50 protein-coding genes and 1 pseudogene (2 of these 51 only partly in view) are annotated in these 57,671 nt (G+C 56.9%); 25 read left to right on the forward strand and 26 right to left on the reverse strand.

Translation table 11 applies throughout. From position 1 onward, the window contains the following. The 5 genes in view from tssM to D5066_RS10135 are tightly spaced (at most 28 nt apart) and all read right to left on the reverse strand, a layout consistent with a single transcriptional unit that may run on beyond the window. Positions 1-2,981: the 5' portion of a type VI secretion system membrane subunit TssM gene (gene tssM / locus D5066_RS10115; protein ID WP_119915862.1), read on the reverse strand. 640 nt of this gene lie to the left of the window's left edge; the window shows 2,981 of its 3,621 coding nt (coding positions 1-2,981); it begins with the start codon at positions 2,979-2,981; the stop codon falls past the left edge of the window. Between the two features lie 2 nt (positions 2,982-2,983). Continuing rightward, positions 2,984-4,222, reverse strand: a complete 1,239-nt coding sequence (locus D5066_RS10120) for a DotU family type VI secretion system protein (RefSeq protein WP_119915863.1) — start codon at positions 4,220-4,222, stop codon at positions 2,984-2,986. 17 nt (positions 4,223-4,239) lie between these two features. Beyond that, a complete protein-coding gene (gene tssK / locus D5066_RS10125; protein ID WP_080329400.1) occupies positions 4,240-5,583 on the reverse strand; it encodes a type VI secretion system baseplate subunit TssK in 1,344 nt (447 codons plus the stop codon). 28 nt (positions 5,584-5,611) lie between these two features. Continuing rightward, a complete protein-coding gene (gene tssJ / locus D5066_RS10130) occupies positions 5,612-6,115 on the reverse strand; it encodes a type VI secretion system lipoprotein TssJ (RefSeq protein WP_119915864.1) in 504 nt (167 codons plus the stop codon). Positions 6,116-6,138: 23 nt separating this feature from the next. After that, positions 6,139-6,633 carry an SH3 domain-containing protein gene (locus tag D5066_RS10135; RefSeq protein ID WP_119915865.1) on the reverse strand — a complete coding sequence of 165 codons (495 nt, stop codon included), beginning with the start codon at positions 6,631-6,633 and terminating at the stop codon, positions 6,139-6,141. A 981-nt stretch (positions 6,634-7,614) separates the two neighbouring features. Between D5066_RS10135 and D5066_RS10140 the strand changes: the two genes are divergently transcribed. Both D5066_RS10140 and D5066_RS10145 read left to right on the forward strand, forming a co-directional pair. After that, a complete protein-coding gene (locus tag D5066_RS10140) occupies positions 7,615-9,903 on the forward strand; it encodes an FdhF/YdeP family oxidoreductase (RefSeq protein ID WP_119915866.1) in 2,289 nt (762 codons plus the stop codon). Between the two features lie 23 nt (positions 9,904-9,926). After that, a complete protein-coding gene (locus tag D5066_RS10145; RefSeq protein WP_119915867.1) occupies positions 9,927-10,823 on the forward strand; it encodes a LysR family transcriptional regulator in 897 nt (298 codons plus the stop codon). Here D5066_RS10145 and D5066_RS10150 read toward each other — a convergent pair. Then, positions 10,802-11,560, reverse strand: coding sequence for a phosphate/phosphite/phosphonate ABC transporter substrate-binding protein (locus D5066_RS10150; protein ID WP_119915868.1), 759 nt, complete (start codon positions 11,558-11,560; stop codon positions 10,802-10,804). The two genes, D5066_RS10145 and D5066_RS10150, sit on opposite strands and share 22 nt — an antisense overlap. Beyond that, positions 11,553-12,523: pseudogene (locus D5066_RS10155) on the reverse strand (fatty acid desaturase). Before D5066_RS10155 ends, D5066_RS10150 begins: the two are co-directional and overlap by 8 nt. A gap of 138 nt (positions 12,524-12,661) precedes the next feature. Between D5066_RS10155 and D5066_RS10160 the strand changes: the two are divergent. Both D5066_RS10160 and gap read left to right on the forward strand, forming a co-directional pair. Further along, positions 12,662-13,642, forward strand: coding sequence for a GlxA family transcriptional regulator (locus D5066_RS10160; RefSeq protein WP_119915869.1), 981 nt, complete (start codon positions 12,662-12,664; stop codon positions 13,640-13,642). Positions 13,643-13,720: 78 nt separating this feature from the next. Further along, positions 13,721-14,731 carry a type I glyceraldehyde-3-phosphate dehydrogenase gene (gene gap / locus D5066_RS10165; protein WP_119915870.1) on the forward strand — a complete coding sequence of 337 codons (1,011 nt, stop codon included), beginning with the start codon at positions 13,721-13,723 and terminating at the stop codon, positions 14,729-14,731. A 39-nt stretch (positions 14,732-14,770) separates the two neighbouring features. Here gap and D5066_RS10170 read toward each other — a convergent pair whose 3' ends face one another. After that, entirely contained in the window at positions 14,771-15,958 is a 1,188-nt protein-coding gene (locus tag D5066_RS10170) for an MFS transporter (RefSeq protein ID WP_119915871.1), read from the reverse strand. Positions 15,959-16,073: 115 nt separating this feature from the next. Between D5066_RS10170 and D5066_RS10175 the strand changes: the two genes are divergently transcribed. Then, the gene (locus D5066_RS10175) at positions 16,074-17,030 is read left to right on the forward strand and encodes an AraC family transcriptional regulator (protein ID WP_119915872.1); all 957 of its coding nucleotides are present in this window, start codon (positions 16,074-16,076) and stop codon (positions 17,028-17,030) included. A gap of 14 nt (positions 17,031-17,044) precedes the next feature. Here D5066_RS10175 and D5066_RS10180 read toward each other — a convergent pair whose 3' ends face one another. Then, a complete protein-coding gene (locus D5066_RS10180; RefSeq protein WP_119915873.1) occupies positions 17,045-18,385 on the reverse strand; it encodes a carbohydrate porin in 1,341 nt (446 codons plus the stop codon). A gap of 419 nt (positions 18,386-18,804) precedes the next feature. On the opposite strand from D5066_RS10180, the gene D5066_RS10185 reads away from it, so the two are divergent. Further along, complete coding sequence (locus tag D5066_RS10185) at positions 18,805-20,490, forward strand: alpha,alpha-trehalase (protein ID WP_119915874.1); 1,686 nt, start codon at positions 18,805-18,807, stop codon at positions 20,488-20,490. A 63-nt stretch (positions 20,491-20,553) separates the two neighbouring features. Here the strand turns inward: D5066_RS10185 and D5066_RS10190 are convergent, their stop codons facing one another. Then, a complete protein-coding gene (locus D5066_RS10190) occupies positions 20,554-22,656 on the reverse strand; it encodes a TonB-dependent siderophore receptor (RefSeq protein ID WP_119915875.1) in 2,103 nt (700 codons plus the stop codon). 112 nt (positions 22,657-22,768) lie between these two features. Next, on the reverse strand, positions 22,769-23,023 hold the full coding sequence (locus D5066_RS10195; RefSeq protein WP_028013508.1) for a GlsB/YeaQ/YmgE family stress response membrane protein: 255 nt from the start codon (positions 23,021-23,023) through the stop codon (positions 22,769-22,771). A gap of 207 nt (positions 23,024-23,230) precedes the next feature. Between D5066_RS10195 and ycgR the strand changes: the two genes are divergently transcribed. Continuing rightward, positions 23,231-23,962, forward strand: a complete 732-nt coding sequence (ycgR, locus tag D5066_RS10200) for a flagellar brake protein YcgR (protein WP_119915876.1) — start codon at positions 23,231-23,233, stop codon at positions 23,960-23,962. 38 nt (positions 23,963-24,000) lie between these two features. Here ycgR and emtA read toward each other — a convergent pair whose 3' ends face one another. Then, entirely contained in the window at positions 24,001-24,612 is a 612-nt protein-coding gene (emtA, locus tag D5066_RS10205) for a membrane-bound lytic murein transglycosylase EmtA (protein ID WP_080329418.1), read from the reverse strand. Between the two features lie 106 nt (positions 24,613-24,718). Between emtA and ldcA the strand changes: the two genes are divergently transcribed. Together ldcA and D5066_RS10215 are read left to right on the forward strand one after the other, a co-directional pair. Beyond that, positions 24,719-25,633 carry a muramoyltetrapeptide carboxypeptidase gene (gene ldcA, locus D5066_RS10210; protein WP_119915877.1) on the forward strand — a complete coding sequence of 305 codons (915 nt, stop codon included), beginning with the start codon at positions 24,719-24,721 and terminating at the stop codon, positions 25,631-25,633. 88 nt (positions 25,634-25,721) lie between these two features. After that, a complete protein-coding gene (locus D5066_RS10215; RefSeq protein WP_119915878.1) occupies positions 25,722-27,455 on the forward strand; it encodes a potassium/proton antiporter in 1,734 nt (577 codons plus the stop codon). Between the two features lie 48 nt (positions 27,456-27,503). Here the strand turns inward: D5066_RS10215 and dadX are convergent, their stop codons facing one another. After that, on the reverse strand, positions 27,504-28,574 hold the full coding sequence (gene dadX, locus D5066_RS10220) for a catabolic alanine racemase DadX (RefSeq protein WP_119915879.1): 1,071 nt from the start codon (positions 28,572-28,574) through the stop codon (positions 27,504-27,506). A gap of 9 nt (positions 28,575-28,583) precedes the next feature. After that, positions 28,584-29,882 carry a D-amino acid dehydrogenase gene (locus D5066_RS10225; protein ID WP_061097916.1) on the reverse strand — a complete coding sequence of 433 codons (1,299 nt, stop codon included), beginning with the start codon at positions 29,880-29,882 and terminating at the stop codon, positions 28,584-28,586. Positions 29,883-30,203: 321 nt separating this feature from the next. Here D5066_RS10225 and D5066_RS10230 point away from each other — a divergent pair, with 321 nt between their 5' ends. Then, entirely contained in the window at positions 30,204-31,736 is a 1,533-nt protein-coding gene (locus tag D5066_RS10230) for a SpoVR family protein (RefSeq protein ID WP_023293929.1), read from the forward strand. 115 nt (positions 31,737-31,851) lie between these two features. On the opposite strand, the gene fadR is transcribed toward D5066_RS10230, so the two are convergent. Then, entirely contained in the window at positions 31,852-32,571 is a 720-nt protein-coding gene (gene fadR, locus D5066_RS10235) for a fatty acid metabolism transcriptional regulator FadR (RefSeq protein ID WP_028018687.1), read from the reverse strand. 200 nt (positions 32,572-32,771) lie between these two features. On the opposite strand from fadR, the gene nhaB reads away from it, so the two are divergent. After that, positions 32,772-34,310 (forward strand): Na(+)/H(+) antiporter NhaB, encoded by a 1,539-nt coding sequence (nhaB, locus tag D5066_RS10240; RefSeq protein WP_080329422.1) that lies wholly within the window; start codon positions 32,772-32,774, stop codon positions 34,308-34,310. A gap of 46 nt (positions 34,311-34,356) precedes the next feature. Then, entirely contained in the window at positions 34,357-34,887 is a 531-nt protein-coding gene (dsbB, locus tag D5066_RS10245; RefSeq protein WP_080329423.1) for a disulfide bond formation protein DsbB, read from the forward strand. A 124-nt stretch (positions 34,888-35,011) separates the two neighbouring features. On the opposite strand, the gene ycgN is transcribed toward dsbB, so the two are convergent. From ycgN to D5066_RS10260, 3 genes are all read right to left on the reverse strand, one after another. Further along, positions 35,012-35,452, reverse strand: coding sequence for a cysteine cluster protein YcgN (gene ycgN / locus D5066_RS10250; RefSeq protein WP_080329424.1), 441 nt, complete (start codon positions 35,450-35,452; stop codon positions 35,012-35,014). A gap of 93 nt (positions 35,453-35,545) precedes the next feature. Then, entirely contained in the window at positions 35,546-36,205 is a 660-nt protein-coding gene (locus D5066_RS10255; protein WP_080329425.1) for a fumarylacetoacetate hydrolase family protein, read from the reverse strand. A gap of 47 nt (positions 36,206-36,252) precedes the next feature. After that, positions 36,253-36,528, reverse strand: coding sequence for a YcgL domain-containing protein (locus D5066_RS10260; protein ID WP_023336061.1), 276 nt, complete (start codon positions 36,526-36,528; stop codon positions 36,253-36,255). Positions 36,529-36,651: 123 nt separating this feature from the next. Here D5066_RS10260 and minC point away from each other — a divergent pair, with 123 nt between their 5' ends. From minC to minE, 3 genes are read left to right on the forward strand one after another with little or no spacing between them, the layout of a single operon-like run. Continuing rightward, positions 36,652-37,359 (forward strand): septum site-determining protein MinC, encoded by a 708-nt coding sequence (gene minC, locus D5066_RS10265; RefSeq protein ID WP_119915880.1) that lies wholly within the window; start codon positions 36,652-36,654, stop codon positions 37,357-37,359. A gap of 23 nt (positions 37,360-37,382) precedes the next feature. After that, positions 37,383-38,195: a septum site-determining protein MinD gene (gene minD / locus D5066_RS10270; protein ID WP_028013522.1), complete on the forward strand. Its 813-nt coding sequence runs from the start codon at positions 37,383-37,385 to the stop codon at positions 38,193-38,195. Between the two features lie 3 nt (positions 38,196-38,198). Beyond that, on the forward strand, positions 38,199-38,465 hold the full coding sequence (gene minE / locus D5066_RS10275; protein WP_003859937.1) for a cell division topological specificity factor MinE: 267 nt from the start codon (positions 38,199-38,201) through the stop codon (positions 38,463-38,465). Between the two features lie 86 nt (positions 38,466-38,551). On the opposite strand, the gene rnd is transcribed toward minE, so the two are convergent. The 5 genes from rnd to yoaA all read right to left on the reverse strand — a co-directional run bounded on the left by rnd (position 38,552) and on the right by yoaA (position 44,931). Further along, positions 38,552-39,679, reverse strand: coding sequence for a ribonuclease D (gene rnd / locus D5066_RS10280; RefSeq protein WP_119915976.1), 1,128 nt, complete (start codon positions 39,677-39,679; stop codon positions 38,552-38,554). A 71-nt stretch (positions 39,680-39,750) separates the two neighbouring features. After that, complete coding sequence (fadD, locus tag D5066_RS10285) at positions 39,751-41,436, reverse strand: long-chain-fatty-acid--CoA ligase FadD (protein WP_074164052.1); 1,686 nt, start codon at positions 41,434-41,436, stop codon at positions 39,751-39,753. 203 nt (positions 41,437-41,639) lie between these two features. After that, positions 41,640-42,221 carry a Slp family lipoprotein gene (locus D5066_RS10290; RefSeq protein ID WP_080329429.1) on the reverse strand — a complete coding sequence of 194 codons (582 nt, stop codon included), beginning with the start codon at positions 42,219-42,221 and terminating at the stop codon, positions 41,640-41,642. 37 nt (positions 42,222-42,258) lie between these two features. Next, the gene (gene tsaB, locus D5066_RS10295; protein ID WP_119915881.1) at positions 42,259-42,954 is read right to left on the reverse strand and encodes a tRNA (adenosine(37)-N6)-threonylcarbamoyltransferase complex dimerization subunit type 1 TsaB; all 696 of its coding nucleotides are present in this window, start codon (positions 42,952-42,954) and stop codon (positions 42,259-42,261) included. A gap of 66 nt (positions 42,955-43,020) precedes the next feature. After that, a complete protein-coding gene (yoaA, locus tag D5066_RS10300) occupies positions 43,021-44,931 on the reverse strand; it encodes a DNA repair helicase YoaA (RefSeq protein WP_080329431.1) in 1,911 nt (636 codons plus the stop codon). A 133-nt stretch (positions 44,932-45,064) separates the two neighbouring features. On the opposite strand from yoaA, the gene D5066_RS10305 reads away from it, so the two are divergent. Continuing rightward, the gene (locus D5066_RS10305; RefSeq protein WP_028013528.1) at positions 45,065-45,409 is read left to right on the forward strand and encodes a RidA family protein; all 345 of its coding nucleotides are present in this window, start codon (positions 45,065-45,067) and stop codon (positions 45,407-45,409) included. A gap of 5 nt (positions 45,410-45,414) precedes the next feature. On the opposite strand, the gene D5066_RS10310 is transcribed toward D5066_RS10305, so the two are convergent. Then, positions 45,415-45,597 carry a YoaH family protein gene (locus tag D5066_RS10310; RefSeq protein WP_003859925.1) on the reverse strand — a complete coding sequence of 61 codons (183 nt, stop codon included), beginning with the start codon at positions 45,595-45,597 and terminating at the stop codon, positions 45,415-45,417. Between the two features lie 61 nt (positions 45,598-45,658). Between D5066_RS10310 and pabB the strand changes: the two genes are divergently transcribed. The 4 genes from pabB to pdeD all read left to right on the forward strand — a co-directional run bounded on the left by pabB (position 45,659) and on the right by pdeD (position 50,847). Next, positions 45,659-46,987 carry an aminodeoxychorismate synthase component 1 gene (pabB, locus tag D5066_RS10315; RefSeq protein ID WP_119915882.1) on the forward strand — a complete coding sequence of 443 codons (1,329 nt, stop codon included), beginning with the start codon at positions 45,659-45,661 and terminating at the stop codon, positions 46,985-46,987. Positions 46,988-46,989: 2 nt separating this feature from the next. Beyond that, complete coding sequence (locus tag D5066_RS10320) at positions 46,990-47,568, forward strand: CoA pyrophosphatase (RefSeq protein ID WP_080329433.1); 579 nt, start codon at positions 46,990-46,992, stop codon at positions 47,566-47,568. A 185-nt stretch (positions 47,569-47,753) separates the two neighbouring features. After that, positions 47,754-49,118, forward strand: coding sequence for an L-serine ammonia-lyase (gene sdaA / locus D5066_RS10325; protein WP_119915883.1), 1,365 nt, complete (start codon positions 47,754-47,756; stop codon positions 49,116-49,118). 130 nt (positions 49,119-49,248) lie between these two features. Further along, entirely contained in the window at positions 49,249-50,847 is a 1,599-nt protein-coding gene (gene pdeD / locus D5066_RS10335) for a cyclic di-3',5'-guanosine monophosphate phosphodiesterase PdeD (protein WP_119915885.1), read from the forward strand. 6 nt (positions 50,848-50,853) lie between these two features. Here pdeD and yoaE read toward each other — a convergent pair whose 3' ends face one another. Beyond that, a complete protein-coding gene (gene yoaE / locus D5066_RS10340) occupies positions 50,854-52,413 on the reverse strand; it encodes a CNNM family cation transport protein YoaE (protein ID WP_119915886.1) in 1,560 nt (519 codons plus the stop codon). A 461-nt stretch (positions 52,414-52,874) separates the two neighbouring features. On the opposite strand from yoaE, the gene manX reads away from it, so the two are divergent. The 5 genes from manX (at position 52,875) to mntP (ending at position 57,028) form a co-directional block, all read left to right on the forward strand. Then, the gene (gene manX, locus D5066_RS10350) at positions 52,875-53,837 is read left to right on the forward strand and encodes a PTS mannose transporter subunit IIAB (RefSeq protein ID WP_080329438.1); all 963 of its coding nucleotides are present in this window, start codon (positions 52,875-52,877) and stop codon (positions 53,835-53,837) included. Between the two features lie 47 nt (positions 53,838-53,884). Next, a complete protein-coding gene (gene manY / locus D5066_RS10355; protein ID WP_003859914.1) occupies positions 53,885-54,685 on the forward strand; it encodes a PTS mannose transporter subunit IIC in 801 nt (266 codons plus the stop codon). 12 nt (positions 54,686-54,697) lie between these two features. Further along, complete coding sequence (locus D5066_RS10360) at positions 54,698-55,549, forward strand: PTS mannose transporter subunit IID (protein WP_006810994.1); 852 nt, start codon at positions 54,698-54,700, stop codon at positions 55,547-55,549. Between the two features lie 55 nt (positions 55,550-55,604). Next, positions 55,605-56,063, forward strand: coding sequence for a DUF986 family protein (locus tag D5066_RS10365; RefSeq protein ID WP_119915888.1), 459 nt, complete (start codon positions 55,605-55,607; stop codon positions 56,061-56,063). Between the two features lie 398 nt (positions 56,064-56,461). Continuing rightward, a complete protein-coding gene (gene mntP / locus D5066_RS10375; protein WP_133300906.1) occupies positions 56,462-57,028 on the forward strand; it encodes a manganese efflux pump MntP in 567 nt (188 codons plus the stop codon). Here mntP and rlmA read toward each other — a convergent pair. Continuing rightward, positions 57,025-57,671 carry the 3' portion of a 23S rRNA (guanine(745)-N(1))-methyltransferase gene (gene rlmA, locus D5066_RS10380; RefSeq protein ID WP_119915889.1) on the reverse strand. Its footprint extends 169 nt past the window's final position, so only the last 647 of its 816 coding nucleotides appear in the window; its start codon lies off the right edge, out of view; the stop codon is at positions 57,025-57,027. The genes mntP and rlmA overlap by 4 nt on opposite strands.

A 57,671-nucleotide genomic window follows, 5' to 3' on the forward strand; every position in this document is an offset into this window, starting at 1 on the left:
TGACGGCAGAATCCGCCCACTTCGACGTTAATCCGCTTACGCACGTTTTCCAGGTCACGGCGCTGGGTATCGCTGCTGGCCCCCACCGCCATGTTGCTAAACATGGTTTGCAGTCCGCCTGGCAGTCGACCGGCGCTGGCCTGCAGACGGCTGATCGCCTCGCCGCCCGGTGCCGGCATACCGCTGTTGGCGGCGTCCTGCACGGCGGTCAGGTAGCGATAAAGCTCATCCACCTGCTTAAGAAAATCATCAAAGACGATGGTCTTGCCGCCCTTCTCCAGCGGCTGGGCCAGCTCAATCATCGGCGCGAAGTGGTCCGTTACCAGCTGCTCAGGTGCCTGAGTAATCGCGGCCGCCTGCGTCGGGGCATTGTCATTATTACTGAACAGCGCTTCCAGCGTGCGGGTGGCGCGGTTGCTCTGCGCCTGCGCTTTACCGGCATCTTCCGGTGCCGGGGTATCGCGGGAGAGCGTCAGCACCTGGCTCAGGTTCTGCACCAGGCGGCGCAGGGGAGAGTTTGCGCCAGAGAGCAGGCGCGCGGTGTTGATGCGCTGGGAAAGATCGGCGCTGTTGTTTAGCTGGATGTCGGCGAGAAAGCGATCCCAGTTCGCAATAAAGTCGCGCATGTAGAGCTGGCGCACGGCGTTATCGATCTGCTGTTTATCTTCCTGCGCGGTCGCGGCGCCCAGCACCCAGGCATCGTCTTCATGCAGGGCGGTCGTCACGCTGTCAATCTGCCCGTTAAAGCTTTTCCAGTAACCGTCCGGCGTATAAAGACCCGGAACGCCTTCGCTCACCGGCTTACCGCTTTTGCGGGAAAACACCAGCTCGCTCTGCGGCCCGCCCAGGTCGGAAAGGGAGACCGGCTTGAGGTTGTCGTCATGTTCCAGCAGGCGCTTCAGGCGACCGTAGACGCGGGTTGAAAGCGGCTGCTGGTTGATCAGGGCTCTTTCGCGCGCCACCAGGGATTCGTCCTGCGCGTACGGCGAGGCCTGAATTTTCGGCTCCAGCAGCTGGGTGAGATGCCATTCGAGCTGCTGCAGCTGCGCCTTCGTGACGTTTTGCGGCAGGTTGCGCTGTAGGTTGAGCATTACCCAGGAGTGCAGGAATTTGCCGTCGTAGTGCTTCGGCTGATAAAGCATCTGATAGGCTTTCAGCGCCTCGTAGCTGTACTCAACGTCGCTGCCGTTATCGTTGCGCAGCCAGGTGGTGATGTGCATAGCAACGGCAGGCAACAGCAGCTGATCCAGCGCCTTCTGGTACAGGGACTGGGAAGCATCGCTGACGTCATCCCCACGGTAAAGCCCCATGCGGCGGGAGACTGGCGGATCGTTGACATCAAACGCGTCGCTTTTCGGCAGGTCCACCAGGCCATTCAGCAGAGGCAGCAGATCGAACAGGTCACGCTGCGGCTGGTTTTGCAGCGCTTTGCTCTGCTGGTCCAGCAGCGGCACCTTCGCGTCCACCTCTTCCAGATAGGACTTGTTCTTGGCATAGCTGGTCAGCCACAGCCCGCCGAGGATCGCCAGCAGGGCCAGCAGCGCCGCGTAGCCGGACCAGATCACCGCCCGGTTGCGCAGTTCCCACCAGCGGTTTTCCCCGGCAATCCCGGCTTCCTGGAAAATAACGTTTTGCAGCAGATTCTTGATGAAGAAACTCTGGCCTTTCGCGCCCGGGATTGGAGCCTCTTTGCTGACCGAATCCCAGTTATCGCTCTCTGCCCCTTCTGGCAGGGAGAGCGCGCGGTTCAGTTCGCCCATCACGCGGTCGAACGGCATACCTTCCTGCGTCCCGCTGGCGAAGTAGATCCCGCGCGGCGAAAATTCGGTTTCAAAGTTGGAGCGGGCGAAGACCGTGCTCAGGTAGTCCGCCAGCAGCGGACGCAGCGCGGCGAACTCCTGCGGGAAGAGGTACGCTTCGGCGCGGGTTTTCGCGTCATGCTCTTTCAGCATGGTTTCCGGCAGCCCGGCATCGAGGCGCTGCTGTAACAGAGAAAACTCCTGCTGGAAGTTGCCCATCAGGTCGTAATCGGCGTGTTTGGTCTGCTCCCATGGCAGCGTGAAGCCCCAGATCTGGTCGCGCTGCGCTTTGTCATAGTCGGCAAACCAGGCGCGGAAACCTTTGAGCAGGTCGGCCTTGGTCACCATCACATACACCGGGAAGCGGATACCCAGCTGTTCATGCAGCTCGGACAGACGCTGGCGCAGGTTCACCGCCTGCTGGCGGGACGCTTCGGCAGACTGGGTCAGCAGGTCCGAAATACTGATCGTGACGATGACGCCGTTGATCGGCTGGCGGCGACGGTACTTGCGCAGTAACCCCATGAACTGCAGCCACTCACCGGCGTCCTGCACCTGCTCGCTCTCCTGGGTGGTGTAGCGACCCGCGGTGTCCAGCAGCACGGCCTCGTTGGTGAACCACCAGTCGCAGTTGCGCGTCCCGCCGATGCCCCGCAGCGCGGTCTTACCGAAACGGTCGGCCAGCGGGAACTGCAGCCCGGAGTTCACCAGCGCCGTGGTTTTACCGGAGCCCGGCGCGCCGATAATGACGTACCACGGCAGCTGATAGAGATATTGCGTGCTGAAGCGCTGGGTCCACTGGGCGCCCTGGCCCGCTTTGCTGAAGTGCGCTTTTTTAAGCATCTGCGCGGCTTCATCAAAACGGCTGGCGAGGATCTGCTCCTCGCTGTTCAGGCGCTGCTTCGGATCCGCCGCCTCCGGGCTGGTGGTGTTCTCGTTGAGCTTGTCCATCAGCTTGCGGTTCAGCCAGGCGTTATAAAGACGCGGCAGAATATGGCCCTGCGCCCACAGCAGGTAGACCACGGCGATACTGATGATGCGGTTCTGTTCGGATTCGAGCGGTCGGGTGTCCACGATGGACAACAGCGGACCAATCATCCAGATCACCGCCGCCAGCGCCGTTACGCCGAGGAAGCTCCACAGAATGCGGTTGGTCAGAATGGAAAGAAGTGTAGTCAGCATCCTTAGTTTCCTTGCGGCAATCCGTTCAGCTCGGCCTGGGTGTTTTCAGGCGACACCAGCAGAGTAATTTCCACACGGCGGTTACGGGCGCGGTTTTCCGGCGTCGTGTTCGGCGCCACTGGGTTAATCTCGCCCCGCCCTTCCGCCTTCACGCGGCCTGGCTGAGAGAGGCTTCCCTGCAGCATTTTCTGTACGGAGCGCGCGCGTTCCAGTGACAGCTCGTAGTTCGAGGCAAAGCGCGCGCTGCGGATCGGCACGTTGTCGCTGTAACCCACCACCAGAATTTTGCCGCTGACGTTGTTCATCGCCTGCGCAATGCGGTTGATGACCGGTTCATAGCGGTCGCGCACGACGGTCGAGGCGGAGGCAAACAGCCCGTCGCCCTTCAGGATAACGACGCTGCGATCCGCTTCGTCTTTCACCGCCACCAGGCCCGCCTCGATTTCAGGCTTCAGGAAGCCGCGCAGGTTCAGCACAGCGGGTAGCTGGCGGGCCGGTTGCTGAATAGTGGTTTCCGGCAGCTGAGACTGATAAATCTTCGCCAGCACCGGGTTGGTGTTATCGCCAAGACGCCAGTTAAGCACGATATAAAACAGACAGGCGATAAACCCGGCCAGCGCCACGCAGGCCCACAGGGGAACCATCGGACGCCAGAGCTTGCGCAGCACCGGACGATCTTCCGGATGGGGAGAAAGCGGCGGCGGGTAGCTGCCGCGCACGCCGCGGATCATCTGCCACAGCCGCTGCTTGATGGTTTCAAGCTGGGTGCGGCCATTGTCCAGCACCCGGTAACGCCCCTCGAAGCCGAGCAGCAGGCAGTAGTTGATCATCTCCAGCAGCAGAATATGTTCGCGCGGGTTCTGCGACAGGCGCGCCAGCAGCTGGAAGAACTTCTCGCCGCCCCAGGTTTCGTTATGGAACGTCACCAGCAGGCCATTGCTGGACCAGACGCCGCTGCTGCCCCAGGGAGTAAGCGCGGCGGCCTCGTCCAGCGCCGTACACAGGCAGTAGCGTGCCCCGACGATCACTTCGTAGGGCAGCCCCGCCTGCTGACAGCGGACTTCGAAACGGCGGATCTCATCGATCAGGCGCTGGCGTAACGCCACCTGATCGTCATGGGATACCGAATGACGGATCTGCGGAATCGCATTGAGCAGCGGGTTGGCGGCCGCCACCAGCGGGTTGTTGCTACTGGCTCCGGTAAACGCGGCATCACTGCCGGTGTCCTGTCGTTCCTGCATATTAAGCGCTCGCTTTATTATTCTGTCGGGCTACGGATGGCCCAAAACTCCATATCCAGCCCCGGGAATTCACCCGCAAGGTGCAGGGCGAATGCGCCGGACTTATCCATCTCGTGCCACAGCTCGCTGCCCTTCTCCAGTTCAAAGTAGCTGTAGCCGGCATGCCACGGGATCTGCGGCGGCGCGACCGGCATGGCGCGCAGCATAATGCCCGGCAGCTGCAGCTGGACCAGATCGCGAATTTTCGAGACCGGCGCGATTTTCATCTGTGCCGGGAAATGGGTCTGCAGGTGTTCACCAGGCACGTTGGCTTTTACCGCCAGCACGAAGCCGAACTCGCGCACCATGCTGGTTTCAGGAACGGTGGCGATGTTCAGGCCATGCGAGCGCTCGTTAAGCGGCAGCTGAATGGCGTGGTCTTCCATCACCAGCGACAGCCCCTGACGGAGCATCAGCATCAGCTTGCTGAAGCAGTTCGCCAGATCGTCATGATCGTAAATCGGCAGTACGCTCTCGGTGGTGCGCTGCGACGTCCAGGTCGCGAGCTCGGTGGCAAACGGCAGCCAGCTGCGCCAGAGGGTTTCCGGGTGCAGCAGCGGCAGCGTTTTTAAATGTGAAACCTCGCCAAGATGACGGTTCACCAGCGAAAGCAGCGTAAACTCAATCAGTTCGGAGGTGTTAAAGCGGCCAGGCTGGCGCAGGCGGCCACCAATCTGCTGGCTGCGCTGCACCAGCAGGCCGTGCAGATCGTTGATCATGCTGTAAATCTGCGGGCTGTTATTGGCGTTCAGCATCGGCGGGATGTAGCTGTTATCCAGCCGCACGTGGTTGTCGTTGCGTTTTTCCGTCACAAATGCCACGCCGATGGCGGTCCATTCTGCCGTGAGGTCTTTTTCCAGCATCAGCGTCAGGCGCAGACGGCCAAACTGGACGGTGGCATCCCCCACCGACATGGCGTTATCGTCTTCCACCTCCTGCTCAAACGCGACGAAGCGCGCCAGCGAGGCAGGTTCTTCGCTGAAAATCACCTCTTCCCGCTCGCCACGACGAACCGGCAGCGCGAGCACCACCTTTTCGTTGGTGAGATTGTCAGGAATTTTAAGCGGCGCAGGACCGTTGCGTCCGTTGCGGACCTGGAAAAAGGTGCCGTCCGGCAGTAACCCGCTGCAGTAGCTCAGGGCGATGCAGCCCTGGCGCAGCATCGCTTCGTCCAGTTCAACATCGAGAAAGCCCCAGAGATACGAACGCTGCAGCGCACCCCACTCACGAACATGGTTGAGCAGATAACTTTCAGTCCGCTGAAAATGGTGTGGTCGCAGGAACATGCCTTCGGTCCAGACGACCTTTTCTGCTTTGGTCATGATGATGTGTTTCCTGTTGTGAAGCGCGTTACTGGCTGATGACCCGAATGCCGTTTACGTCGAGAAAGACGTTGGCCTGGAGTTCATCCGCGGACCATTTCCAGAACTGGTAGAGATGATTTTCGCCCGGCACAGGCAGAGGAAGTGAAACGCGCCATTTTTTTCCATCCAGCTTCTGATATTCCGCCATCACGCCGATATAGCGCGCCTCGGGATCGCTCTGACCGCTGAGGGTTTTCGAGAGCTGTCCCGGCATCAGGAAGAAAACATCGCTGTTCAGCAGATTCGCGCCAAGCGTGGCTGACGCGTTGTTCTGCAGGGAATAGAAGTCGCTGGACATGAAATCCGCATCGGATTTCAACAGCAGCACCCGGACTTTAAGCGGCGCAGAATCATTGATTTGTGGATGAGCCTGAAACTGCAGATTGTAGCGGGAAGGGTCGCTGTGTGAAGACGACGTACAACCACTGACAAGGGCGAAAATCACCGCATAAAAGCCTAACCACAGCTTATGAAAATTTTTATTATTCATAAAAATACGCTCAGGAAAGCCGTTTAGTTCAGGATCCAGGTACCGTTAGCGCTGTCTTTGCAGGCTTTGCTGTTGCCATCCACATCGACACAGGTCGCTTTTTTACGCGCCTTAGGACGAATGGCCTGTTTACGAACGGTAGCTTCGTACTGGTCGGCTTTGATAACGGCACGCATCGGAACGTAGCCAATCAGCTGGTCGTTCCCCTCATCGGCGAGCGCCATCCAGTAGTGTTCTACCTGCCCCAGCACCACGTAGGTTTTGCCGGTTTCCAGCGTACGGATAACCTTTCCGCCAAAATCAGGACGGCTCATCAGGGAGGCCGGGTACATAGCACGGTAAGGCTCGTTGAGCTGAGTGAATTCCGTTGGCGGCACCACGGCGTGACGGTGAGTCAGAGTGACGCCGTTGACCTGGCTGGTCACGATCGTATCGTCGGTCACCGCGGGTTTCTGTGGCGCTTTACAGCCCGCCACCGCCATTACAAACAGAAGTGAAAACAGTACGCGCATTTTCATATGCTTTTCCGTAGCGATATTTTGATGATGGAGATAAAGGGGATGAAGTTTGACTTAGGTGCTATCGTTAAAATAGTCAGGATAATTTCGAGGCGTTACTAACTTAAAGACATAGCTACCGCACGAGCCCTTCAGAATAAGGCCCAGCGTCTTCCTGACATATTTTGACAAACGGTAAACAAGTTTACATGAGCTTTGCTCCAATTCAATATTTACCGCCTCGTAAGTGGTGGTAATTGAAGCAGTCGAAACATTATAGGATTTATCTGATAAAAAAACCCGACATGGCCTGGATCGCTTTATTCCTCCAGCTTACAACCTTATAACCCACTGTTACTAAAGCAGAAAATTCAAAAAAGAACTGATTTCATTAACGCAATAATGCTATTATCGCCACTACCATAATTAGTAGAATTGTGGTTTTAGTGATGTCAGAAGAATATATGAAGATGAATTATTTGTTGCACTAACAAGGTATCTTTAATATTTCCCGGATTACCCGATCACAGCATCGCTATTTTACTGATGACGCGCACCTTTAATTTCACGGCTCAAAATAACTTATATCTCATGTTGTGATAATTACTCTGAAAGTCACGATACATTTCCATCAATCATTAAGCCTGAGTAAACATTCCCGTCACTATTTTGTTTCCTGAAGCCCATATATCGCCTGTCAGCCGCGATATTTTCACTTTTGGAACGACCGTTACTTTCATTCGAAATTTCACCTGCGCTAAATATTTTCTCACTTGACGCTATCTATCCTGCCTACCGGGTGATAGATACAATTTATTATTAAAATGATAAAAATTCGTTATAATTTCTTTAAATAGTTACGCACAAACCCTTTTAACTCATTGTTATAAAATATGATTACAGGCAGGAGCCGTAACTCAACTGCATGGATATCCACCCCTGCCAGTCATTGTTTTGGCTTATTGCCCAGCCGTTGCGCGATCAAACCCGTCAGGAGTATGTATGAACACGAAAAGACGCTCAGTTCCCGGTATCCGACACTATGAGGGTCCTGCCGGCGGCTGGGGCGCATTAAAAGCGACGGCCATTGCGGTGCGTACCCAAATGGACACCCTGGACGCCCCAGCGACGCTGCTCCGTACTAACCAGCCGGACGGTTTTGACTGCCCCGGCTGCGCGTGGCCCGATAAAGAACACAAATCCACATTCCAGTTCTGCGAGAACGGCGCGAAAGCGGTGACCTGGGAAGCGACCAGCAAACGCGTGACCCCCACGTTTCTGGCGGAAAACAGCGTCTCTTCACTATTGGCTAAATCGGATTTTGAGCTGGAAGGTTACGGTCGCCTGACGCATCCCCTGCGCTACGACCGGGCCAGCGATACCTTCCGCCCTGTCGACTGGGAAGAGGCATTTCAGCGTATCGGCGAGATTTTACGCGGGCTCGAACCGGACCAGGTCGAGTTCTATACCTCCGGGCGCGCCTCCAACGAAGCAGCGTATCTGTTCCAGCTCTTCGCCCGAGAGTACGGCACCAATAACTTCCCCGACTGCTCGAATATGTGTCACGAGGCCACCAGCGTCGGCTTGCCGCGCTCCATCGGTATTGGGAAAGGCACCGTCTCGCTGGACGATTTCGACAAGACCGAGCTGGTCATCTCCATTGGCCATAACCCCGGCACCAACCATCCGCGAATGATGGGTACCCTTCACGAGCTGGCCCGGCGCAACGTGCCGATTATTATCTTCAATCCGCTGCGCGAGCGCGCCCTGGAGCGTTTCGCCGACCCGCAAAGCGTGATTGAAATGGCAACCTATGGCTCAACGGACATCGCCTCGACCTATTTCCAGGTGAAGGCAGGTGGCGATGCCGCCGCGCTGAAGGGCATTGCTAAACACCTTCTGGAGATGGAGGCCGAACGCGGTGGCGTGCTCGACCACGCGTTTATAGCTGAACATACTCAGGGCATTGAAGATTTTGCCGCCGATATCGCGCAAACCCGCTGGGACGACATCGAGCGCGAGTCGGGGCTCAGCCAGGCGGCGCTCCTGAAAGTCGCAGAGGCCTATGCCAAATCAAATGCCACCATCATTACTTACGGAATGGGGATCACCCAGCATAACAAAGGCACGGCGAACGTCCGCCTGATTGCTGACCTGCTGCTGCTGCGCGGGAACATCGGCAAGCCCGGTGCGGGGATCTGCCCCCTGCGCGGTCACTCTAACGTTCAGGGGAACCGGACCGTCGGGATCAGCGAGAAACCTGCCCCGGCCTTCCTGAACCGTCTGAAACAAGTGTTTGGTTTTGAGCCGCCCTCTCACCACGGACACGATGCTGTGCAGGCCACGCAGGCGATGATCGACGGTCGTGCGAAAGCGCTCATCTGCCTCGGCGGTAATTTTGCGGTTGCGATGCCCGATCACGAACGGGGCTTCCCGGCGATGGGTAACCTGGATTTGAGCGTGCACGTCGGGACTAAGCTGAACCGCACGCATCTGCTGGTGGGCAAAGAGACCTATATATTCCCGTGCCTTGGCCGCACCGAACTGGATATGCAGGCCACCGGCCGTCAGTCCATTACCGTCGAAGATTCCATGTCGATGGTGCATGCTTCCTCCGGCAAGCTGAAACCCGCCTCGCCGTTGCTTCGTTCGGAACCCGCCATCGTCGCTGGCCTCGCGAAGGCTACCCTGCCGGAAACACGCGTGGACTGGCTGACGCTGGTCGAGGATTACGACCGCATCCGCGATCTGATCGAGCAGACCATTCCGGGCTTTGAGAACTACAATGCGCGGATCCGGGTTCCGGGAGGCTTCCGCATGCCGTTGCCACCAACAAAGCGTATCTGGCCGACAGCGACGGGCAAAGCGATGTTCTCGGTATTTGATGGCGTACACGAAAACGCCAGCGGTGAGGGCGAGCATGTGCTGCGCCTGATCACGCTGCGTAGCCATGACCAGTACAACACCACCATTTATGCCCTCGATGATCGCTACCGTGGCGTCTTTGGCCGCCGGGACGTGCTGTTTATGAATGAAGAGGATATGGCACAGTCAGGGCTGGAACACGGTGACCGCGTGGATATCGAAACCGCCCTCCCCGGCAGCGTTCAGCGCCTGGAGGATATTACGGTGGTGGCGTACAGCATCGCGCCGGGCACCGTCGGCGCCTATTACCCGGAGGCGAACGTGCTGGTGCCGCTCGATTATCTCGATAAGGACAGCGGGACGCCGTCGTATAAATCGGTTCCGGTTCGCATTACCCTGCGCTCGAAAGAGATCCGCATGCTGTAAGGCTGTTCGCGCGGAGGAACCTGATGGATATAAAACAGTTAAAATATTTACTCGCGCTCGATGAGACCCGGCACTTTGGGAAAGCGGCCTCGCGGTGCAACATCACCCAGCCGACCCTCTCCATGCGCATCCGCAGCCTGGAAGAGGAGCTGGGACTGGTGCTGATTGTGCGCGGACAGCGTTTTGAAGGGTTTACGCCGGAGGGAGAGCGCATCCTCGCGTGGGCGCGCGCCCTTCTGGCCGCGCACGACGGATTGCAGGCGGAAGCCGCGCTGTGTAAAGGCCAGGTGGTGGGTGAGCTACGTCTGGGGATGGTCCCGCTGGCGAGCGTGGATCCGATGATCTTCATTCGTCAGCTGACGCAAAAATACCCTGAACTTACTTACAGCCTCTATTCGATGTCTTCGGCGCAGATTGCCGACGGGGTCAGCCGCAACCAGCTGGAACTGGGGATTTGCTATCTCAACAGCATCGACACCAGCCTGTTTGACATTATCCGGCTGCCAGAAACGAAAATGGGCCTGCTGCACGACGTCCGTCATTTCCAGCTTACCCCGGAGACGCTGACCTGGCACGACCTGACGGATTTTCCGCTGGGTTTTCTGACCAAAGGGATGCACTACCGGGCGCATATGGAGGCCAGCTTTAAATCTGCCGGCATCGAACCGACGGCCGTTTTTGAGAGCGACTCCACGTTCCAGATCATCCAGGCCGTACAGAGCGGCGTATGCTGCGCCGTGATGCCGCTGAACAACGGGCTGGAAGCCCTGAACAGCAATTTCAGGATTGTCCCCATCGCCGACGCGAACATTGAGGCCCCCATTGGCCTGATTATGCGCAGACAAAAACCGCTCTCCTCGCTGGCGCTGCGCTGCTTTACCGACGCGCAGGCAATCTATCACGCGAGCAACGAGGCGTAGGCCTGCCGCATCACCACGCTGAAACCGCTAATGAGCACCGCGTCGCACACCTCCCTGTATTCGGGCGAACTTACCAGCACGCAGAGCGCATCGCGAATGGCGTTAAGCGTTTCAGGCGAGGTGTTATGCGAGGTGATCAGCGGCAGCCCCGGCGTCAGCGGTGTGCGGTCAATGACCGCCAGCCCCGCAAGCCGTTCCGGCTCATGACGCTGCAGCAGTGCCCAGGTGACGCAGTCGATGGCCGCGATATCCCCAGCCCCACGCTTCACATCAATCAACGACTGACGGTGACTGCCGCTGAAGGACGTTTGCGAGAAAAATGGCCCGTCACTCGCCAGGCGAGCCACTTTTTTTCGCAGCGCGTTGAAGCCGGACTGGGAGTCCGCAGAATTACAGACCGCCCGACGTCCGCGAAAATCCGCCAGCGTGAGGTGCCGATCCGCCTCGCGCGCTACCAGAAAACTGCGGTACTGGCTCCCCTCGCAGCCCGCGGCGGTGTAGTGAAAACAGCCCACCACCTGTACCTCCGGGAGCTGCGTCACCAGCGGGTAGCCGCAGGTCTGGCTGAGAATAAGCGCAGGCTGCTGCCAGTGGGTCAGCAGGTCCGACTCCGGCCAGCCGGGAGCACCCTCGACGGACACGCCGCGCACGGCCAGCAGATGCTGCACCGCCAGCCAGAGCGCGCGGGTATCGGCGCGATCCACGGCGTACATGGGAAACGCCAGCAGGTTACTCATGCCTCTCCTCCTGTTGTTTTCCGGGATGGACGGTGACCTCCACTGGCTGGGTCCAGAACTGGCGTAGCCATTCACCGTAGCCTCGGACCACAAAGCCGTGGTTACGCTGCCGGTACGCCTCACGGTTTTGCCGGTAGATCGTCGGCAACCCGTACCAGGGAACGCCCGGCAGATCGTGATGGACTGAATGATAGTTGAGATTCAAAACAGCACCCGCCAGAATAGCCCGGCCTCGTTAATGACCGAGCGCGCGAGCGGATCGTCCGCCGCGCGATGTTCGTAAAACGAACGAACCTTGGTCAGCGCCAGCGCCGGATAGCTTACCGCCAGCACGAACCAGACGGGTGAAAAACCGACGTGCGTCATCCAGACGAAGAGCGCCACCAGCAGCAAAACGTGGACCAGCCACATTGCGATTGCCCGCTGGTGAAAATCACGAAACGCCGCCGCGGCACTGCCCAGCGTCTGAAAGATATCCAGCAGCGGCGCCAGCGCAATCCGACCGACAAAGGTATTTCGGGCGCGGATCGCGCGTTTCTGCCAGGGTGTAAAGCGCGCCCAGCTTTCATCGGTAAAATAGTACGACTCCGGGTCATCCGCCGGAAAGGTCAGGCTATCGTGACGATGATGGGCCAGATGCGAATCCCGGTACAGGCCGTACGGATACCAGACCGCCAGCGGGAGCGTGCCAAACAGCTGGTTGAGCCAGGCAAACCGCGTCGGGTGTCCGTGGATAAGCTCATGCTGCAGGGACATATACCAGGCGGTAAACCAGATCAGCAGCAGCGTGGCGGGCAGCAGGCCAAGCGTTTGCCAGAACCTCAGCGTGGCAAACCAGCCTGCATAAATAGTGACGATCAACAGCCACGTGGGCAGTTCGCTTCGCCACAGAAATCCCGACGCAAGACGGTGGATTTGTTCGCGTTGTTGCGGATGTAAATAGAGGGAGCTTCGTTTACCCATTCCTTCAGACGCCGTTTCGCCAGAGACAATGCCCTGACGATCGGGGATTACGTCTGAAATCACAAAGAACTTAAATCGCTTTGCTTTACCGGAATCGCGCTGCTTGACTTATTCTGCAATAAATGTACTTTTCAGGACATGAAGAAGATCCTGATTATTGTTCCCGACGGCGGCATGCTGTTTGAAGCCGCCGGTATCGCCGACATTCTGATGCAGGCCAACCGGCTGCATGCGGAAGGCCTTACCCAGCCCCGCTACCGGATTATCATCGCCACTACGCAGCCGCACCAGGTGATCCACGGCCAGTCCGGCCTGAATCTGCTGGCGGACTATCGCCTGCCGGAGCTGGATCCGCGTGAACCGCTGGACACCATTATCATCACCGGGCGCGGGATGAACGAGCAGGAGAGCACGGCGGTGGTGGACTGGCTGCACCTCGCTGCGCCGCATGCCCGACGGGTCGCCTCTATTTGCGGCGGCGCGATGCTGCTGGCCCAGACCGGCCTGCTGGACGGTCGCCGCGCGACCACCCACTGGCGGCTGCTGGAGACGATGCAAGCCCAGTACCCGGCTATCAAAGTCGAAGGCGGCCCGCTGTATATTCAGGATGGCCCCATCTGGACCTCTGGCGGCGTGAGTTCCGGGTTCGATCTGACGCTGGCGCTGGTGGAGGATGACTATGGCTTTACCCTCGCCCGCGACGTCGCGCAGGATATGGTGATGTACCTGCGCCGCCCCGGCGGGCAGCTGCAGTTCAGCCGCTACAGCCTGCAGCAGGCTGGATCATCAGGGCCGATCGGCGATCTGCAAACCTGGATCCTGCAGAACCTTACCGCCGACCTGTGCGTGGAAAATCTGGCGGAAAAAGTGGCGATGAGCCCGCGCAATTTTACCCGGGTATTTACCCGCGAGGCGGGGGTCTCTCCTGCCCGCTACGTCACCGAAGCGCGTCTGTCCGCTGCCCGCCAACTGCTTGAGCAAACGCATGATCCCCTTGAGCGCATTGCCGCGCAAAGCGGGTTTGGCACCAGTATTAATCTGCGCCGCGTGTTTGAGAAACAGCTCCACCTCACGCCGGGCGAATACCGCCAGCGCTTCCACTGCCGCAAGATGGCGTAATCTGATTCTTTTTTGTCGTTTACGCCAATCAGCCCGACGTCTACAGTGACTCCAGACAACAGAGATAAGGAGTGCACCATGGTTAAGGTCGGTATTAACGGTTTCGGCCGTATCGGACGTAATTTCCTGCGCGCGGCGCTGGGTAACCCGGATCTGCAGATTGTGGCCATTAACGATCTGACGGACAGTAAAACCCTCGCCCACCTGCTGAAACATGATTCCCTTCTGGGCAAGCTGCCTGCACCCGTTGAAGCCGCCGACGGCGCGCTGCAGGTGGATGGTCAGCGAATTACGGTGTTTAGCGAGCGCGATCCGGCAAATATCCCGTGGCGCGATGTCGGCGTTGACGTGGTGATTGAGGCCACCGGCTTCTTTACCGATCGGGAAAAAGCGGCGGTGCATATCACACGCGGTGGCGCTAAGCGCGTCATCATCTCCGCCCCCGGAAAGAATGACGATCTGACGGTCGTGATGGGCGTGAACCACGACAGCTATGACCCGGCTCAGCATTTTGTGGTGAGTAACGGAAGTTGCACCACTAACGGGCTGGCACCGGCGGCTCAGGTGCTGCATCAGCAGTTTGGCATTGAACATGGGCTGATGAACACAACACACGCCTACACCAACAGCCAGGCGCTGCACGACCAGCCGGAGAAAGATCTGCGCGGCGCACGTGCGGCGGCGCTGTCGATAGTGCCTTACTCCAGCGGCGCGGCGAAAGCGCTGGGCAAAGTGATCCCCTCCCTGGACGGCAAGCTGACCGGGTACTCCCTGCGCGTGCCGGTGCCGGTAGTGTCGATTGTGGATTTAACGGTAACCCTGAGCCGTAACGTGACAGCTGAAAAGGTGAATGAGGCGTTTCGTAATGCGGCAGCCGCTGGACCACTGAAAGGGATCCTGGGATACAGCGATGAACCGCTGGTCTCCAGCGACTATCAGGGCGACCCGCGCTCCTCAATTATCGACGGGCTTTCCACGCTGGTGATTGGCGGGAAGATGGTGAAGATCCTGGCGTGGTATGACAACGAATGGGGCTTCTCAAATCGCCTGGTGGATTTGGCGGTGCTGATGGATAAGAAAGGGCTGTAAGTCTGATGCCGGGTGGCGCAAGCGCTCACCCGGCATACATTACTCCGCTTTAACCTTCACGCCCATCAACACAATCACCATCGCCGTCACCAGCAGGAAACCGCTGCCGGCAAACACGCCGCTGGCACCGTTGAGGTCAAACACCGCCCCGCCAACTGCCGCACCGGCGCTTATCGCCAGCTGGATTGAGGCCACCAGCAGCCCCCCTGCACTTTCGGCTTCATCCGGAACGGTGGTGGCAAGCCAGGTTGACCAGCCCACCGGCACCAGACCAAACGCAAAGCCCCACAGCGCCACCAGGAAACCATCCAGCATCGCCAGATGACCAAACGCCACCATCGTTAGCGCCAGTATGCCCATGACGAACGGCACCAGCGCCAATGTCAGGCGAAGATTGCGTGCCAGCAGATGCCCGGCAACGGAGGTGCCGACAAAGTTCGCCAGCCCGAAGCCCAGCAGGATCAGTGAAATGGTCTCAACGCTCGCCTGCCCCACCGTTTCCAGGAACGGGCGCAGATAGGTGAAGAAAGCGAAATGGCCGCTGAAGATCAGAATGGTCGCCAGCATGCCGCCAATCATGCCCGGACGGCGCAGCACGCGGAACAGCGTGCTCAGGCTGCCGCTGCTCTCCGGCTTCATGGACGGCAGCACCCAAAGCTGCCACAGTACCGCCAGCATGCTCGGCAAAATGCAGAGAACAAAGACGTTACGCCAGCCGATCAGGCTGCCCAGATAGCTCCCCAGCGGTGCGGCCACCACGGTAGCAATAGAGACGCTGGAAAAAATGATCGCCAGCGCTTTGGGGACTTTGTCCGCCGGCACCAGCCTCATCGTTGTCGCCGTCGACATCGCCCAGAATCCACCGATGGCAACCCCTAACAGTAAACGCCCCATCAGTAGCACGTGCAGGGTAGGCGCAAAGGCCACCAGCAGGCTGGAGATGATTTGCAGTACGGAGAAAAACATCAGTACCCAGCGACGGTCGATATTTTTGGTCGCCGGGGCAATCAGCAGCCCGGTGACCAGCGCCACCAGCGCGGTAGCGGTGACGGCCTGCCCGGCCATGCCTTCCGTGACGCCCAGGCTGGCGGCCATCGGCGTCAACAGGCTGGCTGGCAGGAACTCTGCCGTTATCAAACCAAACACGCCCAGCCCCAGTGAATAGACGGCTCGCCAGGCGGGCCTGGCAGGCGCGACGGCCTCTCTCGCCACGACACATGAATTCATCGGTTGTTCTCCCGTTATTAAAATGTGACAACTGTCGCAAAAGCATAGAGGGTTCACCGTGGACGATCTATGACATATAATCTCCACTTATTGATTATTCGTCCGGAGTTGTGCCATGACCGTTCAGTCCCCCGATTTGATCAGCGAGCTCTTACGCGGCATGCGCCTGTCGGGCGTGAAATACCGACGGATTGAAGCCAGCGCGCCGTTTGGCGTGGCGTTTCACCAGGCACCCGGTAAGGCCCAGTTCCATTTCGTGAGCCACGGTAGCGCCCTGTTGCGAATGGAGAGCGGTGCGACCTTCGAACTGAGCGGCGGCGACGCGCTGTTTATTCCCGGCGGGAACGCCCACGCCCTGCTCTCTGACGCGCAGGCAGCCATTACTCCGGTGAACGCTTTTCCGAGCGAGCCTATCTGCAGCTCGGTGTGCGCCATAACCTGCGAGCCCTGCCCGGAGAGCGACAACACCATTATCTTTAGCGGGTGTATGGATTTCGAGCTCGGCGGGATGCAGCCGCTGATCAAAGCAATGCCGGAGGTGATGATGGTCAGCCGATTGATGTCCACCTGGCCGGAAATCCATCCGTTACTGGCGGCAATGGAGCGAGAATCCGTGGCGCGTCAGGCCGGGTTCGCCGGGATCCTTGCGCGGCTGGCTGACGTGGTGGCGGCATTAATTGTGCGCGGCTGGGTTGAGGGCGGCTGCGGTAAAGCCACCGGCTGGGTACAGGTGTTACGCGACCCGCGCCTGAGCCGGGCCATCTACGCAATGCACCAGCAGCCAGGCCTGAACTGGAGCGTGGCGGATCTGGCAAAAGAAGCGGGCACCTCCCGCTCCGTGTTTGCTGAACGGTTTCTGGCCGCGACGGGAACCACCCCGGCAAAATACCTCAGCGAACTGAGAATGCGACTTGCCATCCAGTATATTCGCCATGAAAACCAGCCGATTGAAACGGTCGCACTTAGGCTGGGTTATGGATCGCTGGCGGCGTTCAGCCGGGCCTTTCAGCGCATCATTGGCCATGCGCCGGGCACGCTGCGGGAAGCCAGCCAGACCCCGGAAGAGGTCTGACCGGCTAGCCGACATCAGAAATAGTATTTAAAGCGCACGCGGCCACCGTAGCGGTCGTCGTTTTTCTTATCACCCTCTTTCGGGGAAGCGTTGACCCAGGACGCATACGCGCCGAGATAGACGTTGAAATTTTTCATCTTCATGACGTTCGGGATCAGGTACGACGTATGGATGGTGTGAATGTCGTACTCGCCCGGGTCGGTGATCCAGCAGTCATTTTCACACTCGGCGTCAAACGTTGAGGTATTAAACTCGTCGATTTCGTTATGGGCGTAGATATAGCCCAGCTCAAAATTACGCCAGAGGGCATTGATGCCTGAGGTAAAGTCGGTTTCGCCCGTCGCGTCGAGGTAAGCCGTGTTGAGGTTCATGACCACGCCGTTCTCCGGATCGGTTTTGAGCCCGTCCCAGGTCATGGTAAACCCGTAGCCGGTCCGGTCTGACTGATCGACCCAGCGCCCTGCATCGTCACGATAGCCGTAAGCGTTGTTCACCAGGTTGCTTTCCATGGCGACCGCGGTGGAAAACGGTCCGTTCTGCCATGAGATAACCGGGCGTACGTAGGCGACATTTTTATCGTTCTCAAGTTCTGCGCCGTGATAGCGCTGGTCGACGTACAAATCGCTGCCGTCTTTGAACAGGGTATTCAGCTCAAAATACCAGTTATCCAGCGTCTTGCTCATCAGGAAGTTGCCACCGCTGTCGGTTCGCCCGCGCCCCTCTTTCAGCATATAGATATAGCCGTAGCCGTCGCTGTAGAGATCATCCGCGGTATTTCCTGAATATTCCACAAAGGTATCCTGATTGAGCGGGAACATATCGTAAGCCTCAAAGCGTCCGACCTTAATTTCCCAGTCGTTCTCGGAACCGAAGAAGAATACCGCATCATCGAGATACATTTTTCCGACGAGATCGCCGAGGGGCTGCACGGAGAAACCGGCAAAATTGCCGTTATCCATTTTACGATAACCGTCGAAGCCTAATAAAATACGCCCGTTAATATCCCAGCGTTCTTTATCTCCTGGTGCCCAGTCACTATTAGCGCTTTGCTTAACGGATGTCAGGCTGCCTGTTTTACTGGCGGCACCCATATTAAATTCAACGTCGCCATAAAATTTAATATCACCATATCCTGAAAGCGTCAGTTTTGGCGGCGCCGTCTTGCTCACCGGCTCTTCCGACTGTACAACCACGGCGGGTGCAGTCTGCGCGGCGGCCGCCTGCTGCTGTTTAAGCGCCTGAATTTGCGCTTCCAGTTGCGCCAGTTTTTCTTCCACGCTTGTCGAGGGCTGGGCAGCTAAAAGCGCACCGGAATAGAGCGCGCTCATCAGAATTACCGTTTTCTTTAATTTCATAGAATCCATCCTGATTATAAAAGTGAATACCCAAATATTGAGCCTCGCCATTTCGACCAAATACCCCTGGAGGTGCTATTATGTTTTTTGATAAGTTAATTATGAATTTTAACTTGTGTGATCGGCACTGAGAAAACATCACAAATTAAACGAAAGAAAGACCACTCACTTCACACTCTTATTCCATTAACCACATCTATATTTTAACGTGAGATATATATCATTATTTAAAGGCATGAATGATTTAATTCCATTTGCACAACTTATTCCTTCCAGCCGTACGGTACGGGCGGAGCGGTAAATTGTCTGGTTCTGCGAAAAATGGGATATTCAACACGCGAAGCGGGCAATATTCGTCTAAGGTTTTCAGGTGATTGATAACAGCGGTCACGCTGCTCAGGAATACAGGAGACGAACCGATGATAAGACCTCGTACTTTACGCCCTGCTCTTTTGCACCTCGCGCTCGGAGGCGCGCTACTCGGTGTGGCAACGATAGGTTATGCTGACGAACAGCCAGCCTACCAGAAAAATTCCCCCGATATTCTGCTTGGCCCTTTGTTTAATGATGTGCAGAGCGCCAAACTGTTTCCCGATCAAAAAACCTTTGCCGATGCCGTTCCAAAGAGCGATCCGCTGATGATTCTGGCGGATTACCGGATGCAGCACACCCAGACCAGCTTTGACCTGCGCCACTTTGTGGAGATGAACTTCACGCTGCCGACTGAAGGTGAAAAATATGTGCCGCCTGCGGGACAAAGTTTACGTGAACACATCGACGATCTCTGGCCTGTGCTGACGCGCACCACGGACAAAGCCAGCAACAAGTGGGATTCTCTCCTGCCGTTACCGAAGCCATACGTGGTGCCCGGCGGGCGCTTCCGCGAGGTGTATTACTGGGACAGCTATTTCACCATGCTGGGCTTAGCCGAAAGCGGCCACTGGGATAAAATCAGCGATATGGTGGATAACTTCGCCTGGGAGATTGATACCTTCGGCCATATTCCCAACGGCAACCGCAGCTACTACCTGAGCCGCTCCCAGCCGCCGTTCTTCTCCCTGATGGTGGAACTGCTGGCGACGCATGACAAAGACGCGCTGAAAAAATACCGTCCACAAATGGAAAAAGAGTACACCTACTGGATGGAGGGCGTAGAAAGCCTTCAGCCTGGGCAGGCTAACCAGCGCGTGGTGAAGCTGGATGACGGTTCGGTGCTTAACCGCTACTGGGACGATCGCGATACCCCGCGCCCGGAGTCCTGGCTTGATGATATCACCACGGCGAAGAGCAACCCTAACCGCCCTGCAACGGAGATTTACCGCGATCTGCGCTCCGCAGCGGCTTCGGGCTGGGACTTTAGCTCCCGCTGGATGGACGATCCGCAAAAGCTCGGCACGATCCGCACCACCAGTATTGTGCCCGTCGATCTAAACGCCCTGATGTTTAAAATGGAAAAACTGCTCGCGCGAGCAGGCCAGGAGGCGGGCGACAGCGCGGCGGCGAGTAAATACGAGGCATTAGCAACCGCGCGTCAGAAAGCCATTGAGCGCCACCTGTGGAACGATAAAGAGGGCTGGTACGCCGATTACGATCTCAAGAGTAAGAAGGTGCGCAACCAGCTCACGGCCGCCGCTCTCTTCCCGCTCTACGTGAAGGCAGCAGCGCAGGATCGCGCCGATAAAGTGGCCGCGGCCACCTCCGCGCGCCTGTTGAAGCCGGGCGGGATCACCACCACCACCATCAACAGCGGCCAGCAGTGGGATGCGCCAAACGGCTGGGCGCCGCTGCAGTGGGTGGCAACGGAAGGCTTGCAGAACTATGGACAGGATAAGGTTGCGATGAACGTAACCTGGCGCTTCCTGAAGAACGTTCAGCATACTTACGATCGCGAGAAGAAGCTGGTGGAGAAGTATGATGTTTCATCCACCGGTACCGGCGGTGGCGGTGGCGAATATCCGCTGCAGGATGGTTTCGGCTGGAGCAACGGCGTGACGCTGAAGATGCTGGATCTGGTTTGTCCTAAAGAGAAACCGTGCGACAGCGTGCCGGAAAATCAGCCTGCGGCGAATGATGAGGCTGCGCCGGAGAAAGCTGCGGCGCAGTAAAGGGTATTGCCGGGTGGCGGCTACGCCTTACCCGGCCTACCTTCTGAACTCACAGGGATTTACTCAGAAGCTGTAACTCGCCCCTAGCTGATACGTCCTGTCACGCCCAATCCAGCAGTTGGTTGCGTCGTAGCAGGTCAGCGTCTCTTTATTGGTGATGTTCTGCGCGCTGGCTTTAAGCGTCAGCCCCGCCAGCGAAGGCAGAATTTCACCCATCCGGTACGAGGCCGCCAGATCGTACTGTGTAGTGCCCCCCAGTTTGCCCGCATCGTTAGCCGGTGAAATCTCCATCGGCCCGGTATAGCGCGCCCCGGCGCCCAGCATCAGCCCCTTTAACGGCGTACTTTCGAAGGTGTAGTCTCCCCAGAGATTGAACGCATTCTCCGGCACCTGGGTTGGACGCTTGCCCTGGTACTTATCATCTTCGGTATTGATTGCGTGGGTGTAAGCATAGTTGGCAATCAGCGTCAGGTTGTCCGTCGGACGGCTGATGGCGGAGAGCTCTGCCCCTTTGGATTCCACTTCACCGGTCTGACGATAGTTCAGGAAACCCGGGTCGGAAGTGACAACGTTTTTCTGCCGGATGTTAAACACCGAGGCGGTAAACGTCGTGGCGTACTCGGCCAGCAGATATTTTACCCCGCCTTCTACCTGCTTGCTGGTGGTCGGCTTGACGTCTTTCGCCGTGAGCGTCCCCTGCGGCGACACCGGTGCAAAACCTTCTGAATAGCTGATAAACGGCGAAATACCGTTTTCGAAGGCATAAAGCGCCCCCAGGCGTTTGGTCACGCGATCCTGCGATACCCAGGCCTTATCGCCGTTTTGCAGGTAATCAGTGGTGACGGAGCGGTAATCGTCGTAGCGCAGGCTGCCCAGCAGATTTAAGCCGCCGAATTCCACCTGATCCTGCAGGTAGTAACCGTTCTGCTGGTAGCTGAGACGGTTTTTCTGGGCCGTGTAGAGCCCCAGCGCGCTTTCGTGGATTTGCGAATAGTCAGGATTACGCATATCCATGCCCGGCGTGGTCGACGCGTAACGGTAGTGGAAATGGGAATTCAGCCTCTGATAGTCAAACCCGGCCAGCAGATGGTGTTTCCAGTCGCCCAGCGCAACGGTTTTGGTCACCTGGTTGTCGATGTTGAAGCTCTTAAGATCTTCATCGGTGGTATAGGCAAAGCGGTTAAGTTGATATACCTCGCTTCCCGTTCCCGTCGCGTAGACGCTGTTCTGGTGGGTATCGACGTCGAAATAGCGCGCTTTCTGATTAAAGCCCCAGCCGCTGTCGAACTCATGTTCGAAGCTGTAGCCCAGCATCCACTGGCGCTGCTTAAACCCGCTCCATTCATCTCCGGCGTAATCCCGGCGATCGGCATATTTCGAGCGCAGATAAGCGAGCGGCAGCGGGTTAGACGGCGTCAGGCTCGGGGAGTTTTGCGCCAGCGCATCCAGGGTGAGGCGGGTTTTGCTGTCGGGTTGCCAGGTGACGGACGGGGCGACCAGATAATTTTCATAGCGGCTGGTGTGCGGCTGATCGTCATTCTCCGTCGCCTTACCCAGCAGACGGTAATTCCAGTCGCTGTCGGCAATCTGTCCGGTCGAGTCAAGGTAGCCCTCTTTCAGATTACGGTTTCCGGTGTTAACGCCAAATTCAGTTCGGGCTTCCCGCTGCGGCTTTTTACTTTGAATATTTACCAGCCCGCCCGGGGAGCCGCCGCCGTAAAGCACCGATGACGGCCCCTTCAGGATATCGACGCTCTCTATCAGCAGCGGATCGATGCGCGCTTTCGTATTGCCGGTGACGTTATAGGGCAGTTGCAGCCCGTTATAGAACTCCTGGTCGACGGTAAAGCCACGAATTTTGTATTCGCTCATATAGGAGGTGTTACCCCGCACCTCGGTTGAGACGCCTGGGGCATAGCGCAGGATTTCATTCACGGAATTCGCGTGACGCTTTTCAATTTCCGGCGCAGAGAGCGTGTTGATGACCTGCGGCGTTTTACTTTCGGCAACGGCCGATTTCGTTGCGCTGTTCGTCCAGGCCGGCAGCGCGCTGCCCTGCTCTGAGCCCGTGACGACGATGGTGGATTCTTCGGCGAAAGCCTGGGCCTGCAGTGCCAGCGTGACGGCACCCGCCAGGGCGCATAACCTAAAACGTGAGGAGTTCATAATGTCGTCTTGTTGTTAGATGCAATTAGGAACGACAATTATTATCATTTCGATTAACAAATCAATATTCAGGCAAAAAAAACGGCCCTCCGCAGAGAGCCGTTCTGTGATTTTATGCTCGTCGTAGTAATCTGAATATGCCCAGCACAACAATGGCACCCACGACAGCGACCAGGAAACTGTGCATGTCGAAACCACTGATGTCACCTCCGAAGCCAAACATTGTCGCCAGCCAGCCGCCTACAACCGCACCAACGACACCGAGAACACAGGTCAAAATAAAGCCGCCGCCATCATTTCCCGGCATGATCAGTTTTGCGATCGCGCCAGCAATAAGGCCAAAAATAATCCAGGCGATGATACCCATAGCAATGCCCTCTTACAGATTAAACGCATGTGCAGAAAACCTTCTGCGCAGGTAACTTAAGTATAGGTCATCACCGGAAAACCAATTTCGTCTCACCGACTTATCTTGCGTGCGACCGTTAAAAAAACTCACCGGTTTGTATTAAGTTTGAAAGTGGATTGCCGATAACGCTAAGACAGTCTGTCATCAATCAAGGAGCCATCCGGCGTGAGTCATTACAGTGAGCAGTTCCTCAAGCAAAATCCGCTGGCTGTATTAGGGGTATTACGCGACCTGCAAAAAGGCGAAGTGCCGCTGCGCATCAGCTGGTCGAATAATCAGTTCATCAGCAAGATCCTTGACGTCTCGCAGGAGCGACTGGTTATCGATCTGGGTAGCCAGGAGTATGAAAACCGCGCGGCGCTGAAAGCAGAGAATATCGCCGTCATGGCCGAAACCCAGGGGGCCAAAGTGGAGTTTGTCCTGCAGCGGCTTGAGCTGAGCGAGTACCAGGGCCTTCCTGCTTTTGTTACCCCCCTTCCTGGCAACCTCTGGTTTGTTCAGCGTCGTGAATACTTCCGCATCAGCGCCCCGCTTCACCCTGCCTATTTCTGTAAAGCCAAAATGCCGGACAAAAAAGAGATCCGCTTCCGTCTTTTTGACCTGTCGCTGGGCGGAATGGGCGCGCTGATGGATACCCCGAAGCCGGACGGACTGGTCGAAGGCATGCGGTTTACGCAAATAGAACTGGATATGGCTGGCTGGGGGCGCTTTTATTTCGATGCACAGCTGATTGCCATCAGCGAGCGCACGGTGGTCGACAGTAAGAACGAAACGATTACCACGCCGCGTCTGAGCTTCCGTTTTCTGAACGTCGGACCGGGCGCTGAGCGCGAGCTGCAGCATATTATCTACTCGCTGGAGCGTGAAGCACGGGAACGTGCGAACAAGGTTCTGTGAGAGAAGTCGGGCAGCGTGAGCGCCGCCCGTTTGCGGCATTACATGGCATCCATCGCTTTCTGTACTTTCCAGATATAACGAGGCGCCTGTGGTGCCGGATGATTTTTCGCCACGTGCTCGACGAACTCATCTTTGTCCATGTCGTTGATCTCTTCTATCGCCTCTTTACGGTCAGAGGAGAAGGTTCTGAGCAACGCCCCGGCGCCGTTCACGTACGAGACCACCAGCGCATATTGCATCACTTCCGGATCCTCAATTCCCTTCAGCACGCCGTGTTCCAGAATGCTCAGATAAGCGGTCCCCATTGAAATGTTGCGTTCCGGGTTCTTCAGCTCGCTGGTCGACGGCTGACCGTTCCAGCCCATATAGCGGTAGACCTCTCTCCCCGCCGTTGACGCTTTCAGCTGCATCAGCCCCACCGCGTTGGATTTGCTGACAAGCGTGGGATTACCGCCGGATTCCACCGCAATAATGGCGGTGATCAGACGCGGACTGACGCCCCAGGCCTTTCCGGCTTTTTCGCTGATCGGCATCCACTGCATGGCCCGTTTCACCGGCACTTCCGGATTCCAGGGCGGGTTTTGATAATCATGTTTTGAACTACAGCCAGCCAGCAAAACAATCAAAAAAGCAAACCATCTCAATTTCACGTCATCTATCCTTATAGCCGGTCATCGCGGTGCGCCGCCCTTGAAGCAGGCAGCGTATACGCGGCATGATATAGACAATTAGTTTCTCATTCAGCAAGGAATTGCCATGTCTCAGATTCATCTCATCGCGCCGTCGGGCTACTGCATTAATCAGGAGGCGGCACAGCGGGGCGTTCAGCGTCTGCTGGAATCCGGCCATCAGGTAGAAAATCAGGCCATTATTTCCCGCCGCGAGCAGCGCTTTGCCGGCACGGAAGCGCAGAGACTGAATGATATCAATAGTCTGGTGAACCTGAAGGGTCAAGACCGGATAGTCCTTGCGGTGCGCGGCGGCTACGGGGCAAGCCGCCTGCTGGAGAGCATTGACTGGCAAGGGCTGGCGCAGCGCCAGCAGCAGGATCCGCTGTTGATATGCGGCCACAGCGATTTCACCGCCATCCAGCTTGGTCTGCTGGCGCTGCATAACGTCATCACGTTTAGCGGCCCGATGCTCGCCGGTAACTTCGGCGCGCCGGAGCTGGACGCGTTCACCATGGACCATTTCTGGCGCGCGCTGCGCAATCCTGTCTACAGCGTGGAATGGCAGGGGAATGGGCCGCACTGGGAGTGTGAGGGCCAGCTGTGGGGCGGCAACCTGGCGATGCTGGTCTCGCTGATCGGCACGCCGTGGATGCCGCAAATCGAGGACGGCATTCTGGTGCTGGAAGACATCAACGAACATCCGTTCCGCGTCGAGCGCATGTTATTGCAGCTTTATCACGCCGGTATTCTTGAGCGCCAGTCCGCGATTGTGCTGGGCAGCTTTAGCGGCTCAGCCCCGAACGACTATGACGCGGGATACACCCTGGAAACGATGGTCGATTTCATCCGATCGCGGCTCGATATTCCGGTTATCACCGGTCTGGATTTCGGTCATGAACAGCAGACCGCGACCCTTGCGCTGGGCGCGCAGGCGACGCTTACGCACGATGCGTCAGGCAGTCGGTTAACGATCGGCGGTCATCCGGTCATAAAAGCATAAAAAACCCCCTTAATAAAACGCTGTTACCATTGTTAATATGTTAGGGTTTTAGTAACAGCGTTAACATTGAGGTGGGAGTAAGAAAACATTGGATGCCGGAGCAATAATCAGCCTTTTCATTTTGGGTTCTGTGCTGGTCACCAGCAGTATTTTATTAAGTTCATTTTCATCGCGTCTCGGCATACCCATTCTTGTGATTTTCCTTGCCATCGGCATGCTGGCTGGTATTGATGGCATCGGCGGTATCCCATTCGATAACTATCCCTTCGCCTACATGGTGAGTAACCTCGCACTGGCGGTGATCCTGCTCGACGGCGGGATGCGCACCCAGGCAAGCTCCTTCCGCGTGGCCTTAGGGCCAGCGCTGTCGCTGGCGACCGTCGGCGTTCTGATCACCTCCGGCCTGACCGGGATGATGGCCGCGTGGCTTTTCCATCTCGACCTGATGGAAGGTCTGCTGATTGGCGCAATCGTTGGCTCTACCGATGCGGCGGCGGTTTTCTCCCTGCTTGGCGGTAAAGGGCTTAACGAACGCGTCGGCTCAACGCTGGAGATTGAATCCGGCAGTAACGATCCGATGGCGGTGTTCCTGACCATCACGCTGATAGAGATGATCCAGCAGCACGAGACGGGCCTGAGCTGGATGTTTGCGATACATATTCTGCAGCAGTTCGGGCTGGGGATTGTCATCGGCCTGGCGGGGGGCTACCTGCTACAGCAGATGATCAACCGCATCTCGCTGCCCGCTGGGCTTTACCCTCTGCTGGCCCTGAGCGGCGGCATTCTCATCTTTGCGGTTACCACCGCGCTGGACGGCAGCGGCATTCTCGCCGTCTACCTCTGCGGATTCCTGATGGGCAACCGCCCGATTCGCAACCGCCATGCCATTTTGCAGAACTTCGACGGTCTGGCGTGGCTGGCGCAAATTGGCATGTTCCTGGTGCTGGGCCTGCTGGTGACGCCATCTGACCTGCTGCCGATCGCCGTTCCGGCGCTGCTGTTGTCGGCGTGGATGATCTTCTTCGCCCGGCCACTGTCGGTGTTTGCGGGCCTGCTGCCGTTTCGCGGCTTTAACCTGCGCGAGCGCGTCTTTATCAGTTGGGTCGGCCTGCGCGGCGCGGTGCCGATTATCCTTGCGGTGTTCCCGATGATGGCCGGTCTGGACAACGCGCGGCTGTTCTTTAACGTGGCGTTCTTCGTGGTGCTGATTTCCCTGCTGTTCCAGGGCACGTCGCTCGGTTGGGCGGCGAAAAAGGCCAAAGTGGTGGTGCCGCCCGTGGGCTGGCCGGTCTCCCGCGTGGGGCTGGATATTCACCCGGAAAACCCGTGGGAGCAGTTCGTCTATCAGCTGAGCGCCGACAAATGGTGCGTGGGGGCCTCGCTGCGCGATTTGCACATGCCGACTGAAACGCGCATTGCCGCCCTGTTCCGCGACAACGTTCTGCTGCACCCTACCGGCAGCACCCGCCTGCGTGAAGGGGATATTCTCTGCGTCATTGGCCGCGAGCGCGACCTGCCCGCGCTGGGCAAGCTGTTCAGCCAGTCGCCTCCGGTGGCGCTGGATCAGCGTTTCTTCGGCGATTTTATTCTGGAAGCCAGCGCCAAATTTGCGGATGTGGCGCTGATTTACGGGCTGGATGAAGGTGCTGAAGACGGTGATAACCCGCAAACGCTGGGCGAAATCATCCAGCAGCGGCTTGGCGCTGCCCCGGTCGTCGGTGACCAGGTGGAGTTTGCCGGGATGATCTGGACCGTTGCCGAAAAAGAAGATAACGCGGTGCGGAAGGTCGGTTTGAGGCCGATGGAAGAGGACGCGGAGTAGCGGTTTTTTTGCCGGGTGGCGTTAACGCTTACCCGGCACACAAACAAGTTACACCGTCACTACCGGCACTCTCGGTGCCAGGGCGCACATCAGTTCATACCCTACCGTTCCCGCCGCAGCCGCCACATCATCAATTTTGATTTCGTTGCCCCACAGCTCGACCGGTGAACCAATCCCTGCCTGCGGGCATGGCGTCAGGTCAACGGCCAGCATATCCATTGAGACGGTCCCTACCGTGCCCGTGCGCACTCCATCCACCCAGACCGGCGTACCGGTCGGCGCGATGCGCGGGTAGCCGTCCGCATAACCGCCCGCCACGATGCCAATCCGCTGCTCGCCCTTCGCCCGGAAGCGGCTGCCGTAGCCCACCGTGTCGCCCGACTTCAGCGTCTGCACGCCGATGATCTCGCTGCGCAGGGTCATCACCGGCTTCAGGCCGCTATTAGCGATATCCTGCCACTGACCTGAGGGAGATGCGCCGTACAGAACGATCCCCGGACGTACCCAGTTATAGTGGGCTTCAGGATGCCAAAGCGTGGCCGCCGAGTTTGACAGCGAGCGCGGACAATCCAGCCCTTCTGCCGCCTGCTCAATGCGCACCATGGCATCGGCGATGCCGTCGGGTTTTTCCGCGTCGGCAAAATGCGCCATCAGCGTCATTTCACCCACGTTTTTCATGCCGCGCAGCTGCTGCCAGACGGTATGCACGCGCTCAGGCTGGAAACCCAGACGGTTCATGCCGCTGTTCACCTTGAGATAGATATCCAGCGGCGCATGGAGCTTCGCATCCTGAATCGCCTTAATCTGCCAGTTGCTGTGCACGCTGGTGGTCAGACGGTACTTGTCCAGCAGCGGCAGATCGTCCGCGTGGAAGAAGCCTTCCAGGAGCAGGATTGGCCCCTTCCAGCCGCGCTCGCGCAGCAGAATAGCCTCTTCCAGATTGAGCAACGCAAAACCGTCGGTCGCGCCGAGCGCGCTCCAGATGCGGTCGATACCGTGGCCGTAGGCATTCGCTTTTACCACCGACCACACGCGCGAACCAGGAGCTGCCCGGCGAACAATTTGCAGGTTTTCCTTCAGAGCCTGCAGATCCAGCTGAGCCAGAACAGGACGGGACATGACAACTCCTTAGTTATGTGCGCCGTGCAGGTGCTGTGGACGCGACGGGGTAAACCCCGATTGATACCGCGCTGCACTTAAATCGTCAAATGGAATCGCCGGGGTGCGCCCGGAAATCAGGTCGCTCAGCAGCTGTCCGGAGCCGCAGGCCATCGTCCAGCCGAGCGTGCCGTGTCCGGTATTGGTCCACAGATTTTTGAACGGCGTGCGCCCGACAATCGGCGTGCCGTCCGGCGTCATGGGACGCAGGCCGGTCCAGAACGTCGCCTGTTCCACAAAACCGCCGCGCGGGAACAGGTCCCCCACCACCATCTCCAGGGTTTCACGACGCGGCTGCAGCAGCTCGGTGTTGAAGCCGACGATCTCCGCCATGCCGCCCACGCGGATGCGGTTATCAAAGCGGGTAATCGCGATTTTGTAGGTTTCGTCGAGAATGGTTGATACCGGCGCGCCGCTCTCCTCTTTCACCGGAATGGTCAGCGAGTAGCCCTTCAGCGGGTAAACCGGGATGTCGAGGATGCCTTTCAGCATGGCGGTGGAGTAGGAACCAAACGCCATCACGTAGGCATCGGCTTTGATCACTTCGTCGCCGCACTTCACGCCGTAAATTTTTTCGCCTTCCGACAGCAGCTTATCGACGGAAGTGTTAAAGCGGAATTTCACCCCTGCCTGCTCGCACATGTGCGCCAGACGCTGGGTAAAGAGCTGGCAGTCGCCGGTTTCGTCATTCGGCAGACGTAAACCACCGGTCAGCTTGTGCGCTACTTCCGCCAGCGCGGGTTCAACCTGGCCCAGCTGGCTGGCTTCCAGCAGCTGATACGGTACCCCGGCATCTTCCAGCACGGCGATATCGCGGGTGGCGTTTTCATACTGTTGCTCGGTGCGGAACAGTTGCAGCGTGCCGCCCTGACGGCCTTCGTACTCGATCCCCGTCGATGCGCGCAGGGCTTTGAGGCAGTCACGGCTGTATTCCGCCAGGCGCACCATGCGGCCTTTGTTTTCCATGTAGTGGCGAGTGTCGCAGTTGCGCAGCATCTGCCACATCCACTTCAGCTGGAACTGCGTGCCGTCAAGGCTGATGGCCAGCGGCGCGTGGCGCTGGAACATCCATTTGATCGCCTTCAGCGGCACGCCGGGTGCCGCCCATGGGGCCGCATAGCCTGGAGAGATTTGCCCGGCGTTCGCCGCACTGGTTTCCAGAGCCGGGCCGGATTCACGATCGATAACGGTAACCTCATGTCCCGCCTGACTTAAATACCAGGCGCTGGTTACGCCAACGACACCACTTCCCAGTATGACAACACGCATAGCCACTCCATTATGAGCAAAAGAACAATCATCTAATTACAGATTGATAACCTAGTTGAAAATATTATTCAACATACGACTTTTTTATGGTGACTTACCTCACACATCCCCCAGCATCAGGGGATAGCGCTAATTTGGCATCTCCTGCTGAGCTTTATTTTTAACCAGCATAAAATGCTGCGACCACCGCTTTTTTTGCCGTATCAAAAACGGGAAATCGCAAAGAAAAAATTTCTGCGCCAGCACGCTTTTTAACACGTTGATCTATGCTTGAAAGGAGGCTCTCCAGACAGAGAGAGCACCCACAACGAGGGCGCGCTAATGGCTACTATTGATTCCCTGAACAAGGACAACACACGTCTGAGCGATGGACCCGACTGGACCTTCGAGCTGCTGGATGTCTACCTCGCCGAAATCGACCGGGTGGCAAAGCTGTATCGCCTGGATACTTATCCCCATCAAATTGAGGTGATTACCTCTGAACAGATGATGGACGCCTACTCCAGCGTCGGGATGCCGATTAACTATCCGCACTGGTCGTTTGGTAAAAAATTCATTGAAACGGAGCGGTTGTATAAGCACGGCCAGCAGGGGCTGGCGTATGAGATCGTCATTAACTCAAACCCGTGTATCGCCTATCTGATGGAAGAGAACACTATTACCATGCAGGCGCTGGTGATGGCGCACGCCTGCTACGGCCATAACTCGTTTTTCAAGAATAACTACCTGTTCCGCAGCTGGACGGACGCCAGCTCCATCGTTGATTACCTGATCTTCGCCCGTAAATACATCACCGACTGCGAAGAGCGCTACGGCGTGGATGAAGTGGAGAAGCTGCTGGACTCCTGCCACGCGCTGATGAACTACGGCGTGGACCGCTACAAACGTCCGCAGAAAATCTCGTTGCAGGAGGAGAAAGCCCGGCAGAAAAGCCGCGAGGAGTATCTGCAGAGCCAGGTGAACATGCTGTGGCGTACCCTGCCGAAGCGTGAGGAGGAAAAAACGATCGCCGAAGCGCGTCGCTATCCGTCCGAGCCGCAGGAAAACCTGCTCTATTTCATGGAGAAAAACGCCCCGCTGCTGGAGCCGTGGCAGCGTGAGATCCTGCGCATCGTGCGCAAGGTGAGCCAGTATTTTTATCCGCAGAAACAGACCCAGGTGATGAACGAGGGCTGGGCGACATTCTGGCACTACACCATTCTTAACCACCTGTACGACGAGGGGAAAGTCACCGAGCGGTTTATGATGGAGTTCCTCCACAGCCATACCAACGTGGTGTTCCAGCCGCCCTACAACAGCCCGTGGTACAGCGGGATTAACCCGTATGCGCTGGGCTTTGCCATGTTCCAGGACATCAAGCGTATCTGCCAGTCGCCAACGGAAGAGGACAAGTACTGGTTCCCGGATATCGCCGGCTCCGACTGGCTGGAAACCCTGCATTTCGCGATGCGCGACTTTAAGGATGAGAGCTTTATCAGCCAGTTTATGTCGCCGAAGATCATGCGTGACTTCCGCTTCTTCACCGTGCTGGACGACGACCGCAACAACTATCTGGAGATCTCCGCGATCCATAACGAGGAAGGATACCGTGAGATCCGCTCTCGCCTCTCTTCCCAGTACAACCTGAGCAATCTGGAACCCAATATTCAGGTGTGGAACGTGGACCTGCGCGGCGACCGCTCTCTGACGCTGCGCTATATACCGCACAACCGCGCGCCGCTGGATAAAGGGCGTAAAGAAGTGCTGAAACACGTGCATCGCCTGTGGGGTTTCGATGTGCAGCTGGAGCAGCAGAATGAGGACGGCAGCGTGGAGCTGCTGGAGCGGTGCCCGGCGCGGTTGAATACGCTGTAGTTCAGCTTTTTTTGCCCGGTGGCGCTACGCTTACCGGGCCTACAAAACCTGTAGGTCGGGTAAGGCGTAGCCGCCACCCGACGAAAAAAAACCTCTCGTATGAGAGGTTTTTTCTTTAGCGGCTCTGAATCGCTAAATCACCCGGCAGCGTTTTCTGCATGCGGTGCCAGATTTCGCCGGAGTCGTGACCGTAGCGGCGCACCGTCTCATAAACCTGATCGTGCAGGCCTTCGCTGCAGAGCTTGCTCAGCTTATGGTAGAAGCCCAGCGCCAGGCTACGGGCCTCAGGGTTGGCGAAGTAGTGACGACCAATGCGAGTATAAAGCCCTTTCATCCCGTTGAGGATAAGACCGTAAATCGGGTTGCCGGAGGCAAACGCCAGGCCGCGAAACACGTTGTAGTCAAGGGTGGCAAACGCATCAGCGTGATCTTCCACTTCGTTTGCGCTGGCCAGCACCGCAAGCGCGTCTTCAGGATGCTGACGGAAAGCGGTACGAATGAAGATTGTGGCAATGTTGGTACGCACGGAGAGCAGATTGTCGATCAGCTGCGGCACGCTTTCGTGGTCGAGGCGCGCCAGCGTTTCAAGAATGTTCAGCCCCGAAGTTTCCCAGAAGTTGTTAACTTTTGTTGGCTTGCCGTGCTGGATCGTCAACCAGCCATCACGCGCCAGTCGCTGAAGCACTTCACGCAGCGTGGTGCGAGTGACGCCAATCAGTTCAGAGAGTTCGCGTTCAGCCGGAAGAATGGACCCCGCAGGGAAACGATTATTCCAGATGCTTTCAATGATGTACTCTTCCGCGAAACCCGCCGGGCTCTGCGCCTTAATGACCATAGTGAGATTTCCATTACACAGCTTTTGCAAATTGCACTCATCATACCAGAGGCGTGCAGCGGCAGGTAGCGCGGCAAAGAGAGAAAAGAGGGATCGCCGTTTCATTTTTATGAAATTTATAATGCGGCCTTATCCGCCTCCGGGCCGCGATTTTTGCGTATACTGATGTTTTGTTTTACTTGACGGGAAGGACGTCTGTTGTGGAAATTTCGTTTGGGCGCGCGCTATGGCGCAATTTTTTAGGTCAGTCTCCTGACTGGTATAAGCTGATACTGCTGGTTTTCCTGGTCGTTAATCCCATCATTTTTAGTGTGAATCCCTTTGTCGCCGGCTGGCTGCTGGTGGCGGAGTTTATCTTCACCCTGGCCATGGCGCTGAAGTGTTATCCCCTGTTGCCTGGCGGCTTGCTGGCGTTTGAAGCCGTGGTGATTGGCATGACCAGCGCTGAGCATGTTAAACACGAGCTGGCCTCTAATCTTGAGGTGCTTCTGCTGCTGATGTTTATGGTGGCCGGTATCTACTTTATGAAACAGCTGCTGCTGTTTATTTTCACTCGCCTGCTGCTGAGCATTCCGTCAAAAACGGTTCTCTCACTGGCGTTTTGTCTCGCGGCGGCATTTCTGTCGGCCTTCCTGGATGCGCTGACCGTTGTCGCGGTAGTGATCAGCGTCGCCGTCGGGTTTTACGGCATTTATCACCGTGTGGCGTCCTCGCGCCCAAGTGAAGATCTGCAGGACGACAGCCACGTCGAGGCCCATAACCGTGACGTGCTGGAACAATTCCGCGCGTTTCTGCGCAGCCTGATGATGCATGCAGGCGTCGGTACGGCGCTGGGCGGCGTGATGACCATGGTGGGCGAGCCGCAAAACCTGATCATCGCCAAAGCGGCTGACTGGCAGTTCGGCGAGTTTTTCCTGCGCATGGCCCCCGTCAGCGTGCCCGTGTTTGTCTGCGGGCTAGCAACCTGCATTCTGGTCGAGAAATTCCGCGTTTTCGGCTACGGCGCCCAGCTGCCTGAGCCCGTCCGCAAGGAGCTGCATAAGTTTGACGAGCAGAGCCGCAAACAACGTACGCGTCAGGAGACGCTGCGTCTGATTGCGCAGGGGATCATCGGCATCTGGCTTATCGCCGCGCTGGCTTTCCACCTTGCCGAAGTCGGGTTGATTGGCCTCTCCGTTATTATTCTCGCCACCACCTTTAGCGGCGTGACGGACGAGCATGCTATCGGCAAAGCCTTCACCGAAGCCCTGCCGTTTACCGCGCTGCTGGCGGTGTTTTTCGCCGTAGTCGCGGTAATTATCGATCAGCACCTGTTTGCGCCGATTATTACGTTTGTACTCCAGGCAGCTCCGGACGCACAGCTTTCGCTGTTTTACCTGTTTAACGGTTTGCTCTCCTCCATTTCCGATAACGTTTTTGTCGGCACGGTGTATATCAACGAAGCGAAATCAGCCATGCAAGAAGGCGTTATCAGCGCCGGGCAGTTTGAACTGCTGGCGGTGGCGATCAACACCGGTACCAACCTGCCATCGGTGGCGACACCTAACGGTCAGGCCGCGTTCCTGTTCCTGCTGACCTCCGCCCTGGCGCCACTCATACGTCTTTCGTATGGAAGGATGGTCTGGATGGCTCTGCCGTATACGCTGGTCCTTACGATTGTGGGATTGCTTTGCGTCAAAATTACCCTCATTCCCTGTACGCAATGGCTCATGCAAGCGGGTATACTTGCGGCGCATTAAAATTCGTTTACACTGCGCTTTCTAAGCATGTTCCAGGGAAATGATTATGTTGAGATTTTTAAACCAGTGCTCACGCGGTCGCGGAGCGTGGTTGTTGATGGCCCTGACCGCCTTTGCGCTGGAAATGGTTGCGCTGTGGTTCCAGCACGTGATGGGACTCAAGCCCTGCGTGCTCTGTATCTACGAGCGCTGCGCATTGTTCGGCGTGATGGGTGCTGGTTTGGTAGGTGCGATTGCCCCGAAATCACCGCTGCGCTACGTCGGGATTGCTATCTGGCTGTACAGCGCCTGGAAAGGGATTGAGCTTTCCTGGCAGCACACCATGATGCAGCTACATCCGTCACCGTTCATGACCTGTGATTTCGCCGCCCGCTTCCCGAGCTGGCTGCCGCTGGATAAGTGGCTGCCGCAGGTGTTTGTCGCATCCGGTGACTGCTCCGTTCGTCAGTGGGAATTCCTGACGCTGGAGATGCCGCAGTGGCTGGTGGGCATTTTTGTGGCCTACTTCGTCGTGGCGCTGCTGGTCCTGATTGCTCAGCCGTTTAAGCCGAAGAAGCGCGATTTGTTCGGAAGGTAAATAGCAAAACGGCAACCTCGGTTGCCGTATTTAGTGTTTGCGCCCTCTCCCGTGGGAGAGGGTTGAGGAGAGGGCATCAGGCCGCACAAATACAAAAAAACCCGCCTCGGCGGGTTTTTTATTATCATCGATTAGGGTGATTCATGATGTGGTCTTCCCAGTCCCGCACTTCGGACTCTTTCACCGCAATGTGACGCACAGAAATGCGCTCACCGTGCATCGCTGCCTTTGAGCCCGTCAGCAGCGGATGCCAGTTCGGCAGATCTTTTCCTTCCGCCAGCAGGCGATACGCGCAGGTGTGCGGCAGCCATTCAAAGGTCGGCAGATTATCACGGGTTAATTTAATGCAGTCCGGCTCAAATTCAAACCGGCGCTCATAGTTGCGGCACTGGCAGGTTTTGATGTTCAGCTGCTTGCAGGCGACGTTGGTGAAATAGATTTCGTCCGTATCTTCATCCATCAGCTTGTGCAGGCAGCACTGGCCGCAGCCATCACACAAGGATTCCCATTCCGCGTCGGTCATGTCGTCGAGAGTTTTGCTTTGCCAGAAAGGGATGTCGTTCATCAGGATGTCCACACGTCAAAAGAAAGCGCACCTTATAACGAGTCTGGCACGTTGTTGCAAGTTTTGCCGCCCTCTTCAGGCGGCAAGATGGGGTTACAGCACGCGGGTTTTTAGCGACAGGCCGTTAAAACCGACCTCCAGTTCATCGCCGCTGGCGAGCGGGCCCACGCCTTCCGGCGTGCCGGTGAGGATCACATCGCCCGGTTTCAGGGTGAAGAAACGGCTCATGTAGGCGATCAGCGGGACAATTTTGTGGATCATATCAGCGGTAGTCCCCTGCTGGCGCATCTCGCCGTTAACCTTCAGGCTGAGCGGCGTGTTCTGCGGATCGTGAGTAAATTCACCTACCGGAACAAAGCCAGAAATCGGGCACGCGTTATCAAAGCCTTTGGCTTTTTCCCACGGCTGCCCCGCTTTCTTCATTTTGCCCTGCACGTCACGCAGAGTCAGATCCAGCGCCACACCGTAACCGGCAATCGCTTTCTCGACATGCTCTTCGGAGGCCTGACGGAGCGTTGCGCCGATCAGCACGGCAAGCTCCACTTCGTGATGCACCGACCCCAGCCCCTGCGGAAGCGCCAGCGGCTGGCGGATATCGCAAAGCGCCGTCTCGGGCTTAATAAACAGGACCGGTTCTTCTGGCGTTGCGCTACCCATCTCCTGAATATGTTTCGCATAGTTGCTGCCCACGCAGACCACTTTGCTGACGGGATAATCCAGTAATGCGCCTTGCCAGTTATGATGTTGATACATGCTCGACCCCTAATCGGTTGATGTGTTATGCCCGAAAACAGCTGAGACTATTTTTTCCCGGTCGCCTCAAGATGCTGTTTTAATAAATTCTCAGGCGGCGGTGGAAGCTGTAAATAATAGCCCTGCTCGGCTAACGCCGTTTTCACTTTTTCCAGATCGGCGTTCACCAGTTTCTTACGGCCATCCAGCGGCAGCAGCATTGCCAGCTGCGGTCGGCCAAAGTTCTTCATTAATTCTTCCGGCACGCGTGAAAAATCGTCTTTCTTTTCGACATAAAGATAGGTCTGGTCACGGCTTGTACTTCTGTAGATCACACAAAACATGTTTTTACTCTGAATTAATGGGTGGTTGCTTGCCTCAATATACTCCTGACTATAACATGCCTGATACTCTTCGGAATATCGCAGCGAATGGTTGCGGTTAATAGCAAATTGAGTAAGGCCAGGATGTCAAACACGCCCATCGAGCTTAAAGGCAGTAGCTTCACCTTATCAGTGGTACATTTGCATGATGCAAAACCCGAGGTTATTCGTCAGGCGTTAGAAGACAAAATCGCCCAGGCTCCCGCCTTTCTGAAACACGCCCCTGTTGTCATCAACGTCAGCGGTCTCGAGGCACCGGTTAACTGGAAACTTCTCCAGCAGGCGGTCTCCTCCACCGGGCTGCGTATCGTCGGCATCAGCGGCTGCAAAGATACCGGGCTAAAAGCAGAAATCGACCGTGCGGGGCTGCCGCTGCTTAATGAAGGCAAAGAAAAAGCCCCACGTGCAGTATCCGCTGCCGTGCCAACGCCCCCTCCTGCGGTGCAAAACGTTACCGCTATCACAAAAACGCGAATGATTGATGTACCGGTTCGTTCCGGTCAGCGCATTTATGCACCAAACTGTGATCTGATTGTTACAAGCCACGTCAGCGCTGGCGCAGAGCTTATTGCAGATGGCAATATTCACGTTTACGGTATGATGCGTGGACGTGCGCTTGCGGGCGCAAGTGGCGATCGGGACGCGCAAATATTTTGTACTCACCTGACGGCGGAGCTGGTGTCCATCGCAGGTGAATATTGGCTGAGCGACAAGATCCCAGCTGAATTTTATGGCAAAGCGGCTCGCCTGCTTCTGGCAGACGACGCGTTGACCGTTCAACCGTTGAATTGATCCCTTTTTAACAAGGAATTTCTATGGCACGCATTATTGTTGTTACTTCGGGTAAAGGAGGCGTTGGCAAGACCACCTCCAGCGCGGCCATCGCTACTGGTTTGGCCCAGAAGGGAAAGAAAACCGTCGTTATCGACTTCGATATCGGTCTGCGTAACCTCGACCTCATCATGGGATGTGAGCGTCGCGTCGTGTATGACTTCGTAAACGTCATTCAGGGCGATGCCACGCTGAACCAGGCGCTGATTAAAGACAAGCGCACCGAGAACCTCTTCATTCTTCCGGCTTCGCAGACGCGTGACAAAGACGCCCTGACCCGTGAAGGCGTGGAAAAGGTGCTCGACGAGCTAAAAAAAATGGAGTTCGACTTCATCGTCTGCGACTCCCCTGCCGGCATCGAGACCGGTGCCCTGATGGCGCTCTACTTTGCTGATGAAGCGATCATCACCACCAACCCGGAAGTCTCCTCCGTGCGTGACTCCGACCGTATTCTCGGTATTCTGGCCTCGAAATCCCGCCGTGCGGAAAATGGCCAGGATCCGATCAAAGAGCACCTGCTGCTGACCCGCTATAACCCGGGTCGCGTAAACAAAGGTGACATGCTGAGCATGGAAGACGTGCTGGAGATCCTGCGCATTAAACTGGTTGGCGTTATCCCGGAAGACCAGTCCGTGTTACGCGCCTCTAACCAGGGCGAGCCCGTGATCCTTGATACAACGGCAGATGCAGGTAAAGCTTACGCCGATACCGTTGACCGTCTGCTGGGAGAAGAACGTCCTTTCCGCTTCATTGAAGAAGAGAAGAAAGGTTTCCTCAAACGCCTGTTCGGAGGATAAGTTATGGCATTACTGGACTTTTTTCTCTCGCGGAAAAAAAGCACCGCCAACATCGCAAAAGAACGCCTGCAAATCATCGTTGCGGAGCGTCGTCGTAGCGACGCCGAGCCTCACTACCTGCCGCAGCTGCGCAAGGACATTCTCGAGGTGATCTGTAAGTACGTGCAGATTGACCCGGAGATGGTCACCGTACAGCTGGAACAAAAAGACGGGGATATTTCGATTCTGGAGCTGAACGTAACGCTTCCGGAAGCGGAAGAGTCGCGTTAATTCGGTTGTGGTTTTGTAGGCCGGGCAAGCGTCGCGCCGCCCGGCAATTTCCCCGGTGGCGCTTCGCTTACCGGGGCTACGCTGCTTTAGCGTGGATATGACGCCAACAACGTATTCAGGCGATCGGCCATCAATACCCCGCGCCAGCCCGCCATCAGCTCCGGCACGCCATTCTGCGGTTTCAACTTCCAGTGCCAGTTCAGCAGCTGGTTAATTTGTCTGCGTGACGCCAGCAGTTCAGCGCTCAGCTTGCTTTCCGTTGCGACATCCCCTACCAGTGCTTTGATATCCTTAAACGCTTTGCGGTAGCCCGGCATATCCATCAGATTCAGCAGCGGCTCAGGCAGGGCATCCTCCGGCAGCGCCTGCGCTTTAGCGACCAGCGCCAGCAGGGTTTTACCGTGGAAACGGATCTCGCTGCCGGAAAGCCCGATGCTGTCCAGTTCGCCCAGGCTACCCGGCATATAGCGCGCGACCGCCCAGAGATGCTCTTCACGCACCACAAAGTTAACGGCCAGATCGCGCTCGCGCGCTTTGCGCAGGCGCCAGTCCGCCAGCAACTGCAGGCAGGCCAGCTGACGCGTGCGAAGCTGCCAGGCGTTGGTGATATCACGCCAGGCGTCTTTCGGGTCGACCACTTCCTGACGACGCTGCTGCGTCATGCGACACTCGTCCAGCGCGGCAGACAGCCAGCCGGAGGCTTCCGCCTCTTTCATCAGCTGTCCGGCAATCGGCAGCAGGTAAAACACATCTGCCGCCGCGTATTCCAGTTGACGCTCGGTAAGCGGGCGCGCCAGCCAGTCGGTACGGGATTCGCTTTTGTCCAGCGTCAGGCCCGTATACTCCTCCACCATAGCGGCAAAGCCCCACGACAGCGGACGGCCGCTGAATGCCGCGAGGATCTGCGTATCAATCAGCGGCTGTGGCATGATGCCAAAGGTATTCAGAAAGACTTCCAGATCTTCACTGCCCGCGTGCAGGTATTTCGTTACCGCAGTATCGAGCAACAGGTCACGCATCGGCGTCCAGTCGGTAATGCCGAGCGGGTCGATCAGCGAGACGTGCTTACCGTCGTACATCTGAATCAAACCCAGCTGCGGATAGTACGTCCGGGTACGGACAAACTCGGTATCCAGGGCAATGGCGGGAAAGTCGCGCGCCACTTCGCACAGCGAAGCCAGCTCGTCGTTGGTGGTGATCATCTGGTAATTCAAATCGGATTCTCTTTTGTTTGCGCCCATAAAAAACGCCGGCTTAACCGGCGTCTGGGCGATTAACGTGAAGCTCAGGCCTTATTGTCTACTTTGGCACGGGCTTCGTCACGTAATTCTCGTCGTAATATCTTCCCGACGTTGGATTTCGGCAGCTCATCGCGGAATTCAACCAGCTTCGGCACTTTATAGCCCGTCAGCTGACGGCGACAAAACGTTATCAGCGCATCCTCAGTGAGAGAAGGATCTTTCTTGACCACAAATATCTTCACCGCTTCACCGCTGCTGCCGGAAGGAACCCCCACCGCCGCCACTTCGAGTACGCCACTGTGCTGCATCACCACGTCTTCGATTTCGTTCGGATAGACGTTGAAGCCGGACACCAGGATCATATCTTTTTTGCGATCGACGATGCGCAGGAAGCCTTCGTCATCCATCACCGCAATATCACCGGTGTGCAGCCAGCCATCTTTAATGATTTCGTCAGTCGCGTCTGGACGCTGCCAGTAACCCAGCATCACCTGCGGCCCTCTGACGCACAGCTCGCCCGGCTCGCCGTGAGGCACTTCGTTATCCTCATCATCCACCAGTTTTGCTTCCGTCGACGGGACCGGCAGACCGATGCTGCCGCTGTGGTAGTCGATGTCATGCGGGTTGACGCTGACCAACGGGGCACATTCCGTCAGGCCATAGCCTTCCAGCAGATATTGTCCGGTAAGCTTCACCCAGCGCTCGGCCACCGCCTGCTGGACCGGCATGCCGCCGCCCGCGGAGAGGTGCAGCGTGGAGAAATCCAGCTGCTGGAACTCTTTGTTATTGAGCAGGGCGTTAAACAGGGTATTCACCCCGGTCATGGCGGTGAACGGGTATTTTGCCAGCTCTTTCACCAGCCCCGGAATATCTCGCGGGTTGGTGATCAATACGTTTTGCCCACCCAGCTCGATAAACAGCAGGCAGTTCATGGTCAGCGCGAAAATGTGATACAGCGGCAGCGCGGTGATCACCAGCTCTTTACCCGGATGCAGCAGCGGGCCGTAGGTCGCATTGACCTGTTCGAGGTTCGCCAGCATGTTGCGGTGGGTCAGCATCGCCCCTTTCGCCACGCCGGTGGTGCCGCCCGTGTATTGCAGGAAGGCCAGGTCTTCGGAGACCACTTCCGGTTTGACGTACTGCATGCGATAGCCCGCATGCAGCGCGCGTCGGAAGGAGATGGCATCCGGCAGATGGTATTTAGGTACCAGACGTTTGACGTATTTAACGACAAAGTTAACCAGCGTCCCTTTGGCGGTGGAAAGCTGATCGCCCATCCGCGTCAGGATGACGTGCTTCACCTGGGTCTTATCGACCACCTTTTCCAGAGTGTGGGCAAAGTTGGAAACAATGACAATTGCCACCGCGCCACTGTCGTTCAGCTGGTGCTCCAGCTCGCGCGGCGTATACAGCGGGTTGACGTTAACGACAATCATTCCGGCACGCAGGATGCCGAACAGCGCCACCGGGTATTGCAGCAGGTTCGGCATCATCAACGCGACGCGGTCCCCTTTTTGCAGCCCCAGCCCTTCCTGAAGATAAGCAGCAAACGCCCGGCTACGTTCCTCAAGCTTACGGAACGTCATCACCTCGCCCATGTTCACAAACGCGGGCTGATCAGCGTAACGCCGTACCGAGTGTTCAAATAATTCCACCAGGGATTGATAACGGTCAGGATTGATCTCCGCAGGCACATCTGCGGGATAACGGTTAAGCCAAACCTTTTGCAATGCATCACCTCTGAAATGAGTGTTCGTCGTCATCACAGCCCCGATAATAAACAGTTTGTTAACATTATATTAACTCAGCGTACCAGTTTATTAATTGTTCAGATTGCAGGTTGCGAAGCGCGTCACTCTTTTTTTTCGTTTTATCCGTAAAAAAACAGAGACAGCGGCTGAGCCGCTGTCTCTTTCCTAATAATAACAGTAAGTTACTCAGTTACGATCGTTTGAACCTGCGCAGGACCCGGATTATACCAGCCCCATCCCGGATAACCGTAACGATAAGGATGTGGACCCCACATCCACGGATCGATTGGCTGAGGCGGCATCACCACCTGCTGGGCGATACGCCAGCGCTTATAGCCGTTCACCTGCATGGTCATAAATTTGTACGGCGTGTTGCCGATTTTGCCCTGCACCGAACCGGTGATCGGCCCGACAACGGTGACCAACTGACCGCGGAAATCTACCGGGTCGAGGAAGCCATTCACGTCGGCATAGATACGCCCGCGAGAGGCTTCACCGAGTACGGGGCGCGCGCCGCTGTCGAGCGGAACGGTGGCAATTTCCAGACGGGTTTTCCCCTGCTGGTTCTGCACGTCGATCACTTTCCCACCGAAGCGCGCTTCCTGGCCGACGTAAAGCTCAGGCGCATTCATGACCCGAACCAGATCCTGCTGTGGCGTCGGGCTGCTGCCCTTAATCGCATCAGGTACGGTTACGCAACCGCTCAGTGCTATGGCAACCGCGCCTGCCATAAAAAGACGTACTACTTTAGTTTGAACCGCCATGATGCGACTCCTTTTTCTCAGTTCCTGTTACTGAGATTCACTCTCGGCCCGGAAGTTTCTTCCATGCGACGGTGTTTCGCAAATAAACCGGCTCCGCCTGTTCAACGGCAACGGTTTTTCCTGCTGCAAGCAGCTGACGGGCAATCGGGAGCATATCTTCCGCCGCAGGCAGGAGCATGTTGCCGTCCACCAGCGTCACGCCGGTGCCGCTCGCCATCTCCGGCCACGCCGCCCAGCCCGTGCCGACCGTCGCCCACTCGCCGGACAGCTGCTTCAGGCGTTCAGTAACGGCTTCAGGCTTAAGCACCGCTTCCGTCTCTTCACCCTGCCAGACGCCGTTTTCGTCACGGGTATATTCCGCCCAGTAGACTTCCCCCATGCGGGCATCAATAGCGGCCAGCACGCGGATCGCGCCCGTCATGCGCCAGGCTCCCTGCGCCATCGTGGCAAGTGTAGAGACGCCGATCATCGGCAGGTCAGCGCCCAGCGCCAGCCCCTGCGCAATGCCAATCCCAATACGTACGCCCGTAAAGCTGCCAGGGCCGCGGCCAAAGGCCAGCGCGTCGAGGTCGGTCAGGACGGTGTTGCCCTCGGTTAAAATGGCTTTCACCAGGGGCAGAATACGCTGGGTGTGTTCCCGTGGACACTCTTCGAAATGAGCAGAAACAGCACCGTCGTTTAACAGAGCGACAGAGCAAGCCTCTGTCGCGGTATCAATAGCCAGAATTCGCATCAGTCGTCGCGCTCTCGCAAGGGTCAGTCACAAAATGGCGCGCATCTTAGCACACTCCGGGGCAAATTACTCCGCCGTTGGGTTCGCCAGGAAACGCACCGCGCGTTTAATGTCCCGCGTACGCGGGGCCGGCGGCAGGCTGGCGAGGAAGGTTGCGCCGTAAGGACGCATGACCAGCCGGTTATCGCAGATCACCAGCACGCCGCGATCGGTGACGTCACGGATCAGGCGCCCTACCCCTTGCTTAAGGGTAATCACCGCGTCCGGCAGCTGAACCTCGTCAAACGGATCGCCTCCGCGCAGACGACAGTCCTCCATCCGCGCCTTGAGCAGCGGGTCATCCGGGGAGGTAAACGGCAGCTTGTCGATGATGACCAGCGAGAGCGTATCGCCACGCACGTCCACCCCTTCCCAGAAGCTGCTGGTCGCCACCAGCAGGGCATTACCGGCGCTGACAAACTGCTGGAGCAGTTGCCCTTTGCTGGTTTCCCCCTGCAACAGCACCGGCAGGGTCATGGTGGCGCGGAACTGCTCGGCGAGGTCGCGCATCATGGCGTGTGAGGTGCAGAGCATAAAACAGCGGCCGTTGTTGGCCTCAATCATCGGCTTGAGCATCGCGGCGAGATGCCGTGCCGCGCCCGGCTGATTCGGCAGCGGCAGATTACGCGGCACGCAGAGCAGCGCCTGCTTTTCGTAATCAAACGGGCTCGGCAGGAGGAGTGATTCCGCCTGTTCAATGCCGAGGCGCTCGGTAAAGTGGTGCAGATCGTCATTCACCGACAGGGTTGCCGAGGTGAAAATCCAGCTCCCGGGCTTCTGCGCCATGACTTCTTTGAATTTATCGGCCACCGTCAGCGGCGTGAGCGCCAGAGTGAAGTGGCGCGAGGTACATTCATACCAGTAGCTGTATCCCGGCTGATTGATCTCTTTTAGGCGTTTCAGCCGCCCGCGATAGAGCGTCGCGCGCTCGAAGGCGGCATCCAGCAGGGCAGAACGTCCGAGGGACAGCTTCGCCACGTCGTAACAGAGCTCAAGCGCATCATCGAGCAGCAGCAGCGCGCGCTGGATATTTTTATCCGCCAGCAGTTCGCGCAGGTTGCCGCGATAGCCCGGCTCGCCAAGCTGCAGGCGGAAATCCTGCGCGCTTTGCGCCAGGCGGTCAGCGCACTTCTGCAGCTGCTGGGTATCTTTGAGTTCGGTACGGTAGGCAATGGTGAAATCTTTCGCCAGATCCTGAAGCTGGCGGCTTGAAAGCGACTGGCCGAAATACTGGCTGGCGATATCCGGGAGCTGATGGGCTTCATCGAAGATCATCACCTCCGCTTCGGGGATCAGCTCGCCGAAACCGCTGTCCTTAACCACCATATCCGCGAGGAACAGATGGTGGTTCACTACCACCACGTCTGCATCCATCGCCGTTTTTCGCGCTTTCACCACAAAGCAGTCTTTATACAGCGGGCAGTCGCTGCCGAGGCAGTTGTCGTTGGTGCTGGTCACCAGTGGCCAGGCCGGGGAGTCTTCCGGCACGCTCGCGCAGGTGCTGATATCCCCCTCTTCCGTCTGGTTGGCCCAGGCGCGAAGAATAATGACGTCGCTCAGGGTTTGTACCGGCAGGTCGCCACCCGCCAGCGCCTGCTGTTCGAGTCGCTCCAGGCAAAGGTAGTTAGAACGCCCTTTCAGCAGCGCCAGGCGACCTTTGTATTTCAACGCTTTCGCCACCGTCGGCAAGTCCCGGCTGTAGAGCTGGTCCTGAAGCGCCTTTGACCCCGTGGAGATAATAACCTTCTTTTTCGCCCTCAGTGCGGGCGCAAGGTAAGCGTAGGTTTTCCCCGTTCCGGTTCCGGCCTCCACCACCAGCGGTTGCGCCTTTTCGATAGCGTGCGCGACGGCGTGCGCCATCTGACGCTGGGGTTCGCGCGGTTTAAAACCGGGAATAGCCTGTGCTAACTGACCTTCAGGGGAAAAATCGTCTGCCACGGTGTTCTCTCACTGTATTTTTGCACAGGGATTATGTCAGCCCATCCTCTCCTGTGCCACCCCAAATAGTGACGACGGCGGAACAATATGGCAGTCTTGCCGCCTGACGACGAAATATAACGAGGATACGTTTATGACAATTGTGCGCATTGATGCCGAAGCCCGCTGGTCTGATGTGGTGATCCATAACCAGACGCTGTACTACACCGGTGTACCGTCAAATCTGGACGCGGATGCGTTCGAACAGACGGCGAATACCCTGGCGCAGATTGATGCCGTGCTGGAAAAACAGGGCAGCGATAAATCCCGCATTCTGGATGCGACCATTTTCCTGGCAAATAAAGACGATTTCGCGGCGATGAATAAAGCCTGGGATGCGTGGGTGGTGGCGGGTCACGCGCCTGTACGCTGCACCGTACAGGCCACGCTGATGAAACCGGAGTATAAGGTAGAGATCAAGATTATCGCGGCGGTTTAAGCCCGTTACTCTTCATCTTCATCCTCAAAACGCGCCACGATCCGCTCGCCGGTATGGGTGGCGCGCAGCTCCTCCGCCACCTGGGAAATCGCCTGTCCGCTGCTCATCCCCTGGGACATCAGCTCCTGGATACGTTCAACGGCTTTCTGCTGTTGGTCATGGCTGAGAGAAGGTAAACCTGCAAACATCGTCAACTCCTGCTAAATTATTCGCGCTAATTATTTCACGCTGCCCGGTAGTATGCCATACATGAACATGCGCTTCCCCACTGTTATTACCTTACCCTGGCGGGCTGACGCCGCTGAGTTCTGGTTTGCTCGTCTGAGCCATCTTCCCTTTGCGATGCTGCTGCACTCCGGCCATGCGGATCACCCCTACAGCCGCTTCGATATTCTGGTAGCCGATCCGCTGAAGACGCTGACCACCGATGACCTTGCGTTATCGGACGATCCGCTGATGCAGCTACAGCAGGAAATCAACGCGCTGGGCTTATCCGCAACCCCAACCCCGGACCTGCCCTTCCAGGGCGGTGCGCTGGGCCTGTTTGGCTACGATTTGGGTCGCCGTTTCGAAACGCTCCCCGAGCATGCGCAGGCGGATATTTCCCTGCCGGATATGGCGGTGGGGCTGTATGACTGGGCGTTGATTGTGGACCACCAGAAAAAAAAGGTCTCCCTGCTGAGCCATCAAGACGTGCAGGCGCGTCTGGCCTGGCTTGAGGCGCAGCAGCCTGCCTCAACTGAGACGTTTGCCCTGACCTCCGGCTGGCGCTCAAATATGAGTGCGATGGAATACGCGGAAAAATTCGCGCGCGTTCAGGCCTATCTGCAAAGCGGTGACTGCTATCAGGTCAACCTTGCCCAGCGTTTCCAGGCAGAATATCAGGGAGACGAGTGGCAGGCCTTTACCCGCCTGAATGCCAGCAATAAGGCGCCGTTCAGCGCGTTCGTACGTCTGGAACAGGGGGCCGTCCTCAGCCTGTCGCCGGAGCGTTTTATCCATCTGGCGGAAGGTACGATTCAGACCCGCCCGATTAAAGGCACACTACCGCGCCTTGCCGATCCGGACGCCGACCGCCAGCAGGCGGAGAAACTCGCCGCCTCACCGAAAGATCGCGCCGAAAACCTGATGATCGTCGACCTGATGCGTAACGATATTGGCCGCGTCGCCGAACCAGGCAGCGTGCGCGTGCCGGAACTGTTCGTCGTCGAACCGTTCCCGGCGGTACATCACCTTGTCAGCACCATCACCGCGCGCCTGCCCGCCTCACGCACCGCCTGCGATCTGCTGCGCGCCGCCTTCCCGGGCGGCTCCATCACCGGCGCGCCAAAAATTCGCGCTATGGAAATCATCGACGAACTGGAACCGCACCGCCGCAGTGCCTGGTGCGGCAGCATCGGCTATATCAGCCTGTGCGGTACCATGGATACCAGCATCACCATTCGCACGCTGACGGCCTGCGACGGCAACCTTTACTGTTCTGCGGGCGGCGGCATTGTGGCGGACAGCCAGGTCGAGGCGGAATACCAGGAAACCTTTGATAAGGTGAACCGCATCCTGAAACAACTGGAGAACTAACGGTGGAGAAAGAGAACCTGACGCTGGATGATTTTCTGTCGCGCTTTCAGCTGCTGCGGCCGCAGGTCAACCGCGCCACGCTGAATCAGCGTCAGGCGGCGGTGCTGATCCCGGTGGTGCGCCGGGAACAGCCGGGCCTGCTGCTTACGCAGCGCTCGCCGCATATGCGAAAACACGCCGGTCAGGTTGCTTTTCCCGGAGGCGCGGTGGACAGCACCGATGCGTCGCTGATTGCCGCCGCGCTGCGGGAAGCGCAGGAAGAGGTGGCGATCCCCCCTGACGCGGTGGAAGTCATCGGCGTGCTGCCGCCCGTCGACAGCGTGACCGGTTTTCAGGTCACGCCTGTGGTCGGTATTATTCCCCCCGGCCTGCAGTATCACGCCAGCGTCGATGAAGTCTCAGCGGTGTTTGAGATGCCGCTCGAAGAGGCGCTCCGGCTAAGCCGCTATCATCCGCTGGATATCCATCGCCGGGGGCATGACCATCGGGTCTGGTTGTCCTGGTATCAGCATTATTTTGTCTGGGGCATGACGGCGGGCATCATTCGTGAACTGGCGCTGCAAATCGGCCTGAAGCCTTGACTATACTTTACATTCCACCCTTTTCTGGCAGGTTTGCGATCCGTGTCGCGCTATTAGCAAAACCCATCGTTAACCATTAGTTTAATTCATGTGAATAGTTAAGCCGAGGTCAGTGTTCCCTCTTACACTATGCGCAGTTATTACATCGTTACTGGAACCCCGGTAACCCTGTCAGGAGTGTGAAAGTGATTAGTATATTCGACATGTTCAAAGTGGGGATTGGTCCATCTTCTTCCCACACTGTAGGGCCGATGAAGGCCGGTAAACAGTTCGTCGATGATCTGGTCGAAAAAGGATTACTGGAAAGCGTTACCCGTGTTGCCGTGGACGTCTACGGCTCGCTGTCATTAACGGGTAAAGGCCACCACACCGATATCGCCATTATTATGGGTCTGGCAGGCAACATGCCGGACACTGTTGATATTGATGCCATTCCGGCATTTATCCGCGACGTGGAAACGCGCGGACGCCTGCTGCTGGCTAACGGTCAGCAGGAAGTGGATTTCCCGCAGGATGACGGGATGCGTTTTCGTAGCGACAACCTGCCGCTGCATGAAAACGGCATGACCATTCACGCCTGGAGCGGTGAAAAAGAGATCTACAGCAAAACCTACTACTCCATCGGTGGTGGCTTCATCGTTGATGAAGAGCATTTTGGTAAAGAGAGCGCGGGCGATGTGAATGTGCCCTATCCGTTCAAATCGGCTACCGAAATGCTGGGCTACTGCAAAGAGACCGGCCTGTCGCTGTCCGGCATGGTGATGCAGAACGAACTGGCGCTGCACAGCAAAAAAGAGATCGAAGACTATTTTGCCAACGTGTGGCAAACCATGCGCGCCTGTATTGACCGTGGGATGAACACCGAAGGCGTTCTGCCGGGGCCGCTGCGCGTACCGCGTCGTGCCTCTGCCCTGCGCCGTATGCTGGTGACCACCGATAAGTTCTCCAACGACCCGATGAACGTGGTTGACTGGGTCAACATGTTTGCCCTTGCGGTTAACGAAGAGAACGCTGCGGGGGGTCGCGTTGTGACGGCGCCAACTAACGGTGCCTGCGGCATCGTTCCGGCGGTGCTGGCCTACTACGATCACTTTATTGAGCCTGTGACGCCGGACATCTACATCCGTTATTTCCTCGCGGCTGGTGCCATCGGTGCGCTGTACAAGATGAACGCGTCCATCTCCGGTGCGGAAGTGGGCTGTCAGGGTGAAGTGGGCGTGGCCTGCTCCATGGCTGCGGCCGGCCTGGCGGAACTGCTGGGCGCAAGCCCTGAGCAGGTCTGTGTGGCGGCGGAAATCGGTATGGAGCATAACCTCGGTCTGACCTGCGACCCGGTTGCCGGTCAGGTGCAGGTGCCGTGCATTGAGCGTAACGCTATTGCGTCCGTTAAAGCGATCAACGCCTCACGCATGGCGATGCGCCGTACCAGCGAACCTCGCGTGTCGCTGGATAAGGTTATCGAAACCATGTATGAGACCGGCAAAGACATGAACGCGAAGTACCGTGAGACCTCGCGCGGCGGTCTGGCCATTAAGGTGCAGTGCGACTAATCCTCTCATTCGCCCATCTGCAACGGATGGGCGAATTTCCCTCTTCTTTCTCGTCTCCTTCTGCTTTCCCCACTACACTTTCACTGTTGCGTCCGGCTTTTGGGGCTGGTGGCTTAGCAGGCGACCGTTCATGCAAACTGCACAAACGATCATTAAAAACTATCGCCGTAAACGCGTTATCGTCTGTGTGACGATTGCGCTCCTCACGCTCATCCTGACGTTAGGCGCTCGCTTTGTTTCGCAGCGCAATGTCAACCAGCAGCGCGTTCTCGACTTCACCAGCCATGCCGTTCGCTCTCTCGATAACCTGCTGCTCTCTTTAGAAAAAAACCGCAACGCGTTGCAGCAGCTGGTGGGGCAGCCCTGCTCCCGGGCGCATTTGTCCCTGCGAAAGCAGGCCGCCGTTTTGCAGACGGTACGCTCTGTTGCTCTGGTTAAAGACGGTGTCCTGTATTGTTCCAGTATTTTTGGCAGCCGTAATGTTCCCATTCATGATCTCCTTCAGGAATTACCTGCCAGCACGCCGAAGCTGATTTTATCGACCGATCGGTGGCTGGTGAAGGGCGGCCCAATTCTGGTCCAGTGGAACCCGGTCTCCCCGAGCGGCACAGATGGCGTGATCGAAATCGTTAATATTGATTTGATTACCAGAATGATACTGGAGCCCGAGCGTCCGCTTATCCATGACGTGGCGCTGTCCGTGGGCGATCGCTTTCTGCGCTACGGTCAACGCGTCACCGACAGCCTGGCTTTTGCTGAAGATGGCTCGCTCGTCCGGCAGTCATCAACCCGCCATCCCTTCTCCATCACAGTTAGCGGGCCTGGTCCCGGCGAAGTAGCCTTAAAGAGCCTGCCGGCACAGCTGCCGCTGGGACTGATGCTGAGCCTGCTGCTGGGCTATCTCGCCTGGCTGGCCACAGCGAACCGCATGAGCTTCACCTGGGAAATCGATATGGGTATTGCGGAAAGGGAATTTGAGCTTTTCTGTCAGCCGCTGGTGAATGCCCGAACTCAGACGTGCATCGGGGTCGAAATTCTGCTGCGCTGGAATAACCCGCGCCAGGGGTGGATCTCCCCGGACGTGTTTATCCCTCTGGCCGAAGAACATAACCTGATTGTTCCCCTCACCCGGTATGTCATCGCCGAAACGGTACGCCAGATAGGCTATTTCCCCTCCAGCGCCGGTTTTCACATCGGCATTAATATTGCCGCCAGCCATTTCCGGCGCGCGGTCTTATTACAGGACCTCAACCGCTACTGGTTTAGCGCAAACCCGCGCCAGCAGCTGGTGATTGAATTAACGGAACGGGACGCGCTGCTGGATGTGGACTACCGCATCGTGCGCGAGCTGCATCGCAAAGGGGTGAAGCTCGCCATTGACGATTTTGGCACCGGGAACAGCTCGCTCTCCTGGCTTGAAAAGCTGCATCCGGATGTACTGAAAATCGATCGGTCATTTACCACCGCAATTGGTACCGACGCCGTGAACTCAACGGTGACGGATATCATTATTGCTTTGGGTCAGCGCCTGAATATCGAACTGGTGGCGGAAGGGGTCGAGACGGATGAACAGGCGCGGTATTTACGTCGTCACGGCGTGCCGGTTCTGCAGGGATATTTCTATGCGCGACCAATGCCGCTGCGGGATTTTCCACAATGGTTGGCGGAGAGTACTCCCCCGCCAGCGCGTCATAACGGGCACATCGTGCCCTTAATGCCGCTGCGTTAAGCGGACTTATTCATCTTCGTCGTGGAAAGACTGTTCTTTAACAATGCGGACCAGATCAACGCGGTAGTCGTTAGCTTCAACGATGGTGATGTGCAGCGGTGGTAGCTCGATCACATCCCCCACGCGCGGGATCTGACCGTTAACGGCGATAACCAGACCCGCTACGGTCGCGATGTCTTCTTCGTCGTTAATCACATTTTCCAGCCCCAGCGTATGCGAGAGCGCGTGCAGGTCGGTCGCACCTTTAACCAGCCAGCCTTCGCCGTCGGCCACAATCTCAGGCGTTTCATCCTCGTCCGGGAATTCACCGGCAATCGCTTCCAGCACGTCCAGCGGCGTCACCAGACCCTGTACCACACCAAACTCGTTGGTGACGATAACAAAGCTCCCGCGCGCGCGGCGCAGCACGCCCAGCAGGTTGATCGGATCTAACGTTTCCGGCACCACAATCGCCGGTGACGCGGCGGCGATAGCCTCGACGTTGACGCCCTCTTCCAGGGCCACCAGCATCTCTTTCGCCCGCACGACGCCGATGATTTCATCCAGCTCACCGCGGCATACCGGGAACAGGCTGTGCGGTGAAGAGAGCAACTGCTGACGAATTTCGTCAACGCTCAGGTTCGCATCGACCCAGCTGATTTCCCCGCGCGGCGTCATGATCCCACGCAGCGAACGGGAGGCCAGGGAGAGCACGCCGTTAATCATGTAGCGCTCTTCTTCCACAAACGCCCCTTCCGGGACCGGCACCGGGTTACGGTTTTCGGAATCAGACTGGACGTTCACCTGGCGACGACCGCCCATCAGGCGCAGAATGGCATCTGCGGTACGGGCGCGCAGCGGCAGATTTGACTGCTGCTTAATAAAGTTACGACGCGCAATCTGGTTGAACAGCTCGATAATGATCGAGAAGCCAATCGCAGCGTACAGGTAGCCTTTCGGAATATGGAAGCCGAAACCTTCCGCCACCAGGCTCAGGCCAATCATCAGCAGGAAGCTCAGGCAGAGCACAACCACCGTCGGATGCTGGTTGACGAAGCGCGTCAGCGGTTTTGAGGCCAGCAGCATTACCGCCATCGCAATCACGACAGCCGCCATCATCACCGGCAGGTGGTTCACCATACCGACCGCGGTAATCACCGCATCCAGCGAGAAGACCGCATCCAGCACCACGATCTGCAGCACTACCACCCAGAAGCTGGCATAGCCCTTACCGTGACCATCATCATGCTGCCGGTTCTCCAGCCGTTCATGTAGCTCTGTTGTCGCTTTGAACAGCAGGAATATCCCCCCGATCAGCATGATCAAATCACGGCCGGAGAAGGTGTAGTCCATGACGGAGAAGAGCGGTTTGGTCAGCGTGACCATCCAGGAAATCACAGACAGCAAGCCCAGTCGCATGATCAACGCCAGCGACAGACCAATCAGACGTGCTTTATCACGCTGTTTTGGCGGCAGCTTATCCGCAAGGATGGCAATAAACACCAGGTTATCAATGCCGAGAACGATCTCCAGCACCACCAGCGTAAGCAATCCCACCCAGATTGACGGGTCCATTAAGAATTCCATGACAAGCTCCTGCTAAAGGAATGACAAAACGGTGCCCCACTCAACGTGGGCAAATAAGAGGCATACAGAGTCGATACGTGGCGTGGTTCGCCGGTGAAGAAGGCGCGGAATGGCCTGTTAGATGACTGACGTCGGTGACGGTCCATATAGTGGGCTGTAGCCCTATACTCCTGAACAAGTAAACGGAGGCTAAACATATCAGAGACAATAGCTTTTACGCAAAGATTTACGTTCTTTTGCAAAAACGCAATAAGACTAAATTTGTGTTGAGAATTTTCTCGATCGGGAAAGCTAAATTACGGATCTTCATCACATAAATTATTTTTTCACTGTCTAAAATAATTCGCGGAAGTCTTAGATTTTTGAACTCTAACCCTTATCTGAATCGATTCGGTTCGCCAATACGATTCTCAGTACGTCTGCCCGGCAGGCGTATTAATGATAATAAAAGGAGGTAGCAAGTGACCATTGCTATTGTCATAGGCACACATGGTTGGGCTGCTGAGCAGCTACTCAAAACGGCAGAGATGCTGTTGGGCGAGCAGGAAAACGTCGGCTGGATCGATTTCGTTCCCGGTGAAAACGCCGAGACGCTGATTGAGAAGTACAACGCTCAACTCGCGAAGCTGGATACCAGCAAAGGCGTGCTGTTTCTCGTTGATACATGGGGCGGCAGCCCGTTCAATGCTGCCAGCCGTATTGTCGTCGATAAAGAGCATTATGAAGTCGTCGCCGGGGTTAACATCCCTATGCTGGTGGAAACCTTCATGGCACGCGACGATAACCCGAGCTTCGATGAGCTGGTAGCACTGGCTGTTGAAACCGGTCGCGAGGGTGTGAAAGCACTGAAAGCGCAGCCGGTTGAGAAGCCAGCGCCTGTTGCAGCAGCGCCAAAAGCGGCGGCACCGGCGAAACCAATGGGGCCGAACGATTACATGGTAATCGGCCTGGCGCGTATTGATGACCGTCTGATCCACGGACAGGTTGCGACGCGCTGGACCAAAGAGACCAACGTACAACGTATCATCGTGGTCAGTGACGAAGTCGCCGCCGACACTGTCCGTAAAACCCTTCTGACTCAGGTTGCACCACCGGGCGTAACCGCGCACGTCGTGGATGTCGCCAAGATGATCCGCGTTTACAACAACCCGAAATATGCGGGTGAACGCGTGATGCTCCTGTTTACTAACCCAACAGACGTCGAGCGTATTGTTGAAGGCGGCGTGAAAATCACCTCGGTTAACATCGGTGGGATGGCTTTCCGTCAGGGCAAAACGCAGGTCAACAACGCGATTTCAGTCGATGCGAAAGATATCGAAGCATTCAACAAGCTGAATGCCCGCGGTATTGAACTGGAAGCCCGTAAGGTTTCCACAGACCAGAAACTGAAAATGATGGATTTGATCGGTAAAGTTGGGAAATAAGCCCGCGCCGGTTTTTCACATAAAGCTTATGTCATAGGAGAAGTACAATGGAGATTACCACTCTTCAGATTGTGCTGGTGTTCATCGTCGCGTGTATTGCGGGTATGGAATCCGTACTTGATGAATTTCAGTTCCACCGCCCTCTGGTGGCCTGTACGTTGATTGGTGCCGTTCTGGGCGATATGAAAACCGGTATCATCATCGGGGGTACCCTGGAGATGATCGCCCTGGGCTGGATGAACATCGGTGCAGCCGTTGCGCCAGATGCCGCACTGGCCTCAATCATTTCGACCGTTCTGGTTATTGCCGGTCACCAGAGTATTGGTGCAGGTATTGCCCTTGCCATTCCTCTGGCCGCAGCTGGTCAGGTGCTGACCATTATCGTGCGTACCATCACCGTGGCCTTCCAGCACGCAGCGGATAAAGCGGCCGAGAACGGCAATCTCACGGCGCTCTCCTGGATCCACGTGTCGTCCCTGTTCCTGCAGGCGATGCGTATCGCGATCCCGGCAGTAATCGTGGCGATTTCTGTCGGTACCAGCGAAGTTCAGGGCATGCTGAACGCGATCCCTGAGGTCGTGACCAGCGGTCTGAACATCGCGGGCGGTATGATCGTCGTCGTAGGTTACGCAATGGTCATCAACATGATGCGTGCGGGCTACCTGATGCCGTTCTTCTACCTCGGCTTCGTCACTGCAGCCTTCACCAACTTCAACCTGGTTGCTCTGGGCGTGATTGGTGCGGTAATGGCGATTCTTTACATCCAGCTCAGCCCGAAATACAACCGCGTTGCGGGTGCCCCAGCGCAGGCTGCTGGTAACAACGATCTCGATAACGAACTGGACTAACAGGTGAGCGAAATGGTTGATATGACAAAAACTACCACCGAGAAAAAACTCACTCCGGGTGATATTCGTGGCGTGTTCATCCGTTCTAACCTGTTTCAGGGTTCATGGAACTTCGAACGTATGCAGGCGCTGGGCTTCTGCTTCTCTATGGTGCCGGCGATAAAACGTCTCTATCCGGAGAACAACGAAGCACGTCGTCAGGCGATTAAGCGTCACCTGGAATTCTTCAACACCCATCCTTACGTCGCGGCGCCGGTTCTGGGCGTGACGCTGGCGATGGAAGAGCAGCGTGCGAACGGCGCAGAGATTGACGATGGTGCTATCAACGGTATCAAAGTCGGTCTGATGGGTCCGCTGGCCGGTGTGGGCGACCCTATCTTCTGGGGTACGGTTCGTCCGGTCTTCGCGGCGCTGGGTGCCGGGATCGCGATGAGCGGCAGCCTGCTCGGTCCACTGCTGTTCTTCATCCTCTTCAACGCGGTGCGTCTGCTGACCCGTTACTACGGCGTGGCCTACGGCTACCGTAAAGGCGTGGACATCGTTAAGGATATGGGCGGCGGCTTCCTGCAGAAACTGACCGAGGGGGCGTCAATTCTCGGCCTGTTTGTGATGGGGGCACTGGTTAACAAGTGGACGCATGTGAACATCCCGCTGGTGGTGTCGACCATCACCGGTCAGGATGGTCAGACCCGCGTCACCACCGTGCAGACGATTCTGGACCAGCTGATGCCGGGCCTGGTCCCGCTGCTGTTGACCTTCGCCTGTATGTGGCTGCTGCGTAAAAAAGTGAACCCGCTTTGGATCATCGTTGGCTTCTTCGTCATCGGTATCGCGGGCTACGCTGTCGGTTTGCTGGGCCTGTAAGACATTGCGTTATCGACCGGGGGCTTTGCCCCCGGTTTTTTTATCTGGAGGATGAATGACTGTTACGGACATCGTACTGGTGCTGTTTATTGTTGCCCTGCTGGCTTACGCTATCTATGACGAGTTCATTATGCCTCGCCGCCACGGCGAGACGCTGCTGACCCTTCCCCTCTTACGCCGTGGACGCATTGATGCGTTTATCTTCGCCGGTCTGGTGGTCATCCTGATTTACAATAACGTGACCAGCCACGGTGCACTATTAACCACATGGTTATTATGTGCGCTGGCATTAATGGCGGTTTACCTGTTCTGGATCCGCTCGCCAAAACTCATTTTTAAAAAACACGGATTTTTCTTCGCCAATGTCTGGACAGAATATAACCGCATTAAAGAGATGAATTTATCCGAAGACGGCGTGTTAGTGATGCAATTAGAACAGCGCCGACTGCTCATTCGGGTCAAGAATATTGATGACCTCGAAAAGATCTACAATTTACTCCTTAAAACTCAATAAGTTATAATTATAGCAAGGCTATAAATGGCGATATTTCATTGCGCACATTATAGCCCTTGCTATAACTCTCTTTCTTATCAACTTATATTAATTAACGATATTTTCACGCATAAATCTAAATGAAAATCGTTATCAGAAAGGCGGTTAAATTAAGCCTTTTTCGATGTTGTTTTATATTCTCAAAATATGTTAAGGTTGCGCCCGTCGTTGGGGAGTAGCCGATTTCCTGCACGCAGGAAATGTACGTGTCAACATACTCGTTGAAAAACGTGGCGCGTACGGATCGCTTTCAGCACGCTTACCGTGCAAAAAGGATCAGGCGAGACCATAGATACATCAACTGCTGTTTACTGGGGGCAGTGATGTGTCATATGGATATCCCCGGTCTGGACGCTCTTATGAACATCTCCGCTACGATCCTCCTCGCTTTTGGCATGTCCATGGATGCATTTGCCGCCTCTATTGGCAAAGGCGCCACACTCCACAAACCTAAATTCTCAGAAGCGCTGCGCACCGGTCTGATCTTTGGTGCCATCGAAACGCTGACGCCGCTCATCGGCTGGGGTTTAGGCATGCTTGCCAGCCAGTTCGTACTCGAGTGGAACCACTGGATTGCGTTCGTCCTGTTGGTGTTTCTCGGTGGCCGAATGGTCATTGAAGGTTTTCGTGGTAACAGCGATGAAGATGAAGAGCCGCTGCATCGCCACGGTTTCTGGCTGCTGGTCACCACGGCCATTGCCACCAGCCTGGACGCGATGGCCGTCGGGGTGGGTCTGGCGTTTCTGCAGGTGAACATTATCGCCACCGCGCTGGCCATTGGCTGCGCAACACTGATTATGTCAACGCTGGGCATGATGGTCGGGCGGTTTATCGGCCCGCTGCTGGGTAAACGCGCCGAGATCTTAGGCGGTATTGTGCTGATCGGCATTGGTGCCCAGATCCTCTGGGCACACTTCGCGCCTTAAGCGTCGCGCTGCCAGACGTGGATACTGAAATCGGTCTGGCAGCTAAACGTCGTCCGCGCCGCTAACGTTTCCCATACTTCTGACTTTGCCCGCCACGCGAACGGCGTCATCTGCAGCAGGGCTACCGCTTCTTCCCCGTTCAGATTCATTTCATACGCCACCGACCGCGCCTGCTTCAGGGTAAAACCTGCCAGCTGTTCAGAATGTGGAGCATGCAGACGCACATCGTCGTAAATAAGCCCTTTCAGCTCCATCAGGTGACGCGGTCCCGGCGTGACGGTTATCACCCAGCCTTCGGGCTTCACCACGCGCGCCAGCTCTTCTGCTTTACACGGCGCGTAGATGCGGATAACGGCGTCCATACTGGCATCCTCAAACGGCAGCCGGTGGCTGGATGCCACGCAGAACGTCACGTCAGCATAACGTTTAGCTGCCGCGCGAATCGCCACTTTTGACACATCGAGGCCAAAAGTTCCGGCCCCCTTCTGGCGCATCACCTCCGCAAACCGCGCGGTGTAGTACCCTTCCCCGCAGCCAATATCAAGCATCGCGGACGCCGGGTCAGATACCCGCTCATCAAGCATCTGCGCGACCGTCTCCCGCAGCGGCAGATAGTGCCCGGCATCGAGAAACGCACGGCGCG

This window comes from Enterobacter chuandaensis, assembly GCF_003594915.1.
In the GTDB taxonomy this organism is placed as follows: Bacteria; Pseudomonadota; Gammaproteobacteria; order Enterobacterales; family Enterobacteriaceae; genus Enterobacter; species Enterobacter chuandaensis.

Excerpts from the sequence above, each read along its gene's own strand:
- D5066_RS10120 (WP_119915863.1), bottom strand. The coding sequence starts at position 4,222 with ATGCAGGAACGACAGGACACCGGCAGTGATGCCGCGTTTACCGGAGCC.
- tssK (WP_080329400.1), bottom strand. The coding sequence starts at position 5,583 with ATGACCAAAGCAGAAAAGGTCGTCTGGACCGAAGGCATGTTCCTGCGA.
- tssJ (WP_119915864.1), bottom strand. The coding sequence starts at position 6,115 with ATGAATAATAAAAATTTTCATAAGCTGTGGTTAGGCTTTTATGCGGTG.
- D5066_RS10135 (WP_119915865.1), bottom strand. The coding sequence starts at position 6,633 with ATGAAAATGCGCGTACTGTTTTCACTTCTGTTTGTAATGGCGGTGGCG.
- D5066_RS10140 (WP_119915866.1), top strand. The coding sequence starts at position 7,615 with ATGAACACGAAAAGACGCTCAGTTCCCGGTATCCGACACTATGAGGGT.
- D5066_RS10145 (WP_119915867.1), top strand. The coding sequence starts at position 9,927 with ATGGATATAAAACAGTTAAAATATTTACTCGCGCTCGATGAGACCCGG.
- D5066_RS10150 (WP_119915868.1), bottom strand. The coding sequence starts at position 11,560 with ATGAGTAACCTGCTGGCGTTTCCCATGTACGCCGTGGATCGCGCCGAT.
- D5066_RS10160 (WP_119915869.1), top strand. The coding sequence starts at position 12,662 with ATGAAGAAGATCCTGATTATTGTTCCCGACGGCGGCATGCTGTTTGAA.
- gap (WP_119915870.1), top strand. The coding sequence starts at position 13,721 with ATGGTTAAGGTCGGTATTAACGGTTTCGGCCGTATCGGACGTAATTTC.
- D5066_RS10170 (WP_119915871.1), bottom strand. The coding sequence starts at position 15,958 with ATGAATTCATGTGTCGTGGCGAGAGAGGCCGTCGCGCCTGCCAGGCCC.
- D5066_RS10175 (WP_119915872.1), top strand. The coding sequence starts at position 16,074 with ATGACCGTTCAGTCCCCCGATTTGATCAGCGAGCTCTTACGCGGCATG.
- D5066_RS10180 (WP_119915873.1), bottom strand. The coding sequence starts at position 18,385 with ATGAAATTAAAGAAAACGGTAATTCTGATGAGCGCGCTCTATTCCGGT.
- D5066_RS10185 (WP_119915874.1), top strand. The coding sequence starts at position 18,805 with ATGATAAGACCTCGTACTTTACGCCCTGCTCTTTTGCACCTCGCGCTC.
- D5066_RS10190 (WP_119915875.1), bottom strand. The coding sequence starts at position 22,656 with ATGAACTCCTCACGTTTTAGGTTATGCGCCCTGGCGGGTGCCGTCACG.
- D5066_RS10195 (WP_028013508.1), bottom strand. The coding sequence starts at position 23,023 with ATGGGTATCATCGCCTGGATTATTTTTGGCCTTATTGCTGGCGCGATC.
- ldcA (WP_119915877.1), top strand. The coding sequence starts at position 24,719 with ATGTCTCAGATTCATCTCATCGCGCCGTCGGGCTACTGCATTAATCAG.
- dadX (WP_119915879.1), bottom strand. The coding sequence starts at position 28,574 with ATGTCCCGTCCTGTTCTGGCTCAGCTGGATCTGCAGGCTCTGAAGGAA.
- D5066_RS10225 (WP_061097916.1), bottom strand. The coding sequence starts at position 29,882 with ATGCGTGTTGTCATACTGGGAAGTGGTGTCGTTGGCGTAACCAGCGCC.
- D5066_RS10230 (WP_023293929.1), top strand. The coding sequence starts at position 30,204 with ATGGCTACTATTGATTCCCTGAACAAGGACAACACACGTCTGAGCGAT.
- fadR (WP_028018687.1), bottom strand. The coding sequence starts at position 32,571 with ATGGTCATTAAGGCGCAGAGCCCGGCGGGTTTCGCGGAAGAGTACATC.
- dsbB (WP_080329423.1), top strand. The coding sequence starts at position 34,357 with ATGTTGAGATTTTTAAACCAGTGCTCACGCGGTCGCGGAGCGTGGTTG.
- ycgN (WP_080329424.1), bottom strand. The coding sequence starts at position 35,452 with ATGAACGACATCCCTTTCTGGCAAAGCAAAACTCTCGACGACATGACC.
- D5066_RS10255 (WP_080329425.1), bottom strand. The coding sequence starts at position 36,205 with ATGTATCAACATCATAACTGGCAAGGCGCATTACTGGATTATCCCGTC.
- D5066_RS10260 (WP_023336061.1), bottom strand. The coding sequence starts at position 36,528 with ATGTTTTGTGTGATCTACAGAAGTACAAGCCGTGACCAGACCTATCTT.
- minC (WP_119915880.1), top strand. The coding sequence starts at position 36,652 with ATGTCAAACACGCCCATCGAGCTTAAAGGCAGTAGCTTCACCTTATCA.
- minD (WP_028013522.1), top strand. The coding sequence starts at position 37,383 with ATGGCACGCATTATTGTTGTTACTTCGGGTAAAGGAGGCGTTGGCAAG.
- minE (WP_003859937.1), top strand. The coding sequence starts at position 38,199 with ATGGCATTACTGGACTTTTTTCTCTCGCGGAAAAAAAGCACCGCCAAC.
- D5066_RS10290 (WP_080329429.1), bottom strand. The coding sequence starts at position 42,221 with ATGGCGGTTCAAACTAAAGTAGTACGTCTTTTTATGGCAGGCGCGGTT.
- tsaB (WP_119915881.1), bottom strand. The coding sequence starts at position 42,954 with ATGCGAATTCTGGCTATTGATACCGCGACAGAGGCTTGCTCTGTCGCT.
- D5066_RS10305 (WP_028013528.1), top strand. The coding sequence starts at position 45,065 with ATGACAATTGTGCGCATTGATGCCGAAGCCCGCTGGTCTGATGTGGTG.
- D5066_RS10310 (WP_003859925.1), bottom strand. The coding sequence starts at position 45,597 with ATGTTTGCAGGTTTACCTTCTCTCAGCCATGACCAACAGCAGAAAGCC.
- pabB (WP_119915882.1), top strand. The coding sequence starts at position 45,659 with ATGAACATGCGCTTCCCCACTGTTATTACCTTACCCTGGCGGGCTGAC.
- pdeD (WP_119915885.1), top strand. The coding sequence starts at position 49,249 with ATGCAAACTGCACAAACGATCATTAAAAACTATCGCCGTAAACGCGTT.
- yoaE (WP_119915886.1), bottom strand. The coding sequence starts at position 52,413 with ATGGAATTCTTAATGGACCCGTCAATCTGGGTGGGATTGCTTACGCTG.
- manY (WP_003859914.1), top strand. The coding sequence starts at position 53,885 with ATGGAGATTACCACTCTTCAGATTGTGCTGGTGTTCATCGTCGCGTGT.
- D5066_RS10360 (WP_006810994.1), top strand. The coding sequence starts at position 54,698 with ATGGTTGATATGACAAAAACTACCACCGAGAAAAAACTCACTCCGGGT.
- D5066_RS10365 (WP_119915888.1), top strand. The coding sequence starts at position 55,605 with ATGACTGTTACGGACATCGTACTGGTGCTGTTTATTGTTGCCCTGCTG.
- mntP (WP_133300906.1), top strand. The coding sequence starts at position 56,462 with ATGAACATCTCCGCTACGATCCTCCTCGCTTTTGGCATGTCCATGGAT.